At 40.3% G+C, this 57,657-nt stretch carries 50 protein-coding genes and 1 other annotated feature (1 of these 51 cut by a window edge); of the genes, 12 read left to right on the top strand and 38 right to left on the bottom strand.

Going from position 1 to position 57,657, the window contains the following annotated elements; all coding sequences use genetic code 11:
• Window positions 1-168: 168 nt before the first annotated feature.
• Together LI164_RS04900 and LI164_RS04895 are read right to left on the bottom strand one after the other, a co-directional pair.
• Window positions 169-2,298 carry a sensor histidine kinase KdpD gene (locus LI164_RS04900; RefSeq protein WP_173785991.1) on the bottom strand — a complete coding sequence of 710 codons (2,130 nt, stop codon included), beginning with the start codon at window positions 2,296-2,298 and terminating at the stop codon, window positions 169-171.
• Window positions 2,270-2,977, bottom strand: coding sequence for a response regulator transcription factor (locus tag LI164_RS04895; protein ID WP_005333997.1), 708 nt, complete (start codon window positions 2,975-2,977; stop codon window positions 2,270-2,272). The genes LI164_RS04900 and LI164_RS04895 overlap by 29 nt, the downstream gene beginning before the upstream one ends.
• Before the next feature lie 524 nt (window positions 2,978-3,501).
• Between LI164_RS04895 and iorA the strand changes: the two genes are divergently transcribed.
• From iorA to LI164_RS04880, 3 genes are read left to right on the top strand one after another with little or no spacing between them, the layout of a single operon-like run.
• On the top strand, window positions 3,502-5,325 hold the full coding sequence (gene iorA, locus LI164_RS04890) for an indolepyruvate ferredoxin oxidoreductase subunit alpha (protein ID WP_173785990.1): 1,824 nt from the start codon (window positions 3,502-3,504) through the stop codon (window positions 5,323-5,325).
• Window positions 5,318-5,947: an indolepyruvate oxidoreductase subunit beta gene (locus tag LI164_RS04885; protein WP_201836436.1), complete on the top strand. Its 630-nt coding sequence runs from the start codon at window positions 5,318-5,320 to the stop codon at window positions 5,945-5,947. Before iorA ends, LI164_RS04885 begins: the two co-directional genes overlap by 8 nt.
• 29 nt (window positions 5,948-5,976) lie before the next feature.
• Entirely contained in the window at window positions 5,977-7,212 is a 1,236-nt protein-coding gene (locus LI164_RS04880; RefSeq protein WP_005334005.1) for a phenylacetate--CoA ligase family protein, read from the top strand.
• Between the two features lie 117 nt (window positions 7,213-7,329).
• Here the strand turns inward: LI164_RS04880 and LI164_RS04875 are convergent, their stop codons facing one another.
• From LI164_RS04875 to LI164_RS04860, 4 genes are all read right to left on the bottom strand, one after another.
• The gene (locus tag LI164_RS04875; protein ID WP_173785989.1) at window positions 7,330-7,722 is read right to left on the bottom strand and encodes a VOC family protein; all 393 of its coding nucleotides are present in this window, start codon (window positions 7,720-7,722) and stop codon (window positions 7,330-7,332) included.
• A 131-nt stretch (window positions 7,723-7,853) separates the two neighbouring features.
• A complete protein-coding gene (gene cdd, locus LI164_RS04870) occupies window positions 7,854-8,849 on the bottom strand; it encodes a cytidine deaminase (protein WP_319637994.1) in 996 nt (331 codons plus the stop codon).
• 197 nt (window positions 8,850-9,046) lie between these two features.
• Window positions 9,047-10,483, bottom strand: coding sequence for an MFS transporter (locus LI164_RS04865; RefSeq protein ID WP_118358734.1), 1,437 nt, complete (start codon window positions 10,481-10,483; stop codon window positions 9,047-9,049).
• A gap of 39 nt (window positions 10,484-10,522) precedes the next feature.
• A complete protein-coding gene (locus LI164_RS04860) occupies window positions 10,523-11,698 on the bottom strand; it encodes a M20 family metallopeptidase (RefSeq protein ID WP_005334012.1) in 1,176 nt (391 codons plus the stop codon).
• A gap of 440 nt (window positions 11,699-12,138) precedes the next feature.
• Here LI164_RS04860 and LI164_RS04855 point away from each other — a divergent pair, with 440 nt between their 5' ends.
• Entirely contained in the window at window positions 12,139-13,467 is a 1,329-nt protein-coding gene (locus LI164_RS04855) for a hypothetical protein (RefSeq protein WP_227086812.1), read from the top strand.
• A gap of 377 nt (window positions 13,468-13,844) precedes the next feature.
• Here LI164_RS04855 and LI164_RS04850 read toward each other — a convergent pair whose 3' ends face one another.
• The 12 genes from LI164_RS04850 to LI164_RS04795 form a co-directional block, all read right to left on the bottom strand.
• Entirely contained in the window at window positions 13,845-14,243 is a 399-nt protein-coding gene (locus LI164_RS04850; RefSeq protein WP_227086811.1) for a VOC family protein, read from the bottom strand.
• A gap of 96 nt (window positions 14,244-14,339) precedes the next feature.
• A complete protein-coding gene (locus LI164_RS04845; protein ID WP_029731333.1) occupies window positions 14,340-14,750 on the bottom strand; it encodes an SseB family protein in 411 nt (136 codons plus the stop codon).
• 14 nt (window positions 14,751-14,764) lie between these two features.
• Entirely contained in the window at window positions 14,765-15,598 is an 834-nt protein-coding gene (locus tag LI164_RS04840; protein WP_227086810.1) for a DUF4299 family protein, read from the bottom strand.
• A gap of 106 nt (window positions 15,599-15,704) precedes the next feature.
• Window positions 15,705-16,127: a hypothetical protein gene (locus LI164_RS04835; RefSeq protein WP_227086809.1), complete on the bottom strand. Its 423-nt coding sequence runs from the start codon at window positions 16,125-16,127 to the stop codon at window positions 15,705-15,707.
• Between the two features lie 143 nt (window positions 16,128-16,270).
• A complete protein-coding gene (locus tag LI164_RS04830; RefSeq protein ID WP_227086808.1) occupies window positions 16,271-17,200 on the bottom strand; it encodes a hypothetical protein in 930 nt (309 codons plus the stop codon).
• Window positions 17,193-17,717, bottom strand: coding sequence for a flavodoxin family protein (locus LI164_RS04825; RefSeq protein WP_227079206.1), 525 nt, complete (start codon window positions 17,715-17,717; stop codon window positions 17,193-17,195). Before LI164_RS04825 ends, LI164_RS04830 begins: the two co-directional genes overlap by 8 nt.
• 62 nt (window positions 17,718-17,779) lie before the next feature.
• Complete coding sequence (locus LI164_RS04820) at window positions 17,780-18,529, bottom strand: EFR1 family ferrodoxin (protein WP_227086807.1); 750 nt, start codon at window positions 18,527-18,529, stop codon at window positions 17,780-17,782.
• A 50-nt stretch (window positions 18,530-18,579) separates the two neighbouring features.
• The gene (locus tag LI164_RS04815) at window positions 18,580-19,158 is read right to left on the bottom strand and encodes a nitroreductase family protein (protein WP_227086806.1); all 579 of its coding nucleotides are present in this window, start codon (window positions 19,156-19,158) and stop codon (window positions 18,580-18,582) included.
• Complete coding sequence (locus LI164_RS04810) at window positions 19,109-19,330, bottom strand: hypothetical protein (protein ID WP_227086805.1); 222 nt, start codon at window positions 19,328-19,330, stop codon at window positions 19,109-19,111. The genes LI164_RS04815 and LI164_RS04810 overlap by 50 nt, the downstream gene beginning before the upstream one ends.
• The gene (locus LI164_RS04805) at window positions 19,264-19,479 is read right to left on the bottom strand and encodes a hypothetical protein (RefSeq protein ID WP_227086804.1); all 216 of its coding nucleotides are present in this window, start codon (window positions 19,477-19,479) and stop codon (window positions 19,264-19,266) included. Before LI164_RS04805 ends, LI164_RS04810 begins: the two co-directional genes overlap by 67 nt.
• 311 nt (window positions 19,480-19,790) lie before the next feature.
• On the bottom strand, window positions 19,791-22,220 hold the full coding sequence (gene leuS / locus LI164_RS04800) for a leucine--tRNA ligase (protein WP_255642163.1): 2,430 nt from the start codon (window positions 22,218-22,220) through the stop codon (window positions 19,791-19,793).
• A gap of 60 nt (window positions 22,221-22,280) precedes the next feature.
• Window positions 22,281-22,518: a binding site (T-box leader), on the bottom strand.
• 95 nt (window positions 22,519-22,613) lie between these two features.
• Window positions 22,614-26,390 (bottom strand): MBG domain-containing protein, encoded by a 3,777-nt coding sequence (locus LI164_RS04795; RefSeq protein ID WP_227086803.1) that lies wholly within the window; start codon window positions 26,388-26,390, stop codon window positions 22,614-22,616.
• A 330-nt stretch (window positions 26,391-26,720) separates the two neighbouring features.
• Between LI164_RS04795 and LI164_RS04790 the strand changes: the two genes are divergently transcribed.
• Entirely contained in the window at window positions 26,721-27,026 is a 306-nt protein-coding gene (locus LI164_RS04790; RefSeq protein WP_040015562.1) for a DUF3343 domain-containing protein, read from the top strand.
• Here LI164_RS04790 and saoD read toward each other — a convergent pair whose 3' ends face one another.
• The 6 genes from saoD to saoT all read right to left on the bottom strand — a co-directional run bounded on the left by saoD (window position 27,027) and on the right by saoT (window position 31,252).
• A complete protein-coding gene (gene saoD, locus LI164_RS04785) occupies window positions 27,027-27,359 on the bottom strand; it encodes a DsrE-related protein SaoD (protein ID WP_005334052.1) in 333 nt (110 codons plus the stop codon). It abuts the gene before it with no gap.
• Between the two features lie 29 nt (window positions 27,360-27,388).
• A complete protein-coding gene (gene saoL / locus LI164_RS04780) occupies window positions 27,389-28,072 on the bottom strand; it encodes a MerB-like organometallic lyase SaoL (RefSeq protein WP_242994277.1) in 684 nt (227 codons plus the stop codon).
• Window positions 28,073-28,182: 110 nt separating this feature from the next.
• Window positions 28,183-29,040: an ABC transporter ATP-binding protein SaoA gene (saoA, locus tag LI164_RS04775; RefSeq protein ID WP_117613105.1), complete on the bottom strand. Its 858-nt coding sequence runs from the start codon at window positions 29,038-29,040 to the stop codon at window positions 28,183-28,185.
• 17 nt (window positions 29,041-29,057) lie between these two features.
• Window positions 29,058-29,846 carry an ABC transporter substrate-binding (seleno)protein SaoB gene (gene saoB / locus LI164_RS04770; protein ID WP_005334056.1) on the bottom strand — a complete coding sequence of 263 codons (789 nt, stop codon included), beginning with the start codon at window positions 29,844-29,846 and terminating at the stop codon, window positions 29,058-29,060.
• Entirely contained in the window at window positions 29,847-31,001 is a 1,155-nt protein-coding gene (gene saoE, locus LI164_RS04765; RefSeq protein ID WP_005334062.1) for an efflux transporter SaoE, read from the bottom strand.
• Window positions 30,995-31,252 carry a thioredoxin-like (seleno)protein SaoT gene (saoT, locus tag LI164_RS04760; RefSeq protein ID WP_252200387.1) on the bottom strand — a complete coding sequence of 86 codons (258 nt, stop codon included), beginning with the start codon at window positions 31,250-31,252 and terminating at the stop codon, window positions 30,995-30,997. Before saoT ends, saoE begins: the two co-directional genes overlap by 7 nt.
• A 249-nt stretch (window positions 31,253-31,501) precedes the next feature.
• On the opposite strand from saoT, the gene saoP reads away from it, so the two are divergent.
• Window positions 31,502-32,299: an ABC transporter permease subunit SaoP gene (gene saoP, locus LI164_RS04755; RefSeq protein WP_252200397.1), complete on the top strand. Its 798-nt coding sequence runs from the start codon at window positions 31,502-31,504 to the stop codon at window positions 32,297-32,299.
• Between the two features lie 237 nt (window positions 32,300-32,536).
• Here the strand turns inward: saoP and LI164_RS04745 are convergent, their stop codons facing one another.
• Window positions 32,537-33,445: a selenium metabolism-associated LysR family transcriptional regulator gene (locus LI164_RS04745; protein ID WP_005334073.1), complete on the bottom strand. Its 909-nt coding sequence runs from the start codon at window positions 33,443-33,445 to the stop codon at window positions 32,537-32,539.
• Window positions 33,446-33,708: 263 nt separating this feature from the next.
• On the opposite strand from LI164_RS04745, the gene saoX reads away from it, so the two are divergent.
• Window positions 33,709-34,989, top strand: a complete 1,281-nt coding sequence (gene saoX, locus LI164_RS04740; protein WP_117606494.1) for an ABC transporter substrate-binding subunit SaoX — start codon at window positions 33,709-33,711, stop codon at window positions 34,987-34,989.
• A 70-nt stretch (window positions 34,990-35,059) separates the two neighbouring features.
• On the opposite strand, the gene LI164_RS04735 is transcribed toward saoX, so the two are convergent.
• Window positions 35,060-36,694: a sensor histidine kinase gene (locus LI164_RS04735; protein WP_227086802.1), complete on the bottom strand. Its 1,635-nt coding sequence runs from the start codon at window positions 36,692-36,694 to the stop codon at window positions 35,060-35,062.
• 111 nt (window positions 36,695-36,805) lie between these two features.
• Between LI164_RS04735 and LI164_RS04730 the strand changes: the two genes are divergently transcribed.
• Window positions 36,806-37,501 (top strand): response regulator transcription factor, encoded by a 696-nt coding sequence (locus tag LI164_RS04730; RefSeq protein ID WP_005338783.1) that lies wholly within the window; start codon window positions 36,806-36,808, stop codon window positions 37,499-37,501.
• On the opposite strand, the gene saoC is transcribed toward LI164_RS04730, so the two are convergent.
• The 3 genes from saoC to LI164_RS04715 are packed head-to-tail and all read right to left on the bottom strand — an operon-like array spanning window position 37,498 to window position 40,627.
• The gene (saoC, locus tag LI164_RS04725) at window positions 37,498-38,040 is read right to left on the bottom strand and encodes a Cys-Cys-COOH (seleno)protein SaoC (RefSeq protein WP_117657485.1); all 543 of its coding nucleotides are present in this window, start codon (window positions 38,038-38,040) and stop codon (window positions 37,498-37,500) included. The genes LI164_RS04730 and saoC overlap by 4 nt on opposite strands.
• A 32-nt stretch (window positions 38,041-38,072) precedes the next feature.
• On the bottom strand, window positions 38,073-38,501 hold the full coding sequence (locus tag LI164_RS04720) for a 4Fe-4S dicluster domain-containing protein (protein ID WP_147567565.1): 429 nt from the start codon (window positions 38,499-38,501) through the stop codon (window positions 38,073-38,075).
• Between the two features lie 2 nt (window positions 38,502-38,503).
• A complete protein-coding gene (locus LI164_RS04715; protein ID WP_227086801.1) occupies window positions 38,504-40,627 on the bottom strand; it encodes a molybdopterin-dependent oxidoreductase in 2,124 nt (707 codons plus the stop codon).
• Between the two features lie 310 nt (window positions 40,628-40,937).
• Here LI164_RS04715 and LI164_RS04710 point away from each other — a divergent pair, with 310 nt between their 5' ends.
• A complete protein-coding gene (locus LI164_RS04710; protein ID WP_227086800.1) occupies window positions 40,938-41,360 on the top strand; it encodes a hypothetical protein in 423 nt (140 codons plus the stop codon).
• A gap of 99 nt (window positions 41,361-41,459) precedes the next feature.
• A complete protein-coding gene (locus LI164_RS04705) occupies window positions 41,460-42,713 on the top strand; it encodes a CapA family protein (protein ID WP_227086799.1) in 1,254 nt (417 codons plus the stop codon).
• A gap of 35 nt (window positions 42,714-42,748) precedes the next feature.
• Here LI164_RS04705 and LI164_RS04700 read toward each other — a convergent pair whose 3' ends face one another.
• The 4 genes from LI164_RS04700 to LI164_RS04685 form a co-directional block, all read right to left on the bottom strand.
• Complete coding sequence (locus tag LI164_RS04700; RefSeq protein WP_227086798.1) at window positions 42,749-44,368, bottom strand: CvpA family protein; 1,620 nt, start codon at window positions 44,366-44,368, stop codon at window positions 42,749-42,751.
• 12 nt (window positions 44,369-44,380) lie between these two features.
• On the bottom strand, window positions 44,381-45,829 hold the full coding sequence (locus tag LI164_RS04695) for a TrkH family potassium uptake protein (protein WP_005334096.1): 1,449 nt from the start codon (window positions 45,827-45,829) through the stop codon (window positions 44,381-44,383).
• Window positions 45,830-45,842: 13 nt separating this feature from the next.
• Window positions 45,843-47,201, bottom strand: a complete 1,359-nt coding sequence (gene trkA, locus LI164_RS04690; protein WP_117494045.1) for a Trk system potassium transporter TrkA — start codon at window positions 47,199-47,201, stop codon at window positions 45,843-45,845.
• Between the two features lie 167 nt (window positions 47,202-47,368).
• Window positions 47,369-49,444: a translation factor GTPase family protein gene (locus LI164_RS04685; protein WP_117980729.1), complete on the bottom strand. Its 2,076-nt coding sequence runs from the start codon at window positions 49,442-49,444 to the stop codon at window positions 47,369-47,371.
• Between the two features lie 297 nt (window positions 49,445-49,741).
• Between LI164_RS04685 and LI164_RS04680 the strand changes: the two genes are divergently transcribed.
• Both LI164_RS04680 and aroA read left to right on the top strand, forming a co-directional pair.
• Window positions 49,742-50,836 (top strand): prephenate dehydrogenase, encoded by a 1,095-nt coding sequence (locus LI164_RS04680; RefSeq protein WP_227086797.1) that lies wholly within the window; start codon window positions 49,742-49,744, stop codon window positions 50,834-50,836.
• On the top strand, window positions 50,826-52,124 hold the full coding sequence (gene aroA, locus LI164_RS04675) for a 3-phosphoshikimate 1-carboxyvinyltransferase (RefSeq protein WP_227086796.1): 1,299 nt from the start codon (window positions 50,826-50,828) through the stop codon (window positions 52,122-52,124). Before LI164_RS04680 ends, aroA begins: the two co-directional genes overlap by 11 nt.
• A gap of 74 nt (window positions 52,125-52,198) precedes the next feature.
• Here the strand turns inward: aroA and LI164_RS04670 are convergent, their stop codons facing one another.
• The 5 genes from LI164_RS04670 to LI164_RS04650 form a co-directional block, all read right to left on the bottom strand.
• Window positions 52,199-52,945, bottom strand: coding sequence for a LytTR family DNA-binding domain-containing protein (locus LI164_RS04670; protein WP_173785968.1), 747 nt, complete (start codon window positions 52,943-52,945; stop codon window positions 52,199-52,201).
• Window positions 52,942-54,654, bottom strand: a complete 1,713-nt coding sequence (locus tag LI164_RS04665; RefSeq protein ID WP_227086795.1) for a histidine kinase — start codon at window positions 54,652-54,654, stop codon at window positions 52,942-52,944. The genes LI164_RS04670 and LI164_RS04665 overlap by 4 nt, the downstream gene beginning before the upstream one ends.
• Before the next feature lie 154 nt (window positions 54,655-54,808).
• Window positions 54,809-56,056: a dicarboxylate/amino acid:cation symporter gene (locus tag LI164_RS04660; RefSeq protein ID WP_173785966.1), complete on the bottom strand. Its 1,248-nt coding sequence runs from the start codon at window positions 56,054-56,056 to the stop codon at window positions 54,809-54,811.
• A gap of 232 nt (window positions 56,057-56,288) precedes the next feature.
• Complete coding sequence (locus tag LI164_RS04655) at window positions 56,289-57,206, bottom strand: ketopantoate reductase family protein (RefSeq protein WP_227086794.1); 918 nt, start codon at window positions 57,204-57,206, stop codon at window positions 56,289-56,291.
• Window positions 57,207-57,440: 234 nt separating this feature from the next.
• On the bottom strand, window positions 57,441-57,657 hold the 3' end of the coding sequence (locus tag LI164_RS04650; protein WP_173793688.1) for a precorrin-8X methylmutase. The gene runs 419 nt beyond the window's last position; only the last 217 of its 636 coding nucleotides appear in the window; the start codon falls outside the window, past its right edge; the stop codon is at window positions 57,441-57,443.

Raw genomic sequence — 57,657 nt, 5'->3', positions numbered from 1 at the left:
GAATATATTCAAATGGCTTCGCCACACTTTTGTGAAGTTTTGTCAAGCTTTTAGGTAAAAAAAGTAGTGCAAAAAGTAAAAAACTACTTTTTACACTACTAAAATCCTTAACTTAATGACATTGTTTTTCAAAAAACCCCGTCCCCAATTGAAATTGTATTAATTGTCTTATTTATTTTTCCACGGCCACCGTATCTCTGCCTTAAACAGATCTGCCTCTGTCTCAACATGAAAATATCCACCTTGCAGTTCTGTAAAGCTTCTTACGATTGCAAGTCCCAGACCGGAGCCCTCGGAATTTCTGGATTCATCACCGCGTACAAAACGCTCGGTAATCTCCTGTGGATTGAATGTCAATTCATCTTTCGAAACATTTTTCATCTGTACTACGATTTCATTTTCTTCTCTGAAAATATCCACAAATACCCTTGTATGTGGCATTGCGTATTTGGTAACGTTCACGATTAGGTTTTCAAAGATCCGGTATGTCTTTTGTCCATCCAGAACAGCTGTCATCTTTTCTTCCGGATAATTACATTTGAATTCCAGATCTGTTTTTTCAATCTTTTCATCCAGTTCCAGTTTCACCTGTTTAAACAGGTTCACAACATCAACATCTGTCAGATTCAATGTTACATTTTTGCTGCTTGCCTTACTGATATCGAACAAATCTTCAATCAATACCTTCAGGCGCATGGATTTTCGTTCCAGCACATCGACATACTCTTTCTTTTTCTCTTCGTCTTTTTCATCTTTCAGAAGATTAACATAAGTAATGATTGCTGTCAGTGGCGTTTTCAGATCGTGGGACACATTTGTAATGAGTTCTGTCTTCATACGCTGGCTTTTTATTTCCTCTTCCACTGCTTTTTTGTAGCCTTCCTGAATCTTTTCAATCTCTGGTTTAAATGGATTGAACATGCCAAGATTTTCCTTGATTTCCACATTCATGTTGCCTTTTGCCAATTCTCCGGTTGCTTCTAAAAGTCTGGCGTATTTTCGCTTTATGTCTTTGTAATATTTCCGCAAAATGAAGAATAATATAATGGAATATATGACAAGTGCCTGCATGCGATAGTCCCAGAAAAGACATACTAAAAATAATACAGCAAAGTTGCAAATAACGATTCTGAGTAAAATTTTGTTGCTCTTATCCGTCAAATCTACTTCCTGCAGCGATTTCCATACTTTTGCAACAAATGCTTTAAATCTTTTTCCAAGAGATTTTGCAGTATCTTCTCCGTTGCTCCCTATCGTTTTGATTTTCTTCCAATGGCGTCCGACCATGGTCTGCTGTTTCAAGTATCCTTTTATTCCCAGCGGTATGACTCTTCTAAGGCTCGCTGCGATCCAGTATGTGGCTGCAAATGTTCCGAGCCACACCATCCAGTCTAAGAAATCCGGATACCCTTTCGTCCGGCTTAACAATGCTCCGCTTTGATTCATCAAGACTTCAATCATCACAAAAGCTGCAATCACAGTCACCTCCAACGGAGAATGGAAGATTTTTTCATTTCCCGTCTGAAAAGTCTTGAAGCAAGGATATAGCCATGCCGCAGCTGCTACAGCCAGCATCCACAACAAAATTGTATTATTCATTTCATCTGGTGCGTAATACGAATCCGGATTTCCGATTTTATAATCATTGATATACTCCTTCAGATTCTCCGTTGACATTGCAAACAAGTATGTTCGGTTCTTCGGTGTCTGCAAGGATGCTTCCTCATAATCCTCATCCGTATCAGGATAAATCGTCACTTCACAATAAGACAGCCAGCTGTCCTGAAAATAATTCCCGATAAGCTTTCTCATGGTTACTGTTTGTTCTTTTGCATAATCACTTTTCTTAATGTTGACACTTGGTTTCCCATTTGCATCATACGAAATAATCATTCCAATGGCATAATTTTTTAGATTGCTTTCTGTCAGATTCTTTCCTGAACTGACCGTACTTTTTTCAACATCACCGCCATTTTCATCAAGCACCCGATAGTCCAGATAAGAATTAAAATGTGAATACTCTGACATTTCTGCATTGTAGGAATCATACAGAGATTTTTCAACATCATCTGCGTACTTTCTTCCACTTTCTGTATTATAGAGCAGATACGTACTCTCCAGAAAATGTCCCAGAAAATCTGACGATTTCTCTGCATTTTTAAATGCTTTTGTCTTCGTCTCAGTTTTCATCTGATACCAGCCAAAATACCCGGTCATCATTGCCAATGATGGAATCAATATTGTAATCATGATAAAAAATATAGCTAATTTATGCCTGTTTTTCAATTTTGTATCCAACTCCCCACACCACCTTCAAATATTTTGGTTCCTTCGGGTTAATCTCAATTTTCTCACGAATATTTCGCACATGCACCATGATCGTGTCTGTGTTGACTGCACGTTCATTCCACACACGTTCATAAATCTCGTCTGCAGAGAACACCCTTCCAGGATTCTTCATTAACAATAATAAAATTTTATATTCCATCGGAGTTACTTTTACAAGCTCCCCATCCACACGAACTTCCACTCGTTCTTCATCTAGTTCAAGACCTCCGATCACGTGAATGTTCTGCGTCTTTTCTTTGTCTCCTAATTTTTCCATAAATCTCCGGTATCTGCGAAGCTGTGAATTTACTCTTGCAAGCAGCTCCAATGGAGTAAATGGTTTTGTTACATAATCATCAGCTCCCATATTAAGCCCCATGATCTTATCCACTTCTTCTGATTTTGCAGACAGAAAAATCACCGGAAAATCGTATTTTTCCCGAAGCTTTACCGTCATCTGGATCCCGTCCATTCTTGGCATCATCACATCCACAATTGCCAGATGTATTTCTTCCTTCTCAATTACTTCCAGTCCCTCAACTCCGTCTGCCGCCTGGAATACTACATATCCCTGGCTTTTCAAATATATCTCAACACCCTCCCGGATTTCCTTATCGTCTTCAACGATCAACACATGATTCATTTCCATATTTTTATATTCCTCTCACTTTCCAACACCTTAATTGCTTTTCCAAGTATATCATATCCGACTCCTCCTTTTTCACTTTTCTTCAAGATTTCAAGAATGCCTCGGCATTCTTGCTGCGAGGTGCGCGTCATGCAATTGCATGACATACTTCTACTGCGCACCTCTGCAAGTCTACACTCCGTTTCGGTCGGCGCAAAACCATTGTCCACCGGACAATGTGCGCCCTGCCGGAGGCTATATCAGCTGGAAGATGACTCCCACCACTGATACCAGCTTGTTTCTCACCACCTATAGAGGTGTGAGTCATCTTCCAGCTGATATATAATTTCTCTTGTTTTAAATATCATAAAAATGAATATTAAAAAACAGCATGCAGAAATTCGAAAGATTTTCTAAAGATTCTACAATTGAATTTCTCGCTTTAACGTACTATACTGTTTTTATATATTTCGATTGCTATGAGGTTCGTCTGTTTTCATAATCTCATTGCTATCATACCTATAAAAATAATATGAGGTGAATTTATGCATAAAGAATTCTTAATGGGTAATGCCGCCATCGCGCTCGGCGCTGTAGCTGCCGGTGTAAATGTGGTCGCAGGTTACCCTGGAACACCTTCTACCGAGGTTCTTGAGACAGTCGCAAAATACCGCCCGGATGATGTCTATGTAGAATGGTCTGTCAATGAAAAAGCCGCTATGGAACTGGCTGCCGGCGCTGCTTACGCCGGAGCGCGTTCTCTCGTCACTATGAAGCAGGTCGGTTTAAATGTTGCATCTGATCCACTTATGAGTTTGGAATATGTTGGAGTCAAAGGTGGCATGGTCATTCTCGTTGCCGATGATCCGGGACCGATTTCTTCCCAGACCGAGCAGGATACAAGACATTTTTCCAGATTTTCCAAGCTCCCTTGTTTCGACCCTTCTTCCGCCCAGGAAGCTTATGAGATGATTCAGGAAGCATTTGAATACTCCGAAAAATATAAAACACCGGTATTCCTCCGTCCGACCACAAGAGTCTGTCATGGCTATGCAACCATCGATATCAAGGATAAATCCGAATACTACCACAACAAACCGGAAGGCTTTATCAAGGATTCCAAGCGCTGGGTCATTTTCCCGAAACTGTCTTTTATGAATCATCAGAAAATTGAAGCCCGGAACAAAGAGCTTTCCGATGTTTTTTCTTCTTATGAAAAGAACAAACTGATTCCGGCTTGTGACAAATATGCCGACTCAAAAAAAGGGATTGCTTCCGGAGGAATCAGCTATACATACGCTATGGAGACATTAAAAGAGACTGGTATGGTACGCCATCTGAAAGTCTCTACACCGCACCCGTTTCCTGAGAAACTGGCAGTCGAGTTCTTAACCGGACTGGACGAAGTGCTCTGTCTGGAAGAATTAGATCCAGTCATCGAACGTGAATTAATTTATATTTGCGGGAAATATCATTTAAATACGAAGATCATTGGCAAGCTGAGCGGTGATACTGCCTGTGCCGGAGAAAATACACGAGACAGCGTTTCTAATTATATCCATACATTTCTTGGATTAGACACGTCAAAAGCACAGGAACTTCCAGAGCCTCCGGCTCTGCCTGTACGTCCTCCGGTTCTGTGTGCCGGCTGTCCGCACCGGGCTTCTTTCTACGCAGTCAAAACTGCCATGAAAGGTAAGAAAACGATTTTCTGCGGTGACATCGGCTGTTATACACTTGGGAATGCCATGCCTCTTGACATGGTCGATACTTGTCTGTGCATGGGCGCCGGACTCAATATTGCACAGGGCGTAGAAAAAGTAGAACCCGATACCACCTGCTTTGCATTCGTGGGCGATTCTACATTTTTCGCCTCCGCGATCACCGGCGTAGTAAATGCAGTCTACAATCAGGCAAATATGGTACTCGTTGTTCTCGACAACTCTACAACTGCCATGACCGGCCACCAGCCACACCCTGGCACCGGACGGACCGTCATGGGAGAAATTGTCCAGAAAATCAATATTGAACAGGTACTGCGAGGAATTGGTGTCACCGAGATCGAGACCATCAATCCTCTGGAACTGGAAGCTTCTGTTTCTTGTGTTAAACGCATGGCAGAAAAATCCGGCGTAAGAGCAATCATTTTCAAAGCTCCTTGTATTGCCGTTACCAAGCCAAAAGCTCCGCTTCATGTCGATCAGGGTTCCTGTATCGGCTGTAAAAAATGTATCCGTGATCTGGGTTGTCCGGCGATTGTGATGAATGATGAAAAAATCTGCATTGACGCTTCTATGTGTACCGGCTGCCGGCTTTGCAGCCAGGTGTGCCCGGTCTGTGCAATTGCAGGAGGTGACGATCATGAATAATATCGTAAATAATACAACTACATCAAATGTTATAAACACTTTCAATATAGCAACAAACAAAAATATTGTTCTGTGTGGTGTCGGCGGTCAGGGAACCGTTCTTGCTTCCAAGCTCCTTGCAGCAGCAGCTATGAGTAAAGACATTCCTGTCATGAGTGCTGAAACCATCGGTATGGCACAGCGTGGCGGCAGCGTTTTCAGTCATTTGCGTATGGGAAAAAATCTATATTCCCCGATGATTAAAACCGGAACTGCCGATCTTATCATTGGCTTTGAACCTGGAGAGACGGTACGAATGCTGCCTTACCTGAAAGAACATGGGCAGGTTGTCGTCAGTAACCACGCAATCAAACCAGTTACCGCAACACTAAGCGGCTCTTCCTACGACGCGCCTCCTATGATCGATTACCTGAAGGAACATGTGGAAAATCTAACCCTTATTGATGCAGATACTATCTGTCGGGAAATCGGTTCTCAGAAAGTATTGAACATGGTACTTTTAGGTGCAGCTATCCGCACCGGAGTTTTAGATTTTTCCCTTGAGGAAATAGAAGAAGTAATGAAAAAGACCTTGCCGGAGAAATTCCATGAAATGAATTTAAAAGCACTACGTTACGCATAAATTATATAACATAGAAAGGATTTATCACTATGCAGATTTCATCAAATCAAATTGCACAAGTTAACCAGCAGATTCAGGCTTTATTAAATGCCAATAATTTCTATGGAAAAAAATTAAAAGAAGCTGGCGTATCCAGCATTCAGTCCGCAGAAGATTTCGAAAATCTTCCATTTTCTGAAAAGAATGATTTAAGAAACGCTTACCCACTTGGACTTATGACTGCTCCTGAAGAAAAAATTGTTCGAATCCACTCTTCTTCCGGAACAACCGGGCTTCCGGTCATTATTCCATATACAGCAAAAGATGTGGATGACTGGGCAATCATGTTCAAGCGCTGCTACGAAATGGCAGGCATGACGAACATGGATCGTATTCAGATCACACCGGGATATGGACTGTGGACTGCCGGAATCGGTTTTCAGGCCGGCGCTGAAAAACTGGGCGCTATGGTCGTTCCTATGGGACCCGGAAACACCGACAAACAGCTTCAGATGATGATGGATATGAAGACAACTGTTCTTGGCTCCACTTCTTCCTACGCACTTCTTCTGGCAGAGGAAATCGAGAAACGTGGAATTAAAGATAAGATTCACTTAAAAAAGGGAATCATTGGCTCCGAGCGTTGGGGCGAAAAAATGAGAAACCGCATCAAGAGAGAGCTTGGAATTGAAATCTACGATATCTACGGTCTGACTGAGATTTACGGTCCAGGAATCGGAATCAGCTGCTCACACGACTGTGGTATGCATTACTGGGACGATTACATTTACATTGAAATCATTGATCCGGTAACTGGAAAAGTCCTGCCGGACGGAGAACTTGGCGAAATCGTCATCACGACTCTTGTAAAAGAAGGTGCACCTCTGATCCGTTACCGTACTCATGACCTGTCACGTATCATTCCGGGAGAATGCCCTTGTGGAAGCAAATTCCCACGTCTTGATACAATCATGGGACGTACTGATGACATGATGAAGATTAAAGGTGTCAATGTATTCCCAAGTCAGATTGAGGAGATTCTGAAAGAATTCTCTGAAGTTTCCAGCGAATATCAGATTCGTATCTCACATCTGGACGGAAAAGATACCATGCGTATCTATGTTGAGACAAATGGAACAGTAGACTTCCAGGATCTGAGCAAACGAATTGCTTCCGTAGTTAAGAGCCGCATCGGATTCACACCACTTGTAAAAGTCGTTGAGATCGGACTGCTTCCGAGAAGTGAGAAGAAGACGAAACGTGTGATTGATGAGAGATATGAGTAAATGTAATTTTATGCAATAAATTGCCGGCTGCTAGGTTCAATGTCAGAAACGGTTCAATGAAACACCCTCATAGCCAAGAAAATTTACAAATCCTCTTGGCTATGAGGGTGTTGTTTTTTATTCATGCAGCTCCAACGGCAAACCATCTGGATCAAAGAAAAATGTCATCTTCTTTTTGGTGTAGCTGTCCAATCGAATCGGTTCGCATCCTATCCCCATCTGTTCCAGTTCTGCTACAGTAGCTTCCACATCATCCACCCGGAATGCCAAATGCCGCAGACCGCAAGCTTCCGGTCGATTCACGCGCTTAGGAGGGTTCGGCTCTGCGAAGATCTCCAGTTCAATCGCATCAGCACCCTCACCAACACGCAAATCCAGTTTCCAGTCATTCCGTTCTATACGAAAGTTCTCTCGCACAACCGCAAATCCCAGCTTGTTCACATAAAAGTCTTTCGATTTCTCATAATCAGAAACTATGATTGCCACATGATGAATCGTTGCAAATTTCATTTTTTAGGTTTCACCTCTCTATCCTTATATATTATATACCATACTTGCCGATTGTTGCTACTGCCAGTTCCAAAAATACAACTTCGCTGCCACCCACCTGCAAAATTATAAAAATCACTTTACATTGCTAATTATTTCTTCAGGTCATCTTCACCGAAGCTGTATGGCAAGAGTTCACGCATGGTGAGGATTTTTTCTTCTTTGTCATTGGCGATGAGGATTGGTGTGTCTGGCAGGAGAAGTTCACTTAGTACCTGGCGGCAGGCTCCGCAAGGCATGGTGAGTTTTTCTGCATGGGTAGTAATTGCCATGGCCTTGATATCTTCTTTCCGATAGCCTCTGGAATATGCTGCAAATATGGCGCTTCGTTCTGCGCAATTTGAAAGTCCATATGATGCATTTTCGACATTGGAACCGGTTATATATTGCCCGTCAGTTAATTCGACGCATGCTCCGACTTTAAAATCAGAATATGGTGCATAGGCATTATCGATAGCATTCATGGCATATATTTTCAATTTATTGCTCTTCTTCGTCCTTCTTTTTCCGGTCATGGATTCTACCCTGAGGCGGAATACCGCTGTCATTGGAATCACTTTTTCATTGAACGGAAAATCTTCTCTCCGGTACTGCTTCATTAATATCCTTAATGCCTCGTACTTTTCTTCTTCGTTAAGCATCTCGATATATCCCTGACCAATTACACTTTCATACTCCATGGCGCAGTTTCCCTGAGCTTTATCCAAAATCAACTGATGTCCACAGTCCATTTCGAAAGATGCCCGGTTGTCTTTTTCTATTAACTCGTATTTTTTTCCTTCCAGTACCCCGTGAAAATAAAGTACCGGCATATCATTTTCTACCTGAAGTCCAAAATTTAGCGGAACGATGTATGGATAATCTCCGTTGTGAAGTGCTATCCTGCACACATCACATTTTTTCATAACTTCTAATATATCCTGTTTATCTGTAATCTCTCTGTCTTTTCGTCTCATAAAATCATACCTTTCAATTATTTTTGTGTATAATTCAAGAATCTGAATCCCAATTTTAATATAATCATAGTAACACATATCAAAAGTATCTTCCAGTTTCATAATATTAGACTTTCCACATCCGGTAACCATAATGATACTTCATGCCATCCTGCCGGAGGCTTTTTAGCATAATAGGAAATACGATTTCCTATTATACTAAAAAAGGTCCACCGGACCTTTTTGTCGTATGCTTGGCAACAAAGAAAATACGGCAGGATCACCCCGCCGTATTTTTTGTGTCTTTATTTGTTTTAATTCTAAAATCTTACGATTCTATTTTATGATTTTTACTCAGCTTTTTTTGCTGTCATCTTAGGTCTTACTACGAAGATTACAAGTACAAGACCGATTACTGCTACGATTGCTGCAAGACGGAATACTGAATTCACACCATTCTGAATATATGCAACATTTGTAGGATCTGCTGCTGTACTTAAGTTGTAAGCAGCTCCGAATACTGCTGCTGCAATTGTGTTTGCAAGTGAGTTTACGAAGTTTACAAGTGATGTACCTACACCCATATCAGCCGGCTGTAATGTTGCCTGTGCACTTGGTGTGATAGCTACGGAACGGTAACTCTCAGCAATACCTGTGATTGTCAGTGCTACGAAGTAAATGATGATTGATGTACTTGGTGTTGTGAATCCCATAACTGCCATTGGCACTGCTACGAATAATGTTCCAACTACCATAGCTTTCCAAGCATTAGATGCTTTCTTACCAACCCATACACCTGCCATTGTTGGCAGGAAGATTGTGATGATTGTACGTGGCATCTGAAGAGCTCCTGCTGCACTTGTGGAAGCTCCCATAACTCTCATAGCTCCGATTGGTGCGTATACGTTCATAGCACTCTGATAGAAGTAGCAGATAAATCCAACGATCAGAAGTACTGTATACTGTGAGTTTTTGAACAGTTTCAGAGGAATCAGCGGCTCTGCTGATTTTCCTTCAATTTTTACAAGTACAACTAATGCTACGATACCGATTACGAAACCTGCGATAATTGCCGGATTTCCCCATCCCATAGATGAACCGAAGTTCAGGGCAAGAAGGATACCTGCAAGTGCTACTACAAGTGCGATGATACCAGGAATGTCAATTGCAACTTTTCCTTCTCTCTTAACATTTGGCATATTCATACCAATCAATACTACTCCAAGAATAAGTGGTACTGCCGGCATAAGGATTGCAACTTTTAAAAGTCCCATATCTGTCAGGATACCTGCAATAATACTTCCACCGAATCCTCCGACAGCGATTGCTGTTGCCAGCATACCCATTGCCTTTGGAACATCTTTTCTCTCATTGATCAGACCAGCAATGATGTATGGAGCTGCTGTAAATGCACCCTGTGCAAATCCGATTAAAAGACGAAGAATCATAAGTGGTACTAAGGAACGTACAAATGCAAATGCAATACCGCATACTGCGCAGATGATTCCAGGAATCACTACAATATTTCTACGTCCAATTAAATCTCCAAGTTTTCCACCGATAGGAGTCATAATGGATACTCCCATTCCGGCAAAAATAGAGAACAGGGATACATATCCCATTGCGTTAACGCTCTCCAGGATTGGAGATGTCAGAGTTGCGAATACAAGTCCATACATTGCTACGGAAAGCATCATACAGATACATCCAATCTGAACTGCATTCTTTTTGCCCTTCGGAAGCGGAATTGCTACCTGTGGCTGTGTTTGTTGTTGTTCGTTTGCCATGATAATTACTCCTTTTCTCTCATTTTTCTTTAGATTAATTTATTTGTTATTTTTTAACCACTGAGTTGCGCAGTATGCCAGACAGCTTGGTCCGATCGGGCATACACCCTCATTAAACTGAACCTTTGGATTATGAGCTCCGTACTGACCTCTCTCATCCGGATATCCTGCTGACAGATACATAAATGTTGATGGAACCTTTTCTGCGATTGATGCAAAATCCTCTGAAGCACTTGCAGAAATTCCTGGATAAGGCATCATTCCCGGAATATTCATTTCCTTCATATATCCTACAAATTCATCTGTAAGTTTTGGATCACAGATAAGTGGCGGTACTTCTGAAAGCATTGTAATCTCAGCAGTTCCACCATAACTTTCTGCTGTCTTTGTTGCAACCTCTTTCATTCTGCGGACCATAAGCTCTCTTGCCTGCTTATCATTACTTCTGATTGTTCCTTTCAGTGTTGCAACATCCGGAATAATATTCTCAGCTGTTCCACCCTGGAACTGACCTACTGTCATAACGCATGCTTTGGTAGGATCAACCTCTCTTGCCATGATAGCTTCTAATGCAAGATATACATGAACTCCAATGTTGATCGGATCGATAGAATTCTGTGGATAAGCTCCGTGAGAACCTTTTCCTTTGATATCGATCTGGAATCCATCTACAGAATACATCATAGTTCCGTTGTCATTATACATATAGATTCCTACCGGCATTTTTCCTGCTGCCACATGATAAGCAAGGGCTGCATCTACCTTCGGATTCTCTAAAATACCATTTTCAATCATATTCTTGCTTCCCAGGAAGTTCTCCTCAGCCGGCTGGAACATAAATTTAACTGTTCCTTCCAGTTCAGACTCATTCTCTTTAAGCATCTTAGCTGCTGTAAGAAGCATAGCTGCATGGAAGTCATGTCCACATGCGTGAGCTTCTTTTCCTGTTGGACATGCAAATGGTTCTCCACTTTCTTCCGGCATCGGAAGAGCATCCATGTCTGCACGAAGCATAATACATTTTCCGCCGTGACCTAATGTCGCGGTAACTCCATAACCACACTCCTTAGGTTCCAGCCCATACTCAGTAAGCTTTTTCATAACATATGCCTTTGCTTTTGGCATATCAAGACCAACCTCTGCATTTGTGTGGAAGTAGCGACGATTTGCAATCGTTTCTTCGTTGAGCTCCTGAGCTCTTTCATAATAGTTCATATTGGTTCCTCCTTTTTATATGGACACGTAAATATACATTTACGCAAAACAAGGGGCAGACTCATGCCTTACACGTTCTTACCCCTTTGTAACCTGATTCAGCTGTGTGAAATTACTCCCATTTATTCTATTCACAACAGTCACCTTTTCCCTTCAAACCAATCTTAATTTCTGTAAATGTTATTTATGGAACATATCCAGCACATTTCTGGAACACTTCAAGAATATTTACAGAATACTTATGGAATATTTATGGCATAATTATAGCAATGCTTGATAAAATCGTCAATCATTTTTACACTATATTTGATAATTTTAATCAGTGATTGACATTTTGTGCAATTATCCCATATTTAAGTCAAAAAAACTGTGCAATATTTCATTTAGTCACTTGAATTATGCGCACATTTCAATTAGAATATACAAGGGAGGCGAGTACTATGAAACAAAAAATCGTGATTATCACAAGTAAATACCTTCATCCTTTTGTTGAAAAGGCATTTGAAGATTTTAAAGAAGACTGTACTGTGACCATTGCAGATTATACGAATTTTGATCACATTACAGATATTTATAGAAAATATGAAAAAACTGCTGATGGATTTATGATAAGCGGAACGACTGCCATGGCAGCAATCGAACATCATATTGGGGAATTCCAGAAACCAGTCATCTCCTTTCATGCTGACCTGATTTCTTTTTACCATGCCCTGGTCAAGCTTTTTCTTGAGCGGAGAGACCTGGATCCGACAAGATGTATTTTCGACTTTATGCTTCCAATCGTAAAAGATCCTGAGCACCCGGTTGAAGCCACTGCCGATTATCTGATTCATGAAATGGATCTTAATAATCTTGCTTTAACAATGGATAAATGGGCTAGCCAAAGTACAATAGTTGATTTTTCAATGGTGGAGATGAACATTGCACTTCGGACAATCGAACTTTGGGAAGCCGGCAAGATTGATATGGTATTGTGCGCTTACAGCAGCACCATGCCGCTTTTGGACGAGAAAGGCGTTCCGAACTACTTCCTATATCCGGTAAAAAATCAGCTGGAGTCCCAGATTAAAGAACTTCTTGCACAGATTAAACTGGAAAAATACAGAGAAAATCTTCCGGTTGCAATTGCAATTGCTGACCGCAATAAAACTTCCGGTGAAAAATCTGATGACAGTGTTCAGGATGCCGTCCAGAAAGTTGCAAAAGCCCTTCTGATCGATGCAGTATTTCAGGCTGAATCTGAAATTTATTATATTTATACTACTCATCGTGTCGCAGCTATGCTGACAAAAAATTTTGAAGTAGAATATCTGGATTCTGCATTAAAAAATGACTATGGCATTTCAACAGCAATTGGGTATGGTATTGGAAATAGTATTACTGAAGCAAAGAAGCATGCTGAAAATGCATTACGTGAATCCTGGAGTTCAACCGGAAGCTTCGTCATGAATGAGTCAAACCAGATTATCGGACCGCTTGGTTCTTCCCAGCTTCCGAGTTTCCAGCAGAATCTTCCAGACGATATCTTTCAGATTGCCGAGAAATGTAAGTTATCTACACTTACAATCCAGAAGCTGATATCAATTGTTAAAATGAATGGATCTTATGAAATAACTACAAATGAACTGGCAAATCACCTTGGTGTTACTGTCCGTAATGCCAACCGTATCCTGCGCAATCTCGAAAATGGCGGCGCTGCCACGATTGCACATACCCGTTCCACTGCTTCAAAAGGTCGTCCAGTTAAAGTATATCGCTTAAACTTATAAAAAGTATAGGAGCAAAACTGTCAAAATTGCAGGTTGCTCCTTTTTATTTATGTGAAATAGACATAGTAAAAGCGGATACCAACTATTTTATTGATATCCGCCCCTACTGTGTTGGTTCAATCATCTTCAATTGTTCCTTTCTCTTTTTCATTCTTTAATCTTCTGTGTTCGGTGGTCCGTACCTTCCTTTCATAATCTAGGGGGAGTATCGGTACTAAACTTATCTGCTTTTTCTTTCCCGATACACTTCAAATAACTTTATGAATATTTACAACTCGCGTTTGTCTTATATTTCATATCTGTTATTTGATGGTTTAATATTAGCATACGCGAGTTATTTTGTCAATATATTTGATTAATTTATTTATATTTTTTATCTATTTATTTTCATCTTTGCTATTTTCAGAATTCTTTTGTACTAAAGTCCTTACTTCAATCAGATTTCCGTCCAGATCATAAAAACGCACAACCTTCTGTCCCCAACTATAAGTCATCAGTTGGTTTACATATTTGATGTCCGGATATAACTTTTCCAACTTTTCTACAAATGCTTCTATATCTGATTCTTCAAAATAAAGTTCACAGGCATTATTTTCTGGAATGACTTCTTTTTCCAAAAAGCTTTTCCAGATTTTTTCGTCCTGAAGGACGAGCCCTTCTGTCAGAATCACGTTTCCATCATTGTCCAGTATCGTATCCAGACCAAATAAATCATGATAAAATTTTTTAGATTTTTCGATATTCTTTACAACAATCAACACATTTCTCAGCTTCATACACTTCTCCCCTGTTCTGTCATACGGATTTTCTTCACACTGTTATAAAACGAATCCTTCTTCTTTTGAACGTTTATTTTTTTAAGAATTTTTCCTTTACTCCGGTTTGATAATTCGAATCAGTCCCTTATCCAACATAAGCGTCCTATTCCATGGATTCAAAATCACCCCTTTAATCTCCGGTACAGTAAGCGCTGCATCAAATAGTTTATCTATATCTACAAGAAATGTCGATTTTACACTGTCTGCACCTTTCATTTCTTCATTAAAACTCGTAAATGCATACCACCAGTTTGCACCGTCGGAAGTCTGAATCATCTTCAGATTCATTTGCGTAGTTCCAATAGATGGCTCAACCGCTACGATTACCTGCCCTGAGTCCTTCATACGTCTTCGAATCACAGTCAGCGTATGTGCAAGCTGCTCCTGAGTCGCTTCCTTTTGCAAAGCCTGTATTGCCACCTCTATCTTTTCATTTCCTTGCAATGTTTCATCCTGTCTATCCATAAATATTTCTCCGTTTATAATTCCACCTTATATTTTTTTAATAATTCATCAATCTTTGCTTCGCTCAGCACGGTAATCACATGATTGGCATCGTAATAATCCTTAATATCCAGATTATTTATAAAATCTTCATATTCGATTGCCTCACCTTTTTTCAGCATCACATACCACGCTTCCACACCCTCAATCTGATTCATTATAACATACGGTTCCGTCGGAACGACGCTCGGCACATCTGCCACGATTGCATAGATACCGATTAATTTTTCTTCGGAAGTCTGATATACATTCGAAGTCGCATAATATACGTCCAACGACTGAATCTCATACAAAAATTTTTCAAAACTATCCAGGTTATTTCCAATCTGCTGAATTTCTTTTAAACTAATGGAAATGGGATTGAACACACCAAATATTTCAAATCTCCGATACTCATCATTTCCGATTTTTTCCTGTAAATCTTCCAATGCACCGATACTTGCTTCTTCATCATACTGTACGAACCTCTCATTGTCCTTCAACGATACTGTATCTTCTTCCCGTATATATTTCTTAGTGCCTACTTCATTACAGATCGTCGTAATCACATGATAAAATAACCGAATTTCACTCCTGGTCGTAGGAAGGCTTAAAGAAAGTAAAATATCTGTTCCGTCCAGCCATAGATCAATTCCTCTTGCAAGCCTGTTTTCATCATAAATCAGTGTATTCTCTGCCATTTCATTTCTGATCAAGCGGTAATTATCATCACTGACACCGTAAGCCAGACCCGTAAGGGCTACAATATCCTTCATTTCTAATTTCTTTTTAAAAAGTGCTTTCTGCTTAATCCTGACATTTGTTGACATTACTCATCCTCCCCTTATTCCGGCAAATATGTCTGCCTGCTGTCATATCCTTCTTTCTCGAATTCAGAAAATAACGCCTCAATTTTCACCGGCTTAACACAACTTTCTACTCTTCTTCATTCTGAAAATCTATATATTCCTGTGCAACGTCTCGGATTTCCTTCTCTATGTCTGTTCGTTCTGTTACTTTCTTCAATAGAGCCATATAGAATTCTCTATCTCCGCCTCCATTAATCAAACGATTCATCATAAAAAGCGTATGTATTGTCGGACGTCGTTCTATGGATTTCATTAGCAGTTCTTCATATCCGTGCCGATAAAACCGCTCCATATAATGTGTAATCTCTCCCGGCATACCAAAGTCTGTAAATGAGTGTTTTTCCATGAAGCCTAACAATGATTCTACTGACGATAAGCCAAGGTCTATTTTTCCTAATTCTTCTATTGCATCATCGAACTCATATGTTACTTCATCATCCTTAATGTACTGTTCCAGTTTTTTTATGACATTTTCCATCTCTACATGCATCTTATCTAGTTTCCCTTTTCTTTTAATTTCGATAGTTTTTCAACATCTTCCAAAATTCTTCAAAGTTCTCTGCAATCCAGTATACATTTCCTTCATCATTTGATTCTTCTTTAACTTTTCCAAATGATTCCATTTTTCTTCTCCTAAAATAAATCCAGCATATTATCCAGATATATTTCTTCCCTGATATGTAATTGGTACTCCGGCTTTGTCATGTAATAAAGCAAAAATTCCAAAATCAAAGCACTTCCAAGGCTCCGACCTTCGATTTTGAAATTCGAAAATCCCATTGGCAGATAGATATTTTGAATAGCATCAATTCCTATAAACCCCGGATTAGTCATTGCCTTTGAAAAACGGTAACCATGATTTATATCCGGCGCAGTACAGTGATGCTCCAAACTGTTCTCTCCCAGATTCTTGCGGCTGACTGCTTCGTAACAGCGTTTCCTGTCCTTACAGCCAAACCAGCAGCATTCATTACACAAAAATTCCACTTTATCTTTTTGCATCTGGGACAACGTATTTAACTTGTCGAAAGATTTATTCAACCTAAAATCCGGTACAACATACTGAAAATCTTTTCTATTCACTTCATTCAAGAACTGTTCAAAATCTGTCAACACTTTCGTTGTTGACGAGACAAAATACAGCCCAGGATAATTCTTTTTCAAATATTCCAGCAACAAATCTGAATAAACAATTACCCCGTTTTTCTTTACTTTAGTCTCTTTATTTTCCACATTCTTTTCAAATAATGCACAAAGTTCATTACACCTTTTATCTGACAAATGTTCCTCTCTAAGTAATGAATTGCTAAATGTCAGACGGGATGAAATCCCATATTCCTGCATCAATTCCAGAACCTCTTCCGGCTCCTGCTCTCCAAATCCGGCACGGCCGCCACCCCAGATACAGTCCGCCGGGGCTCCGTAAATTGAGCCAATCTCACACCAGTCATAAAAATATTCTCGATGTTTGCGAAATAAAGGCAAAAATTCACGGTACAATTCATAAAATTCGAACAGCCCCGGAAGATGGTAGTATGCTATACTTTTCTTTGTATTATACATTTTTTCCCAGATTCTCCAGCTTCTGAATTGCATCTACATCTTTTGCAAGTTCATCTCTTGCATTTGCATAATAACATTTCTGGAACAGCATATCCCATGACAAATAACTTGCCATGCAATCAAACTGCTTACAAATCAATTCGTATTGTATATTATCTAACGGTGAGCCGCCTACTACAATCAACCCAATCTTTTTCTCTTTCAACTGCAGTCCGCGGCAATAGCATTTATCGATGACCTGTTTCAACTGCGCTGTCATTCCCCACCAGTATACAGGTGTTGCAAAAAGAATCATATCTGCTTCCACCAGTTTATCAATCGTTGGATTCGTATCGTCCTGATCCACACAGCCTTTATGACATTGACAGGCACCACAGCCTTTACATGGGCTGATATGTAACTTATCCGGAGCAATCACCTCGATTTCATTCTTTTCAGCCGCTCCTTTTATAAATGCATTGATTGCTGTCAATGTATTTCCTTTTCTGGCACTTCCATTAATAATCACGATTTTCATAATATCTCTTCCTCCCTCTTTTCAATAATTGCATTTTAATTAATAGTACTTTTTAATTTTTCTTACAAAGCTTCAAAATGATATCTTGGTTTTCCGACGCTCTTCTTTCCGTATTCAATCGCCTCAGTCGGACAATAACAGATGCATGCCATGCAATGCGTACAATTTTTACTCCAGACAGGTCTCTCCTGTTCCAGGTGAATATTATTAAGCGGACACTTTTTTACGCATTGTCCGCAACCGATACAAGAATCATTTGCCTGAAATGCGTTGGCTTTCACAAAAAATTTATAGAAAATAGGATTTACCGGTCCACTCATAAAACGGTCATATAGATTATTACGTGGCAAGCAAAATTCTTTTCCATTTCTGATATATGCAATGACTTTTTCAATATCAGGTTTGGCTTTTGCTACAATTTTCCGTGCTTCTTCTGCTTTTGGTGCATCAAACATGGCAATATAATTCTCGGGCATGAGAATCCGTGCTGTTCCCATATATTGAAGTTTCTTTTGTTCTGAAAGCTTCCGATTGTATTTTGCTGCATTTCCTATCTCACTGCCACAATTCATAACAAACCAGATACGTTTTCCATCAATGAATTCCGTTTTATCAATCCACTCTGATACAATCTTTGGAATGCGCCAGGCATAAGTCGGTGTCACAATAATCACATCTCTGCCAGTCTGCAATGGCGATGTATCATTTTCTTTTATTTTCATGTTTAAATCTACTGTATTTTCCCGTATTGCCTCGGCAATCCGTTTTGCAATATATTTACTGTTTCCTGTTCCTGAAAAATAAAGAATCAAAATATAGCTCCTCCAAATCCTGATATTTTGTATCTATTCTGCGTCAGCTCCTACAAATATTTCACGATATCTTCCAGTTTTCGCTTCGGTACTACATAATCTTTATTCTCATCAAGATAATATTTGATATTTCCGTCTTTTGCGTCTTCCATTTTGCTTGTATGACTCGGATAACCAAATGCTACAACTGTATGAAGTTTCTGTTCTTCTTTAAGGCCAAACATCTTAGAAAGTTCTGCTTTATCGCACGCACCAATAATACAGCTTCCCACTCCATGGCTCCATGCAGCCAATGTCATATTGCTGATTGCCAGTCCGGCATCTGTATCACAATACTGCCCCCGATTGATATTTTCATTTTCTATAATTCCTATGAATAAGACCGGTTCTTCCCCGGCTTTCGGCTGCCCTTCCTCTTTCGGAAGATAACCTGCCCATCTCGTATGTCCGAATACTTCTTTTACCTTCTCCTGCGACTTCACAACAACATAGCTTAATGGCTGTAAATTTGCCGCACTTGACGCATAGCGGGCTGCAGTCAGCATTTCATCAATGATCTCATCTGATATTGGCTCCTGCTTAAATCTCCGGTAAGTTCTTCTTAGCTTTAATAATTCCATCAATTCCATATTTTTCACCTTCCGCTTTCTTTTTAATTCCGTTCATATATTTTCTTACTTCTTCGAATGACCGGATTGGTTTTTTATTCCTTGTTGGTTCACCCAGTTGCTTTGTCATATACAACGTATCGAACCATCTGGCAGCGTAATCTTTTCTTTCGCCCGTATCTCTCTCCAACATTTTTTCACCAAATCCATATTACTATTTTTTAATTCATAAAGAACTTTCTTCTCTCCATCAATTCCTGCTTTTGTGAGAATTATTTCTTTCTGAATATTCTCTTTTACTTTCCCAGTCGCTCTTGGAAGTAACTCTTCCAGTTTTGCCAAATGCTCCTCTGCACTGTTTGACTCCTTTAAAATTATAATTTCCGGCTTTGAAAAAAAACCATAACTCTTTCCTTTATCTAATGTTTACTTCATAATAAATAATTTTATCATTTTCCTATATGATTTACAATCCATATATACTGTATTAAGTTTTTATTGTCTATCAGGAGATATCAGTACATATGAAGAATTTATGATTATATTAACAGCTTGCAGTTTACTCATCGCAATTCTGAATTGTACATATAGAAAATAGCACCTTAAGCTCCTGCAAAGCTTAAGATGCTATTTCTAACTAATCATTACTTAACTTATTTCATTACAATATTGATAATCTTCTTCGGAACGTAGATTTCTTTTACGATATTTCCTGTCAGTTTATCTGCGATTGCTTCTTTTCCTGCTGCAATTGCATCGTCTTTGGAAATGTCTGTTGGTACTGAGATGACAGCTTTTGTCTTACCGTTGATCTGTACAGGTACCTGGATTTCGTCATCTTTCATCTCATTCTCATCATATGTCGGCCATCCGGCTTTGAATACGCTGCCTTCGTGTCCTAACTGCTCCCAGAGTTCCTCTGCTACATGAGGTGCAAATGGGGAAAGCAGTACTGCAGCTGTTGACAGTGTCTCTTTGTCAATTCCGCCTTCTTTCTTAGCAATCTCGATGAGCTTATTATTGTGTTCCATGAATGCAGAGATGACTGTATTCAAGCTGAAGCTCTCCAGACGTGTTGTTACATCATAGACAAGTTTATGACGCTCTTTGATCATCTCTTTCGAAGCTTTTACATCTGAATCTTTGCTGTCCATAACAAGATTCCACAGACGTTTCAGGAAACGGTTTACTCCGTCGATTCCACGGTCATCCCACTCTGCGTCTAACTCCGGTGGTCCTACGAAAAGCTCATACATTCTCAGGGAATCACATCCATAATCTCTTACAAGATCATCCGGTGATACAACATTTCCCTTAGATTTACTCATCTTGATTCCGTTCTTTCCTGTGATCATTCCCTGATTGAACAGCTTATGGAATGGCTCATCAAAATCAACAACTCCGATATCGTTCAGGAATTTTGTATAGAATCTGGAATACAGAAGGTGAAGAACTGCATGCTCTACTCCACCGATGTACATATCTACCGGAAGCATCTCGTCTGCTTTCTCTCTGGAAACCAGTTCTTTATCATTATGGTTATCCACATAACGAAGGAAATACCATGATGATCCTGCCCACTGTGGCATTGTATTTGTCTCTCTCTTAGCGTCAGCGCCACACTGTGGACACTTGCAGTTTACCCACTCATCGATTGCAGCAAGCGGTGATTCACCAGTTCCTGTCGGCTCATAGGATTCTACCTCTGGCAGACGAAGTGGCAATTCTTCTTCCGGTACCGGAACATTTCCACACTTCGGACAATGAACGATCGGAATTGGCTCTCCCCAGTATCTCTGACGTGAGAATACCCAGTCACGCAGCTTGTAGTTTACGGTTGCGCGTCCGATTCCTCTCTCCTCGATAATATGTGGTGCCTCTTTTTTCAGTACGGCAGACTCCATACCATTCCACTCACCGGAATTGATCATTGTTCCGACAGCTTCAGTATAAGCCTCTGTCATATTCTCAATCTCTTTACCATCTTTTGCAATAACCTGAATGATTGGGATATTGAATTTTGTTGCAAACTCGAAGTCACGATCGTCATGAGCAGGTACACACATAATAGCTCCTGTACCGTAATCAGCCAGTACATAATCAGATAACCAAATTGGAACTTTTGCTCCATTTAACGGGTTGATCGCATATGTTCCTGTAAATACGCCTGTCTTTTCTTTATCCTGCATACGGTCAACATTAGATTTCATAGATGCATCGTAAATGTATTTTTCTACTGCATCTCTTGTCTCGTCTGTTGCAAGGCTCTTAGCAAGTTCATGCTCCGGAGCCAGTACCATAAATGTTGCTCCGTGAAGTGTATCTGGTCTTGTTGTATAAACTGTGATTTTCTCATCTCTTCCTTCTACTGGAAAATCTACCTCTGCACCGTATGATTTTCCAATCCAGTCAGCCTGCATCTTCTTAACTTTCTCAGGCCAGTCAAGCTTGTCCAGATCATTTAGAAGTCTGTCTGCATATTTTGTGATACGAAGCATCCACTGACGAAGATTCTTCTTTGTAACTTCAGCTCCACAACGCTCACATTTTCCGCCTACGACCTCTTCATTGGCAAGACCTGTCTTACATGATGGGCACCAGTTGATTGGGAACTCTTTCTCATAAGCAAGTCCTTCTTTGAACATCTTTACAAAAATCCACTGTGTCCACTTGTAGAAGTTCGGGTCTGTTGTGTTGACCTCACGATCCCAGTCATAAAGAGCTGCGATTTCATTGATCTGACGCTTAATATTTTTAATATTAGCTGCTGTTGAAATCTCCGGGTGAACTCCCATCTTAATTGCGTAGTTCTCTGCCGGAAGTCCGAATGCGTCCCAGCCCATTGGATGAATGATATAATAGCCCTGCTGTAATTTATATCTGCTCCATACATCAGAGATTACATATCCTCTCCAATGACCTACATGAAGTCCGTTACCTGAAGGATATGGAAACATATCCAGGCAGTAATATTTTTCTTTTTTCTTTCCATTCTCATCAAACTGGACATTGACCGGATTCTCTTCCCATTTGTCACGCCACTTTTTCTCGATCGCCTTATGATTGTAAGGTATCTTAGACATATTGATTTCCTCTCTTTCTGCAATACTGCATCTAAAATAAAATGAAAGCCTTCTCATCTCCAAAGAGACGAAAAGGCTTGATTCCGTGGTACCACTCTTCTTCATATGAATTCTCATATGCACTCATTGCTTCTGTAACGGGAAGTCCCGCTCCTGCCTATGTTGTCCTTACGATAAATGTCTGACCTGTTCAGCAGAAGAACTCCGAGGCGAGTTGGGAGATTACGTCATTGCCTTGCACCCTCCGGCAACTCTCTGAAAACGATAGGCTCTTAATACTCCTCTTCCATGTCTCTTTCATATTCTTCATTATTATAAGAAGAATGATAAAATAAGTCAAGACTCAATCCGAAGTTTTCTGCCTTTTTCAACAGTCAGTTTTCATAAAATGTATTATTTCTTGCGCTGAAATCTGGCACTGATTATCATAATGATTGCTGCAAGTGAAATCAATACTGCTATGAAATATCCAACCGGCTTATTGTTATCTCCGGTTTTGATTCTATCCCATACAGTTCCCGGCTGTTTCTTTACACTTTTTACCTGAGTTCCATTCGTTTTAGATTTTCCAGAATCATTTTTCTGATTCGTCAATCCCGCCTTGTTCTCTACAATCTCGAACTTATCCTTTCCACTTGGTTCAGATGCTAATTCATAATCTTTATTCAGATTAGAAGTGTCCATGTAAATGTCGTAAAGTCCGACTTTTTCACCTGATTTACGGCTCAGATAAATTCCAAGTGAATCACCTTCGACTAATCCGTCTCCTTCTACTGTATAAGTCAGCGCCGGATCTTTCTGACCTTTCACTTTCTGTTTCTTATCAATCGCCACAGTAATTGCACGCTTCTTAATTGTAAGTGTTCCTGATTCCAGATTATACTTATAATTTGAATTCTGGTTTGCCACCTGCACATCTAATGTATAAGTTCCAACATGATTACCATCTTCGCGTTTCACAACGGAAATGTCTCCAAGGTTCTCCTTATCACTGACTCCGGATATTTGATAAGTAAACTCCGGAAATGTATTGCCGTACTGTGCTTTACAAGAATCCGCTGTAATTGTAACTTCTTTTGAAATAATTGTATGTGTTCCTTTATTGACCTTGATTGTACGCAGATAGTTTCTGGATACAGATTCCGGAACAGTTACTGTAATAGCATGAGGACCAATTGCTTCATCACTTCCGGCACATGCGATTGTATCCTGTATTGCAGCGATATCTCTCTGTGCTATATTCTTTGTCTGAATAATCACACTGTTCAAATTCAATTTCTGTCCATAAGTAGTCTCTGCGTTTCCGACTGTCACAGTCCCCTGGGCAACTGCTTTTGTGATAACCAGTGTTCCAACTTCTGATTCTGCATTATCATAGATTGCTACTACCCGGTACATTCCTGCATCTATTGGAGCACTTGAATTCTCTACCGGAGATACATCCGTTGAAGTCTGTAAAATGTTCTGGTATTCCAGCGCTGCTTCTCCAAGCTTATCTCCGTCCTCATTGTATGCGTAAGCAGTCATGCCGTGTTCATTTCCATCATATCTTGCATATACGATCTTTTTTTCGAACTGAATTGTATTTTTCGCTTCACCAATCGTATAAGTTCTTACAATTGGTATTGCCAAATAGTTACCGCCGATAATAGAGATTGTTTCAATATATTCTCCCTCTTCTTTAAAAGCTTCCGTTCCAGACACAATTTCACCTGTTGCGGTCTTACCAACAAAATTAGTTCTAATTCCAGGTGTATCTCCCACAGCATTTCCATCTACTTCAATATGACCACCAAAATCAAAGCTTTCTGCCTCTGCTGCTGTTAAACGGTTGTGTTTATTTTCAATATTTTGATTAAATGAAAGTTTTGCATTTGTCTTTTTCTGTGCAATTACAAGTGTGCCAACACCAATGGCTGTATTATAATTACTGTTGACTGTCACACCAGCTGCTGTGTATACTCCAGCCTCTGTTGGAAGTTCACCGATATGAATTGTAACATCATTTATTCCAGGAACAATCTTCTCAAGAATATTGATTACTTTTTCAATTCCATTGATCACTCCTGCTATATCGCTTTCAGAACCAATAATACCTTGAATTTTTTCAAACAATTCCGGTAACTGTCCAACTTTAATCGAAGTCATTCCCAAACTTCTCATTACCTCTTGTACAGATTTCTTTCCATATATCGGAATATCCGTTCCTGCAATATCATTAACCGTCACCTCGGACAAATCTATGCTGGCATATTTTTCACCAGATGCCGTAATTCCAACAATCAGCCCAATTGCTTTTGCTTCTTCTGGTGAAGCTGTAAATATTGGTGCTTCAAAACTTTCACCGTAAGTAATCTTCTGGGAATTTACAGATACTGTCGCATCACCTTTTGTAATTGTAATTGTTGCCGTTGCCACAGAATCTTTATAATCATCATCACCCGCATAAGACACTGTCAACTCCTGCTGTCCCACGATCCGGTTATAGCTGAGTGTCAGTTCACTCTTATCAACCGGCAATGTATTTCCATCTTTGTCCTGAACTGTAATATACTGAAGTAATTCCTGTTTCATCACATCTTCTGTGTTGTACTGAATTGTGATACCTTCCTGAATGACCACCTGTGTCTCAATTCGCTCATCGGAAATGCTCACGGTTGTTTCTGCCTCTAATGGAGCATACTGTGAATTTCCTTTATAACTGATGCGGATTTTTTCAGTATCATTATTTCCAAACTCATGTGCAAAAACTCCCACAATTGGTTTATAATCTAACTCTTGCCAGCCAAGACCACTTTGATACTGAATTTCAACATCATCAATTGAAATATTGTTGGGAATTGTATTTTCTTTATTAACAACAGTATTAAAAATGTTGTTCTTCAAACGTTCAACATTCATTCCTTTATGATAAGAAACTATTACATTTTCTTTAAGAGCAAGTACTTCTTTTACAACTTTTGGGCTGATAGTAATAGTAGCTTGATTCGTCTCACCTGAATACCATGAAAAAGATGCTGCATACTTCTCAAAGCTTAAATCGGAAACACTGGCTTGATCCACAGTTACACCTTCAATCGCATAGCCCTTTTGAGGTATAATCTTGATCTGAAAATTTTCATTAAGATTTACTCTTGTATCTTCATTTTCTATAAGTGTGTCATTAATATATACCTCTGCATTTTCTGTCTGCCCTATCTTTACATTAACATAATTTGTAGCAATGTATTCAACTTTTACAGTGACATCATCATCAAATATAACCTCATACATTCCGTTAGCGTCCGGAGTTAACTTTCGTTCTCCTTGACTTCCACCTGTAGCTGTTACTTTTATCTCATAGTTTTCTATATTTTTGACTGTGAATTTATACTTATTATCATAAACTTGAAAAGTGCTGTTTAATGGCACTGCCAGATTTTCACTGTTATAAACGACACCTTCTGAAGAACCATAGATATTGATTCCCATATTATAATATGCATGAATTTCTTTTGTGCCTATATCATTCCATTGGATACCACCAGTCCAAGTAAATGTTTCTTTCTGAAAATAATATGTTCCTGTATCAAATGTATATACTGGATTTCCATAGGCAATTGTCTTGTTCCAATTTTCTCTATCTTTACTCCAACGATAAGTTCCAGCATATGGCCAACTATCTCCTAACAGCTTTTTTAGCTCATTTTGTGTAATCTCACCCTTATGCCAATTCCATTGAGTTTCATCACTACTCAGCATCGCTGCCTGCTCACTCACCTGTGCATTCTGCTGATTGTCATCCGTATTCTGCTGTCTGGAAATTTCTTCTGCTACACCACTATTCTCTTGATTGTCTACTTTCTGAAAATTGTTTCCTTCAAACTGGTTATCTTTCTTTAAATCTGTCCCTGCTGGATTGTCTCCTTCGCCAGAATTTTGTTCAGCACCTGCCGGATTATCCGTACTATTTTGTCCATTTTCAGAATTCGTTTCGTTCTGCGCCCCATGATTTTCCTGCAAACTATCCGACTGCTGTCCCTGATTTTCTGTCTGTACACTCTCAGTCATCTGTTCCTGTCTCGCAGACTGATTTATCTCTGTCGCAAATGCCGTGACCGGAATATTCGTCACAGCAACAGTCAGCGCCAATGTGACTGCAAATAAACTTTCGCATACTTTTCGCTTCATATTTCACGCCTCCATCTTTTTATCATAGAATATTTTATCGTTATCTCTCCTGTTTTTCAAGCATTTTCAGTCACTTCGAAGTAAAAATGAATAATGGTCATATTTTTTCACCTGCATTTATCACGCTTTATAATCTGCCTCTTTTTTATTTATAGAATTTTCTAATAAGGTTTGCCCTTCTGCAATGAAAGTTCTACAATTCTTACTTAGATATAGTCTCTGGCAGTGTGTACATGATACAGCAAACAACAACTTTACTCCAGCTAAAAAGGATTATGGATGTGCCGAGACATTCTTGAAATTTTACATATGAAAATGAGGTTTTTGACAATGACTACTCATAAAGAGTTTTATTATATCCTGACTTTCAATACAACTACAGATGCTATGTGCGCAGACAAATGCGCGAAAGAAAACACAAACGGCATTCGTGCTGCACTGATGCCGCTTCCTCAGGAATTTAAAAGCGGCTGCGGCTTTGCACTTCGTTTCCTGGACGATAATTTGGAGGCAATTCTAAAATTCTGTAAGACCTCCCCATTTAATGGAAAACTTTTTAAAATGCATACAAAAAGGATCAACGGTCATCATCCCATTGATCCTGTTTCTCTTACCTCTTTTGACTTTTCTGAATAATTACAGTGTAATTACCTGATCAACTCCAGCCGGTGCCAGTGCTGCATATACATTCGGGAAGCATCCGATTCCTGCAGGTGCGATCAGCTTGTCAGCGATATCTCTCTGATAACAGCATCTGTCGCATGCCATAAGAAGCATCCCTGTCTTCTCGCTCAATGCCTGAAGTCTTGCAGCAATATCTGATCCCTCAACAAGCATATATGCATTATCGAAGAAGAACATCATTCCTGCAACCTCTACTCCGTGACGATCCTCCTCAAGCTGCGGAATAATCATATTCTCCAAAATCTCCCTTGCGTGCTCTGACTCAAATAAATAAGCTACTTTCATGTCTTTTTTCCTCCTTGGAATATAAATTTTTATACTTCAAATGTTGCTTTTGCCTCAATCAGTGCCCGGTCAATATCCGCCTTGATCACATCATTCGGATCCAGCTCCATTTCTGTAACATACGCATCGAATTCTGCAGAACTGCAGAAGAAATTCATAACGTTTCAGCATGATCCTGCCCAGTTTGCAAGTTCCCCTAATGGAAATGTAAGGGCATGCAGAGTCTTCGGTGCATAGTCTGCTACCTTTCCATCTACAATCTTTACATAGACAGGCTCTTCACACATTGCACATACTGAATGCACTTCTGTGTCCTGATGAAATGTAAATGCTGCTCCCATAGCGTCAATCGCACACATCGCTGTAAATTCACGGCCATCCGCCAAAGTTACACGGTGATTCGTCTCCAGTGATGATACCGGATAAATAAAGTTTACATTTTTTGCTTCCTCATCAACGACCATTCCATCTTTATCAATCAGGCACTGAATAATCTCTTCATATTCCTGCTCATCCATCTGAAGTACCTGAAGTGTAACTTCTTTATCGCTCTCCAGATTATATGGACGTTTATTATCAATGGTAAAATTAATGATATATAATCTTAACTCATTCTGTCTTGCAGTAAATTTCTGATGTACATTCTGTATTCCGTTCTGAACTACCTTTTCATTCTCGTTCTGTGTATTATTCTGTATATTATTGTCTAACATTCCCCAAATTTATTCCTTATTTATTAATATTTTTTATTATCTTTTTTCTTCTTATTATTTTTATAGATATGGTCGCTCATTCCATATCTGAATCTATGTCACATAATCATTTAAGCTGTCGCTCCTGCTGTATCTCCTGCCGGCTTCTTCGCACTCTCAACCCCCTGGATAAACTCCATAATGTCTTTGTCTTCCTGTGTATAGACACCACCACTCAGTGCAGACTTCAGAATCTCTGTTAATTGATCCACATATGCGTGATACTGTGGATTTGTGCGGTCTCTCGGTCTTGGAAGATCAATCTTTAAATCCTCAAGGATTTTACCATGGTCTCTGGACATTACGATGACACGGTCACTTAAATATACGGACTCGTCTACATCATGGGTTACCATCAGTGATGTTGTCTTTTTCTGTCCAAGAATATCCTCAAGCTGTCTCTGAAGAAGCTGACGCATCTGGAAGTCAACCGCTCCAAGTGGTTCGTCCATGAGAAGTACCTTCGGATCACATGCAAGGGCACGAAGAAGTGCAACTCTCTGTTTCATACCTCCTGAAATCTCATGAATATAATAGTTCTCATATTTTGTAAGCTGTGCCATCTCCAGAAGTTCTTTTAACTTCTTCTTTCTCTCTTCTTTTGGCACTTTCATCTTCTTCATCGGATATTCGATATTCTCACCGACTTTTAACCATGGGAATAATGCATAATTCTGAAACATAAATGCACGATCCGGTCCTGGTTTTGTAACTACATTCCCATTCACTTCAATAATTCCTTCTGTCGGTTTCTGGAAGCCTGCAACAATTGTAAGTGTTGTTGTCTTGCCACAGCCAGACGGTCCCAATAGACATACGAACTGCCCTTCTTCTATCTCAAAAGAAACATCTTTTAACACCTGATTGTCAGACTCACCTTTTCTTCTTCCTTTAAAATTTTTTGATATTCCCTGTACTGAAATTGACATTTTCTTCGACTCCTTCTCTAGTTTTTTGCTTCCAATGGTAAAAATTTTATCTGTTTCTCTTCGACCCATTCTTTACTTACCTTTAATTTTTCAGCCAGGTAAAACGGGTCATTCAATTTTTCAACTGCTTTATTATAGCTTTCTATAAAATTACGAAATGCTTCCGTCTGTTCAAATTCCTTATCTACGATCAATACATAAGAAATGTAGTCGTTATCTGAAAGAGGCATCGTCGGAATATCGCTGACTTCTGCCGCCTTTGTAATATCCAGAACTGCCGCATCTACCTGCTCATCTTCCATGGCATACAGAATACCTTTCTGTGTAATCTCATCAAATTCTTCAATCTGAGGATATGCAGCCTTTGCAAGTGCTTTTTCCTGCTGTCTGCCCTGCGTAATTCCTACATTTTTTACATCTGCCCAGTCTTTTTTATGAACAATAGTCTCTCCATTCATGAGAACTGGACCGTAGATTTCCACATCTTCATTATTTTCAATAGTATGTTTTGCAATATGCGGGCAATAAAAGCCTATATTAATCTCTTTGGCGTTGAGCGCCCACTGAGCAGTATTGCTGCAACAGTCCTGAAAAGATGAACTCTCCGTGGAAGTGGAAACTTTATATTTCTTATTTATTTCCTGTAATGTCTCCTCCATGAGCACACCGGATATATCTGCTCCGGATCCTACACGGATATCTGCATCTTTATTCCATTTCTTCTCCGCGGGCAGAAACAGTGCCGCGCCAATACCTGCCAGTATAAATACTCCGCCAATGATACCTATCACTCTATCAATTTTCATCTATACCGCTGCCTTATTTGTAGTCTTGCCTTTGATATATTTATACAGTGCATATATTGCATAGCAGATCAGAATCACACTGCTGATATGCTGTGCCCAGTCCGGGAAACTAATAATCATCTTATTTGCATACGAAATCGTGTGCTGTGTCTGGTTATAATCCAGCACTGGCGTAAATCCCGGCATCAAAAGGCGATTTGTCAAATATCCAACTATATTAGAAATTATAACAACCATCGCAAAGTACATGATCATAGCACGTTTCCCGATCATTTTGCTGATTGTCAGAAGTTCCGGAATATTCGTTCCTGCACCTGCCATTAAAAATGTAATTGCAACTCCAGGTGCCGCTCCGCTGGCAACAAGTGCCGCAATAAACGGAATATGTCCCACTGCACATACATACATAAGTGCAGCAATCACGGTAATTCCAAGTAGTGATACAAATCCAGGCTGTCCAAGATAATCCTGAATAAATGACTGCGGTACGACATTGAATATCAGCCCCGCGATTAGCATTCCTGATACGGTATATTTACAGATTGTTACACTTAATTCTGTAAAGGACCAGCGCATTCCGGATTTAATCTTGTCCCAAAAGCCCGGCTCCTCAAACTCAAGCTGAATCAATGGCTCCGGACTTACAGAGTCGTCTTCCTCATCTTCATCAGTCTCTAATGTGGTCTGTTTTATTTCCTTATTCCTCAAACCAATATGTAATTCATTTCCGGCAAACTTATTGGCTATCATACCGATGACCATCGGTGCCACGAATCCTGTAATCAGATAAATCGTAGCAATCTCTTTTCCAAGAAGACCATATGCCAGAAGTAATGCAATCGGATTAATCATCGGCGTGCTGGTCATGAATGCCAGCGTTGGTCCAAGATAAGCCCCGCTGTAATACATACTGATTCCAAGTGGAATTGTTCCACAACTGCAGATTGGAATAAACATTCCTGATATGGTTGTCCAGAATACACCGCTGATCTTTCCGGAACCAATGGCTGTCTTCTGAATCTTTTCCGGCTTCAGAAATTCGTGTAATAATCCGGCAACCAGAAAACTAAAAATAATCCAGGGAGAAGAACTGTTCAGCATGTTCCATGTAGATACTATAATCTTCTCCAAAAATCCCCCAAATTCAGCTAACATGTCTTTAATGCCTCCTCAAATGCTTTTCGTATCGCTGGTTTCGTCAGCTTTGTGACTGCTTTCTTTTCATTAATTACTACCATGCTTTTTGTAACTGCACCGTATTTCGGAATATAGTCAAAGTCTTTCCCCGCTTTGTAAATCTTTACATGGACTTTGCCTTCATACTCCTTCTCCAAGGCTTGAACCAAGCCTTCAAATACTTCGCATCAAGCACAGGCACTAATGTATTCAATTGATGGCTTTTCCATAACTTTCCTCCCATTTTTCCTCCAAATATACGTTGTTATTATATATGTAAACCAAATTTTTTTGTTCGTTTATTAAAAATATAAATATAAACAAAACGCAATATTTTATTCCTTAATAAATATATTTAATATTTGCAGTTTTTGGTATGATTCTACTGTATTTTATAAAAAAAAGTTAATAAATAGACGAAGAAAGGAGGCAGACAGATTTTGGGGAACAATAATGAAGCGAATCAACAGATCAATCGAATGCAGGCTGCAACCAACAATGCCGATCGTAATCGCTGGCGGAAGCTGGGGGGAAAGAACCGTAACTTCGCCGCACTAATCGCACTGATCATCATCTGCGGAATTTGGACGGTAGCTGCACACGTTGTAGCAAAACCTTTTATCTTTCCTTATTTTGAAGATGTAGTCAAAGAAGTCATCTATTCTTTATCAGATATGTATGTACTTCGCAATCTTGGAATTACGATGCGCCGAGTAATGACCGGAGCACTCTATGCATTTATCATCGGACTTCCGCTTGGAATGATCATGGGGTATTCACCTAAGATCTTAAGAGCTCTGTCACCATTTATGAACTCTTTAAGACAGGTACCGATCATGGCGTGGGTTCCTCTTGCAATTGTATGGTTCGGAATTGGAGACGGACCTACAATCTTCCTGATTGCGTTCAGTGGTGTATTTACAATTATTCTGAATACGATTTCAGGAGTGCAGGATATCAGCAAAGACTTTTACAACGCAGCCCGCTCGATGGGTGCAAATACACTGAATATCATAAAAGACATCGTCCTTCCGGGATCTCTTCCAGGTGTTATGACTGGTGTGAGACTTGCAATCGGACTTGGCTGGATGTCCGTTATATGAGCGGAGTTCATTGCGACCAGTGCCGGATTCGGCTACTGTATGGTGGAAGCTCAGGGTAAGATGCAGACTGAGAAGGTCATTGCTTACATGATCATCGCAGGTCTTATCGGATTCCTGATCGATACAATTATGGTTCTCGCTGAGAAAGTACTTCTCAGATGGAGAGCTCAATAGATAACATCAAAAGGCATGGACACCAGATTGCCTGTTATCTATCTGATGCCAGAATTTCAAATGTGGAATAAACTACAGGCATCAAATTCTTGAATGTTTTTTACATTTATATAAGAAGAAAGAAGCGTATTTCTATCAACTGAAATACGCTTCTTTCTTTTTATACATTCTTAATTATGGTAAACCCTGCAGGGGGAGCAGGATTTTTTTATTATAAGAGATAATCATATTAAAGTATTATCCTGAAATCTTCTGGCATTGCTGCCTGATAGATTTGATCGCACTTGTAATAGGAAGGGTCATAATCCGGTCTTTGTGATACAAAAGATAAATCTGTCTCTCTGTATTCACATTCGGAAATTCAAACTTCAATAATTTCCCCAATGCCAGAGAATCCTGAATTGCAAGACTGCTTACAAATGCAACTCCCATTCCTTCTTCTACACTTCTCCGGACCAGATCAGAAGATTCTGCCTGCATGGCTATCTTCAACGGCTTTGCATGCAGATTCAGTGCTTTCTCAATACTTTCATACGCAAGCTTTGTTCCGCTTCCTGATTCCCGCATAACAAATGTCTCTCTCTTCAGCTTATCAAGCGGAAATACCCCATTCAGACTCCGATATTCTTCTGTATTCGGTGTTGCAAGTACAATCTGATCTTTTAGAAGCGGCATACACATACATTTCTCATGATTGGTACGGATACTTCCTATTCCAAGATCTGCTTCAAATCTTAAAACCGACTGGATCACCTGACTGCTGTCTCCTTCCAGCATACGATAATCAATCTCGGGATACTTAAGTCTTGTCTGTTTCAAAATTCCAGGAAGAATATAATTTCCCGGAACTGATGAAGCAGCGATCGTTACAGTTCCTTTTACCTTTGCTTCCGTCTTATTCAAATGTGCCAGCGCCTCATTTTCTGTCTCAAGAAGCCTGACTGCATATGGATAAAACAGAACTCCCTCTTCTGACAATATCACATCTTTTGTTGATCTGACCAAAAGCTGGACTCCCAATTCCGCTTCCAGTTGCTTGATGTGAGTACTGATCGTCGGCTGTGAGACAAATGCTTTTTTCGCAGCAACAGAAAAGCTCTTACAGTTGACGACATTAATAAAACTTCTTATGTAATCCAATCTCATTATTATCTTTTTCCTCTTTTCCTCATGTCATACTTAAAATTGTAACTATATTTTAAATCTTTTTTTACAAAATGTCGAATTGATTGTTCTCATAGTCTTATCGAACCTGTCTATATTTTATTAACATTTCCAATAATTCTGTATATTTTTATCAAGATTATTAATATTCCTTTATATATCTTTTCATTTAATCAGACGTCTGCTATTATAATCACATAATTATTAACAATTATTAATATTTGTTTTTCAGGAGGAAAAAGAACATGAAAAAAAGACTTGTATCTGTACTTCTTGTGATGGCTCTCCTTGTTCCTACCGTAACAGCTTGTCACGATAGCAGCAAAGATAGTCAGGCAACAAAAGATGTACAGGCAACTGGATATGATCCAGAAGAAGCAGCCAAGAAATTCGACTTTGGCGAATTATCCGATGAAGATAAGAACTACACCATCGAAATGGGTTACAACAACTGCGACCATATGGTCGGCGCTATCATTGGTGAAAAGGCTGGTATTTACAAAGCTTTAGGACTGAATGTAAATGTAACAAAATCCGGTGAGACATTAAAAGCACTCACAAGCGGTGCTATGGACGTTGGATACACAGGTATCGAAGGTGCAATCCGTGCAGTAAACCAGGGTGCTCCATTCTCAATGGCTGCTGCGAACCATATGGGCGGATCACGTTACCTCGTAGTAAGCAATGACATCACAGAGCCTTCTCAGTTAGTCGGCAAAACAATTTCTATGACTGCAGAACCTGAAATTAATCCTGAATGGCTGACATGGTCCGAAAAACTGGGAATCCCGGCTGATGCTTCCAGCTACAATATTGTATCGATGGGTGGACAGGATGCCATGTTCGCACTGAAAGCCGGACAGATTGATGCATTCACATGCTGTGACCCTTACGCATCCATCGCTGAATTCGAAGGATTTGGTCATATTATGGGAATCGGCTGGGGTGGAGCTAATGTCGACTCTGACGCCACTGCTGATACATGGGGACTTTGCTGTATTTATGCTATGTCTAACGATTTCAAAGAGAAACACCCAGAGCTTGCAAGACGTCTTGTGTACGCTCATGAGATGGCTCTTGAATACATGTACACACATCCATACAATGCAGCTATGATGTTCGCAGATGGATTTGATGTAGATCCTTATGTTGCTCTTCGTACGATCTATATGAAGACAGTTGCTGAGGGACGTACAATCACATGGCACTTCTCTGAGAAGAACATTGAGAATTTTGAGAACTATTATACACAGTATCCACAGATTCCGGAAGAAGAGATTCCTCGTGTCAGTGACGTAAGTAAATTCATGACAACAGATATTTCAAAAGATGCTGGTGTTGATGATTTTGATGAATTTATCAAGAAGAACGTTGATGACAAGTTCCCACTTGGTATGACATTCGAAGACTGGTACAACGAAGCTAAGAAGATTGATGATATCTCCGATGATGAAGCAGTAGATATCTCCAAGACAGCTACATCTTATTTAAATAAAGACCTGAAAGATCGTCAGGCATATGAATAAGATATTCTTTAAACAAGTATTTACGAAAGAGCAGCCGCAATTGTGGCTGCTCCTTTTAAGTAATAAACTATTATTCAGAATCGTCTACTCTTGGAAAATTCATAATAAATGTTGTTCCTTTTTCCTCTTCACTCTGCACCTGTATCCATCCTCCGTGTTCTTCTACCATACGTTTCACTACAGTCAGTCCAATTCCGGTTCCTTTCCCATCTTTTTTCGTTGTAAAAAACGGTTCAAACACATGCTTTCGAAGGTCTTTTGGAATACCACAGCCATTATCTTCTACCACAAGCCTTACCATCTGGCCATCATCTATACTTAATCCAAACTGAAGTTTTATGCGTCCTTTTTTATCTCCGATTGCATGGATAGCATTCGTTACCAGATTCAGTATGATCTGATTCAGCGCTCCCACCTGACCTTTTATATAATAAGATGTACTGCATACAGATGTCTCAAATTTAATATTCTCCGGAATCAGCCTGCTTACAATACTAACACTGCTCTCCACGGCAAATGTGGCATTATACTCTGACAATACTCTCTCTGCTCTTCCCTGTCTGCTATAATCCAAAAGCTGTTTTGCCAGTTCTTCACATCTTTTTGCTGACATGTTTAATTCATAGACCTCTTCCGGCATCTCTTGCACGACTGTGTCATTATCTGATAATAGTTCACTATATAGCACAATCGGAGTCATAAGATTATTAAACTCATGTGCCAACGCTCCTGTTAGAAATGTCATCGTTTTCGAATGATTATATTTCTGCATCAGACTTTCCTGATTCTTCATTGCTTCATTTGCCTCATTGAGTTCTTTTTCATGTGCCAGTGCTATCTTAAGCTTCTCTTCTTCTTTTTGCTGCTTTAAAATCCGATATCCGAAAATTCCAACCCAGATCAAAATCAGCACACCAAATAATGCCAAATAAAAAGCAATCTTCACAATCGGTGCAGTAATATCCCTGTAATCTTCCACCACGCAAAGCACGAATTGAACCCCATTGAAATCAACGGTATTGTATGCCACAAGTTTCTGAGTCTTCTTTGGCGAGCCGCCTTCTACTTCATAAGACCATACAACTTCACAGCCGGATACATCTTTACTTGAAAATGAGATTTCTTCTTTTTCATTTCTTGCATCTGCCATGACTGTTGTACCATCAATATCTTTTACAATACAGTATCCCTGATTACCCACATTAAGATTAGAAAGATCCTGTTCTCCTTCATAAATCTCATCCAGATTCAATTCAATCTGAACATATCCCGCAATGCTGCGGTTCATATAGACTGCTTTTGTCAGATAAAGTACATATCCTCCGCTATATGTTTTCCTTATTGGTCCTGCAATAACGTGTCCTGGATTTTTTCCTGCCTCCTCGCAGGAATCTGCTTCCCAGTCTTGCAATTGACTAACTTGATCCAGACGGATATATTTCCCCTTTTCTCCAATCTTCAATAAACTTGCTTCTATACTCTCTTCGCTTGCCATATCCCCAGATAATGCAGCATATACGAGATTACTTTTCCCTTGAAAAGTCGCTTTTAAGCTATGCGAACTGACTTCTGCAATATTCTGAATACTTTCTTTTTCATTATCAATGATTGCATCTCGTACAGTTTGATAACAGAATACTGCGCTTAACAGCAACAGCAACACTCCGGTCACTGAAATAATCAATTCTTTTCTTTTCCTATTCATTATTTCTTCTCATTCCCTTATGGTTGACTTTAAATTTTTTCATAGATATAATAGCTTTATGTTAATATGTTTTTTCATGATTACAATAACAGAAAGGCAGGTATTTACAAAATGCCAGATATCTCGGTTCTTATTATAGATGATGAACCTTCCATTTTAAAAGCAGTCAGTATGACCCTTAAACAGGAACATATCGCTGTCACCTGTGCAGATAACGGCACACTTGCACTTGATATCCTGAAAGCCAATACATTTGACTTAATCTTACTGGATATCATTATGCCGGATCAGGACGGGTTTTCCATTTTAAAGGTGATCCGCAGCAGTCAGAACTATACTCCGGTCATCCTCTTAAGTGGACGTGGTGAGGACTCGGCTCAGGTCAAAGGTCTGGAACTTGGTGCCGATGATTACATTACAAAACCGTTCAGCAAAACTGTACTGGTGTCTAAGATCCGTGCCATGGTCCGGCGCACGAATCAGTATGTTTCAAGCTCCGATGAGGTGATTACCGAAGTAAAAAAAGGTCCTTTCGCACTGCGGATGGATTCTCAGACTGTACTGAAAAACGGAAAGGAGATATCCCTTACTTCTAAGGAATTCTCCCTTCTCTATCTCTTTATTGAAAATCCAGAGTACATCTTTTCCAAACAGGAGCTGTTCTCCAAAGTCTGGAGAAGTGATAATTGCGATGACAGTACCATCCTCGTATACATCAAAAAGCTAAGGGATAAGCTGGAAGAAGATCCTTCTCATCCAACTCATATCTGTACTGTCTGGGGAAAAGGTTACAAGTTCTGCATTTAGCAGCAGTCCTCCATTCCCTCTCCAAAAAGATCCACCGGTTGGCCGTCTATCATACGATAGATGGCATAACCTACGGCTCCTTTTTTTTCTCCAGTAATAATAATCTCGATTTCTCCTTCTTTATCAATGTTCTTAAACTGAATTTTCTGATTCTCTACCGGTGCAGGTATCGGATCTGAAAAATCATAATTCGTACTATCTCCTTTATCTGTTACAACAATTGTCCGGTTACCTTCTTCCATTTTACAGATTACAACAAGATCATCCAGCCCATCATCTGTCACATCTTCTCTACAGGCAAGTAATACTTCCGCTGTCGGATAAGCATTTTTAAACACATTCAGAATAGGATCATCTTCCGGAACTGTCTCTGCATAACTCGTCTCACGTATTGTCTTTCCTGCTGTCTGCTTGTCAATCTTGCTCTCCTCATGCTTGTTCTCAAGCATGGATCTGGCTGCAAATGCAATGACTACTACAACTACCGCAAGAATCACTTTTGCCCAAATGCTGTCTTCTAATTTCTTTATTATATTCATCTCTCTACCTTTTATATTATTTCCTTCATCTATTATACAAGCTTTAACGCCCCTGTGTTACAAGCCCTTACACATGCAGGTTCCAATCCCATTGCTACCCTCACAGAGCAACCGTCACATTTGACAATTTTATGTTCAGAATCAAATCTTGGCACATCATAAGGACAGGCTTTCAGACACAGCTTACACCCTTTGCAATTCTCTCTGACTGGTATTACAAAACCTCTTTCGTCTCTTTTTAGAGCTCCATAACGACAGACTTTTAAACAGGCTGCCTCCTCGCAATGCAGACAGCTCCTTGTCACATATATTTCGAGATCACTGTCCCCGCTTTTTTGCATCTCATATATTCTCGCTGGAACTGCGTATCCGTCAGCCTCATCATAATGTTGGTCCAGGCAGGCAACTATACAGGCCAGACACCCGGAACACCGTGCTTTATCACATTCTACTCTGCTCATTATTATGCCCCCTTTTTCACAATTCTGCAACAATAAGATTTGAATCCCGGAAATCCTGATATCGGATCAATGTACTGGTCATCGATCAAAAGATTAATGTCGTAATTCCCGGCACCATGATATACATTTACAGCACCTTGGAGGCAAGAAGAATTCACCACTGCCTCCATATCCATCTGTCCGACCGGAGTCTCAAGTGTGACCATCTCTCCTGTTTTCACGCTGTAATTTTCGGCATCTTCCGGATGTAATTCTACAATCGGACAATCCTCCAGATTTACCAGCCATGGCAGCCGATAGGTCCTGGAATGAAATAACTGCGGTTTTCTGCTTCCGGTACTTAATATAAGCGGATACTCTTTCATCGGCAATGTTTCCCGGAAATCATGATATGCCGGAACTCCTTCATGCCACTCTTTCTTACAGGCTTTAAGAATCGTAGATACGAACTCAATCTTTCCGGTAGGCGTATGAACCTTCATGATATCCTCTGTTGTTCTGGCTGGCATAATATGTTTTGCCGGCATCATACCATGTTCTTTTAACTCGTCCAATGTAAGTCCTGTCGGGCTTAACCGATCTTCCAGATATTCTTCATAAGTACGATACGTTGGATTGCCAAGTGTAAATCCAAGCCGCTTTGCAAGCTCTAAAAGAATTTCCATATCATTCTTTGTTTCTCCCTGGTTCTCCACGACTTTTGGCTGATAATAGACCATCTGTGGTCCCAGCAGTTCAACCTGCTCCCGTTCCTGTGTAACAGCAACCGGAAGCAGGATATCTGCATATTTACATGTATCATTCATATATACATCTGCACAGGAGAAAAATTCCACCTGTTTCATTCCCTCTTCGATCCGGTCCGGTCTTGGCCACATATGATGGTTCATTCCAAAGGAAATGAGATTACGGATTGGATATTTGCCATTTCCAAGGAGAAAATCTGCAATATGTTCTACCTGCAGCTCTACGGAAGTTAATTTGTCCCACGCTGGAAACTCTCCATAATTTACTCCTTTTTCTGGATGCTCGCGGTCTTTTTTTGTACCCATGAAAGAATCTTTCAGCACAGCTCTTGCAGGTCCCGGACCTGCAAACCCTCCCGGAATCCCAAAATTACCAGTAAGCGCCATCAATAGTCCGATTGCCCGTCCATTTTGCACACCATTTATATTATGTACGACTGGTGATGCCGATAACATAATGGAAGTCGGTCCCTCTGCTGCAATCATTCTGGCAGTCCTTATCATATCGCTTTTCGGAACTCCTGTAATCTCTTCAACTTTTTCAGGAGTAAAATCCATAACATAATCTCTATATTCTTCATATCCATAAGTATACTTTTCAATATATTCACAATCATGCAGATTTTCTGTGATGATTACTCTTGCCATGCCCAGTGCCAGTGCGCCATCTGTTCCTGGAATCGGACGAAGATGTAACTGTGCATATTCTGTAGTCGGTGTACACTTTGGATCAACAACAATCACTTTCGCACCCCGGTCAACTGCATGTAAAAATCCGGCACCGCCTTTGACAGAATTACTGTATAAAGGATTCACGCCCCATACGACCAAAGTCCGGCACCGTCCAAAATCTGGTGGAATCAGCATAATATTTTGTCCAAAATTACATTGATTGGCCATCATAAGTGCATAAGCACATGTACTGGACTCGGTTCCATAATTTGGTGTTCCATATTTATTTACAAATTCTGTTATCTGTGGTCTGAACCACTTCGGATGTCCTACATAGACCATCGTCTGTTCCGGACCGTAAGCCTCTTTTACTGATTGCATCTTTTCTGCAATCGTATCAAGTGCTTCTTTCCAGCTAATCCGTTCAAACTTTCCTTCTCCACGTTTTCCGACACGTTTCATCGGATATAGGATCCGATCTGGATTGTAAAGTGCCTGTTTTATCGCAGCACCTTTCACGCACACACGTCCATTTGCTCCCGGAAGTGTACAATTGCCTTCTGTTTTTATGATTTTTCCGTCTTTTATATAAAAATCTAAAAGGCAGTCTCCACCACAAAATCCACAGAATCCTGTCTTCACTTGAATTCCCGTCTCTTCTCCCGGAATCTTCGCTTTTAATAGCTCTTCTCTTGTTATTTTTTCCATAAATTCCTCCAATAGTTATAAATCCCCCATCTTTCTATCTTTATATTATCCTACGCTTATAAGCGCTTCGTCAAATTGGATTTATCTATATATCTATATAAAACCCATATATCTCTGGCAGTTTTACATTTTTCCTATGCTATCTTTAACTGTCATGCTTATTCTAAGATTATTCAAAAATTCTCATGGAATCGTCTAAAAACTTCTTTTTTCAGGTTGTTACTGTCTGTACTTTAGTGTATAATATAAACATCAACTATTCGATACCGGATATGCCCGGTATAATATTATACATAAAGGAGAGTTTGCCATGGTAAATTTATTAACTGGCCCTAAAGGCAGCGGAAAAACACAACAAATGATCGAGCAGGCAAATAAGCAGGCGAAAGAATGTAAAGGTAATGTCGTTTTTATCAAAAAGACTCATCGCGATACCGCAAGTGTTGCATTTGATATCCGTACAATTTGTATGGATGATTTTCCATCTATTACGAATACCGATGAGTACATTGGTTTCTTATATGGAATGTATAGCTCCAACCACGATATTGAGTGCATTTTTATCGATGGTATTTTAAAACACGCAGATATTTCCATTGAAAATATTCCAGGATTTATTGACCGTCTGAAAAAACTCTCCAAGGAATGCGGTATCAATTTTTATGTAAGTATCAGCGCAGAAAAAGCAGAATTAAAGGACATTGATTTGGATGGCTGCACTCTTTTAAATTAAATGGATCAAACAATGAAACAAGCGGACAGTCTATCTTAAGATGGACTGTCTGTTTTTATGCACATTTTCTAAAACGAATGAAAAGGTAACAAAAATACTATGAGTGATAACAATTCAGGAATCAAAGCATCAAAAAGACGTCAGATGGAAGCCAGACGCAGACGACTCAGACGCAGAAAAAGGAAACGTGCCATGCTGCTTGGATGCATGTTATGTACAGTCTGTCTGATTCTATTTGGCACAATATATGGCATCAGTCATCTGTTGCATAAACATACTGACACAAAAGAAGCCGTTAAGACTTCCCCGAAGCAGACAGCCAAAAGTAAGGACACTTCCTCTTCCAAAGAAAAAATTGACACATCTGCTGTAAAAACGCAAGAACTTGTCATTAATACAGACAATAACTCTGGCAAGAAAAAGAAAGGCAGTTCCTCAAAGGGACCTACCACCATCACTATAAGTTCTATGGGGGACTGCACACTTGGAACTGATGAGGGTTTTGATCAGTCCACCAGCTTTAATGCCTACTACAACGAATATGGCGCAGACTATTTCTTTAAAAATGTCCGTTCTATCTTAGAAGCTGATGATTTGTCTGTTGTAAACTTTGAGGGAACACTGACCGAAGAGACGAGCCGGGCTGATAAAACCTTTGCATTTAAAGGGCCTGCCAAATACACTGACATTTTAACCGGAAGTTCTGTGGAAGCCGCCAATATTGCAAACAACCACAGCAAAGACTACGGCACAAAAAGCCAGGAGGATACCATCGAAAATCTGTCAAACGCAGGCATTGCTACATTTGGCTATGAAAATGTCGTTGTGGTGGATGTAAAAGGTATCAAAGTCGGACTTACCGGCATCTATGAACTTGCCGAGCATGAGCAGAAAGCAACGCAAATCAAAGAAAATATCCAGGCCTTAAAAGATGCAGGGGCACAGATTATTATCGTTAATTTCCACTGGGGAATTGAAAAAGAATACACACCAAATGCTACCCAGAAAAAACTTGCACATCTGGCCATCGATGAAGGAGCCGACCTTGTCATTGGTCATCATCCACATGTACTGGAAGGCATTGAAAAGTATAATGGAAAATATATTGCCTACAGTCTGGGAAACTTCTGTTTTGGGGGAAATAAAAATCCTTCTGATAAGGATACGATGATCTTCCAACAGACTTTTACCATCGACACAGACGGTAAAGTTGCCGATGACGATAGCATTAACATCATTCCTTGTTCTCTGTCTTCTTCCAGTAATAAAAATGATTACTGTCCGACACCTCTTGAAGGTGATGAAGCAGAACGCGTCAGACAAAAGATAGAAAAATACAGCGAAGGGCTCTAAGCCTTCCGCTGTATTTTTCATTTTATTCACAAATGTTACTTAATTTTAAGGCTTACAACTGTATCTGCCTTCTCGCCTTTCTTATATTCCATCGTCACAGTCTGTCCTGCTTCACACCGGACTACATCAATGTAATCAACTACAGACACATCGAAAATATCCTCTGAACCATCAATCATCAGATAATAATGAGAAGTTCCATCAATGACCGCCTGTGCAATCTTTGTAATCTCTCCGGTGATTGTCTCAATCTCTCTGTCGTCCTTCGCTTCTTCTTTCACACCATTGCTTAAGAGCAGATTCAGATAATTGTCCTCACACTGACTCACACTGTCTCCGATAGCAACGATCTGATATTTCTGCACGTTTACCATGGCATATTTCTTAACCAGTCCCGCATCATCCTTTAATGCGATAAAATAAGTCGGCTCTCCGGATATATTAAGAAGCAGTGGAAATGTTGCGGTATACTTCAGATTCTGCACCTGTCCTTCTGCCGAAGACATAGCAGAAGCTTCTGTTGCTCCCTCACATTCATAATACTTTGTTTCCATTGTTCGCTGATTGGATAATACAAATCCAACATTAGACTGATCTCCGTTGACCGAAGTCACGCCTGTGTACATCCATACGTCATCGTCCAGTGCAAGATAATTGTAACCATCTGTTGTCTTCAGGCAGTCTTTCTGGCTCAGCACACTGTTGAAAAATCCATGTTTCAGTGTTCCATAATAGTCAAACAGATTGACAAGAAGATCCGCGGAATAGACTCTGTCTACCCACTCCGGAACATCTGTTGTCTTATAAGTCGTTGTTTCACCGGTAATAGCATTACAGATCACAACTTTACCGATCGTCTCACCACCAAACAGACCAATGTTATATTTTTTCACCGGTGCGATCCAGTATGGCACACCATCATCATCAATCTCAAAGCTCAAATCTCCGTAAATGTATGTCGGATGTGCAAATCGCAGATGCCGGTAAATGTTCCGGTTAAAGTACTCACTGTTCACATATTTCATGCCTTTATCCAGCTTTACAAGCTCTGTATTCTGATTTGCCATATTAATACGAATATATGCCGGTATTCCTTCTGAACGGTTCGTAAACCACTTAATAATACTGGCATATCGAAGTGGCGTTACACGCACCGGATTATCCTTATAATTAATCTGGGAATAGATGTCATCTGCCTCAAACTGCGAAACCATATCTACCATACTGCCCATCTTACGGTCTCCCAAAAGTGCGGCAGTATCTCTGTCCAGAAGCGGAATCTTATCAAAGGAAAGTTCTTCTACATCTTCTGTAAAATTTCCCTGCTCTACCTTCATCAGCTTCTGATATTTCTTCGCATTAACAATCGGGGAAGATAAAATACTTCCAATGAAATAAACTGCACCAAGCACAAGCAAAAGTATCACGCCTGCCCGGAGTATTTTGCTCTCTTTCAAATCGCTGATACGAATTTTCGCAGGATTTCTGAATCCATAAAAAAAGAGTTTCACAATTAAAGCTATTACGATTAGAAATAATACTGCTCCCCACGTATCTGTAGAGTGAATGTTGATTGCCGGTATAGTCACATAATAATAAATTGCTGCAACGAATACTACAATCAGGGCTATTAAACCTTTTGTTTTTGTTTTCATAACTTTCTCCTTTTAAAACTTTCTCTTCCATGCAAACATAGTAAGGAAAGTAAGGAACGGGAAGATTTCCAGACGTCCTGCAAGCATATCTATACAGAATACAATCTTTGACAAGATTGAAAAATCTGCAAAATTTCCGGTCGGTCCGACTGCCGAAAGTCCCGGTCCGATATTATTAAGTGTTGCCATTACAGATGTAAATGTCGTAGTAAAGTCCTGATTATCCAAAGAAATGATCAACACAGATACAATTGCCAGCAGTGCATATGCCATCAGATATACATAGACCCCTCGTAAAGTCTCATCGCTGATCTTCTTTCTATTGATCCGGATCAGATTCACAGATTTCGGATGCACAAGCTGCTTGATTTCACGTTTTACTCCTTTGAATACAATCATGAGACGTGACACTTTAATACCGCCTCCGGTGGAAGATGCACAGGCTCCAATGATCATCAGCAGCACTAAAATACACTGGGAGAATGTCGGCCAAAGATTGAAATCTGTCGTCGCATAACCCGTTGTCGTAATGATCGTTGATACCTGGAACAAGGCGTACCGGAATGCTTTCATGATACTGCCATACATCTGATTTGTATTCAAAGTGATCAGAATTGTTGCTGTCGCAACAATTCCAAGATACACTCGAAGTTCTTCATTTTTCCAGAATGCTTTAAAGTCTCCCAGGAGCATAAAATAATACAGGTTAAAGTTGATTCCAAACAGAATCATAAAAATTGAAATAACGTAGTCAATATATGCACTGTCAAAATGTCCTACACTGTCTGCATAATTGGAAAATCCTCCGGTTCCTGCAGAGCCAAACGCATGGATCAGACTGTCGAACAGATTCATTCCTCCAAACATAAGAAGAATGACCAGGATCATTGTCAATCCAAAATAAATTCCATACAGAATTCTTGCTGTCGTTTTGGTCTTTGGAACAAGCTTATCTTTCTCCGGTCCCGGAACTTCTGCACGCATCAGATACATGGAATTCTTCTTGTCCAGATTCGTCAGCATCAGAACAAAGACAAGCACTCCCATACCTCCAATCCAGTGAGTGAAACTTCGCCAGAACAGCATACACTGTGGTAATGCTTCTACATCTCTTAAGATGGACGATCCAGTTGTTGTAAATCCAGATACAGTCTCAAAAAATGCATCTACAAAATTCGGAATACTTCCGGACAATGTAAATGGAAGTGCTCCGAATAAGGACCATGTGATCCAGGCACTGGCAACAACAACCATACCTTCCTTTCCATAAATCACCTGTCCCTCCGGTCTCTTTCTTCCGGCTATTACAAAAATGCATGTCAGAATCACTGCCGGTATCACAAATGTCAGGGCTTCTTTTTCTTCCCCATATAATATTCCTACAAATGCCGGAAGAAGCAAGAGCAATGCTTCTACCCCCAACATTCTGCCCAGAATATAACGTACCATTTTTCCATTCATATCTTATGACTCCCTATGCAAGTATATCTTTGAAATCATTGATCGTGTGCTCTTTCGCGATCACAATAACACTATCACCGACTTCCAGATGATCGTCACCATTCGGAATGATAATTCTTCTGTGGCGTCCGATACATGCAATCAGGTTATTCGGCTTAGTAGGCAGATCTTTTAACGGAGTATTTGTGAAATCACATTCTTTGTTAATGATGTATTCCTGTGCTACAATCTTGCCATTCAGCAGTCGGTACATCGTCTCAATATTGGCACTGCTGTAAGAATTCATTCTTGCCTTAACGTAAGCAAGGATTGCATCTGCTGTCGCGCTCTTGGCAGAAACCGTACTCTCAATTCCAAGGCTCTCTACCATCTGTGCCCTTGTATCTGCATTGACCTTCGCAACAATTTTCTTGATCCCTCTTGTCTTTGCAAAAAGTGCCATCATAATATTCTCTTCATCCATGCCGGTCAGGGCAACAATGGCATTGGCATTCTCAAGGCCTTCTTCAATCAAAAGCTCCTGATCCGTCGCATCTCCATGAATAATCGTTGCCTTCGGAAGTAATTCACACAATTCCTCACATCTTGCCTGATTCTGCTCGATGATCTTCACCTGCATGCCAGCCTGTTGCAACTGAACTGCAAGATAAAAACATACATGACCGCCACCACAGATCATAACCTTCTTCACTTTCTCTTCCTTATGTCCAAGTGCACGGAAGAACGATTTCAGATTCTGATGTGATGCGACCACATGCATACGGTCTCCCTTTTCAATTACAAAATTACCATCCGGAATATAGACCTGCTCACCACGCTTGATGGCGCATACAAGAATCTGGAATTCATATTTCTTGTTAATCTCTGCCAGTGATAATCCCACGATCGGGCTTGTCTCAGAAATCGGGAACTCTACCAGTTCCACTCTTCCTTTCATGAATGATTCGACTTTATTCGCCTCTGGGAAAAGCAACATTCTTGATATCTCATTAGCTGCTGCCAGCTCTGGATTGACCGCCATACTAAGATGCAGGTCTTCCTTCAACAATTCCATCTGGCGATAATAAAGAGGATTTCTCACCCTTGCGATGGTATGCTTGGCACCAAGTCGCTTTGCCAGAAGACAACTGATCATATTCATCTCATCTGTAGATGTACATGCAATCACAATGTCTGCATGCGGCACATCCGCCTGTTTTAAAACTTCTGCATCCGCACCATTTCCATTAATACAGAAAATGTCCAGATTGTTCAAAGCTGCTTTCAGTTTCCCGGCATTTTGGTCAATCAGGGTAATGTCATAATCTTCTTCTGACAACTGTGTTGTCAGCTTATGACCTACCTTTCCATCGCCGATAATCACTATTTTCATTTCTTATCCCTCGTTATATTCTTCTTTATATTTTCACTGAATGCCTGAAAATTACTATTTATAAAACTGCATATAGGTATAGAAATTATAGCACTTTTAATCACAGAAAAAAAGCCCTAAACGGGCTTTTCTCCTGTTAAAACTTTAATTAACTTTTTCTTATCTTTCTATTCTTCAGCGGCTCTTTTTGCAATTTCTGCTTCTTGTACTTCTGAAGGTGCCTGTTCATAACGTGCAAATGTATATTCATAAGTTCCTCGTCCACCTGTCATAGAGCGTAATGTCGTGCAGTATCCGAATAATCCTGTCATCGGGACATCTGCTTCTACGATCTGATTTCCCGCGCCAACCGGCGTCATACCAAGCACACGGCCACGTCTCTTGTTAAGATCTCCCATTACATCTCCGGTGTACTCATCCGGAACTGTTACTTTCACAGATACGATTGGCTCAAGAAGTACTGGAGATGCCTCCATAAATCCTTTCTTAAATGCCTGGATCGTAGCAGTCTTAAATGCCATCTCAGAAGAGTCTACCGGGTGGTAAGATCCATCGTAAAGTGTAGCTTTGACACCAACAACCGGGTATCCTGCAAGAGGACCTTTCACTACAGATTCCTGAAGTCCTTTTTCTACTGCCGGGAAATAATTCTTCGGAACTGCTCCTCCTACAACTTCTTCATCAAATTCATAAGGTATTTCCAGGTCTCCTGACGGAGCAAAGCGCATCTTCACATGTCCGTACTGTCCATGTCCACCGGATTGTTTTTTATATTTGCTGTCTACATCAGACTGTTTGCGGATTGTCTCACGGAATGCAACCTTCGGAGTCTCCAGTGTTACTTCGCATTTGTAACGGTCTAATAACTTGCTGACTGCAATCTCCAGATGCTGATCTCCAATACCATAAAGAAGTGCCTGACGATTCTCGCTGTCATTGACTACCTTAAGTGTTACATCTTCTGCCATCATTTTCTGAAGTGCCTGAGATACCTTATCTTCATCGCCTTTATTCTTTGTTACATATTTCATATATGTATAAGGTTTTGAATATTCTGTCTTACCATAAAGAACCGGTGTTGTTTTTGTGGACAATGTATCCCCTGTTCTTGTTGCGGTCAGTTTTGCGATAGCACCGATATCTCCTGCAAACAGCTCACTGACTTCCACAGGTTTGTTACCGAACATCGTGTAAATCTTACCAAGCTTCTCATCTGTATCTGTATCTGCATTATAAAGTGTATCGTCACCTTTTAATACACCGGAGCAAACTTTAATAAATGAATATTTTCCAATAAACGGATCAACCATTGTCTTAAATACATAAGCTGATTTGGCTCTTGCGAAATCATAATTTGCTTCATAAATCTCATTCGTCTTGCGATTGATACCTGCACATTCTCTCCAGTCCGGACTTGGGAAGAATCTTACAATATCGGACAGAAGATTGGCGACGCCCTGTGCCTGGATATTAGATCCCATAGCCACTGGGACAATACTTCCTTCCATAACCTCTGTTCTCATGGCAGAACGGATTTCTTCTACTGAGAACTCGTCTCCTGCAAAATAGCGCTCCATATATTCGTCACTAATCTCTGCGACTGCTTCCAGAAGCTTCTCACGGTACATCTCCAGGTTCGGTTTACAGTAATCTGGAATCTCACATTCCTCTCTCTGTCCAAGACCTGTATAACGGCGTCCTGCATTCTTGATGACATTGACATATCCGACCAGTTTCTCATTCTCACGGATTGGCTGGAAATGTGGTGCAATGACTTTACCAAACTTATCTGTCAGATCCTGAACGACCTGTCTGAAGCTGGCATCATCCACATCCATCTCTGTTACATATACCATTCTTGGAAGATTGTACTTATCACAAAGTGCCCAGGCTTTTTCTGTTCCGACCTCTACACCTGCTTTACCGGATACGACAATAACTGCAGCATCTGCTGCACTGACCGCCTCTTCCACTTCTCCTACAAAATCAAAATATCCCGGAGTATCTAACACATTGATCTTTGCCTTTTCCCATTCGATTGGTGTCAGGGTAGTGCTAAGAGAAAATCCACGTTTCTGTTCTTCCTTATCAAAATCACTGATCGTATTCTTGTCCGTTACTTTTCCCATACGATTCGTTGCGCCTGATACATACGCCATGGCCTCAACAAGACTTGTCTTACCACTGCCCCCGTGCCCTAACAGGACAACATTTCTGATCTCGTCCGTTCTGTAAACTTTCATATTGGTTGCCTCCTTATATTATGTAGTAATTCTCAAGAATTCTTTATAATACTTCTTCCTGATATCCCATGTGTATATTGTACTAAACAAATCGAATTATTACAACTATTTTGTGCAAATATTATATGAAATATTGATTAATTTTCTAACTTTTGCTATGTACAAACATTTTTGCCTTAAAATTCAGTTTTCGCTTTGTTGCTTTAAAGTAACAAAGCATTGACAAATCATAAGTAAGCAAGTTACAATAATTGACAGACATATTTTTTGTCTTATGAAACACCAGGAGGTTTTACTATGAAAGAAAAGGTCGGCTTTATCGGTCTCGGACTCATCGGTGGTTCTCTTGCAAAAGCAATTCGAACCTACTTTCCGGATTACGAAATCGTAGCCTTTGATAAAAATAAAGAAGCTCTGGCACTCGCTACCCAGGAATCCGTCATTGATGTTGCGGCAACTACTATTGATGATAATTTTCGCAACTGTTCCTACATATTTTTATGCGCACCGGTTGCTTTTAATGTAGCATATCTGAAGCAGTTGACAGAATATCTGAACGACGCTTGTATTCTGACCGATGTAGGCAGTGTAAAAACTAATATTCATAAGGAAGTTATTAAGCTTGGCATTGAGAAATATTTCATCGGAGGACACCCGATGGCTGGCTCTGAAAAAAGCGGTTATGCCAATTCCAAAGCAATGATTCTGGAAAATGCTTATTTTGTTCTGACTCCTTCAAAAGAAGTATCTCAGGAAAAAATAGATAAATATGAGCAGCTTGTCTCTACGATCCATGCACTTCCAATTATTCTGGACTACAAAGAACATGACTATATTACAGGCACTATCAGTCATCTGCCGCATATCATTGCTGCAACGCTGGTCAATTACGTAAAGGACAGCGATACAAAAAACGAGTTGATGAAACGTCTGGCTGCCGGAGGATTTAAAGATATCACACGTATTGCCTCCTCCTCACCGACCATGTGGCAACACATTTGTCTAAAGAATAAAGACAACATTTCACAGATTCTTGCTTCTTATATTAAATATCTGGAAGAAGTAAAGAGCATGATTGATTCCGGAGATGGGCAGGCAATCTATGACTGGTTTGATTCCTCCAGAATATACCGGAATTCACTTCCGGGAGCATCGTCTGGTCCGATTAAAAAGGCATTTGAAGTATACTGTGATATTATTGACGAAGCTGGTGGAATCGCAGCCATTGCAACAATTCTCGCTTCGAATGGTCTCAGTATCAAGAATATAGGAATTGTGCACAACAGAGAATTTGAAGAAGGGGTTCTGCGTATAGAATTCTACGATGAGTCTTCCTCTAAGAAGGCCGCAGAGTTACTGCAGAAATTCAGGTATATTGTATATGAGCGATAGAATTATCTGCCCATGCAAAGGATTGCATGGCGAAATTATGATTCCGGGAGACAAATCCATCTCCCACCGTTCCATTATGTTAGGTGCACTTGCACTTGGCACAACAGAAATCACTAACTTTTTAGAAGGTGCTGACTGCCTGTCTACTATCGGCTGTTTCCAGTCTATGGGGATTCAAATTGACCGTACTCCAGAGAAAATCATTGTTCACGGAAAAGGCATGCACGGTCTGGCCGCACCAAAAGATATTTTAAATGTAGGGAACAGTGGCACAACAACTCGCCTGATGTCTGGTATTTTGTCTGCCCAGGACTTTACAAGCGTGATGTCCGGTGATGCATCTTTGAACTCCCGGCCAATGGGGCGTGTTATTACACCTCTCACTCAGATGGGAGCACATATCACAAGTGTAAACGGTGATCTGTGTGCTCCGTTAAAAATAGAGCCAGGCACACTGCATGGAATCGATTACACTTCACCGGTAGCTTCCGCACAGGTCAAATCTGCCATACTTCTTGCAGGACTTTATGCAGATGGCAAGACTTCTGTTACAGAACCGGCTTTGTCCAGAAATCACACAGAACTGATGCTGAAAAGCTTTGGTGCTGATATCACTTCCACAGTCAACCCTGACGGTACTGCCACAGCACATGTAAAACCATGTCAGGAACTATACAGTCAGTCTATCTGCGTACCGGGAGACATCTCCTCCGCTGCTTACTTTATTGCAGCCGGACTTTTAACTTTGGATTCTGAGCTGCTTGTAAAAAATGTAGGAATTAACAAAACCCGCGCAGGCTTTTTGGAAGTGTGCAGAAATATGGGCGCTGACATTACTCTGGTCAACGAATCACTTGAGGGAGGTGAACCTCGCGCGGATATTCTTGTCCGTACAAGTAAACTGCATGGCACAACGATAGAAGGTGCATTGATTCCGACGCTCATTGACGAAATTCCAATGATTGCCGTCATGGCAGCCTGCGCCAAAGGTACCACTATCATCAAAGATGCGGCCGAATTAAAAGTTAAAGAAACAAATCGAATCGACACGACAACAGAGGCTTTAAGATCCATGGGCGCTGACATAACCCCGACTGACGATGGAATGATCATTCAAGGTGGACGTACTCTTCACGGTGCAAAGATCAACAGTTATCTGGATCACCGGATTGCCATGACCTTTGCAATTGCAGCACTTAGTGCCGATGGAGATACCATCATACACGACAGCCAGTGCGTTGATGTATCTTACCCTGAATTTTTCGAGATTCTGGACGGATGCCGATAAAAGCGGCATCGTAAAACGCAATTTGACACGTAGTGCTTTTGCATTTCACTACGTGTCAAATTCATTCAGCTGATCTACAGACCCATTAAATGCTGTTTTAATATCCTGGTCTTATCTCTGGCAATTGGCAGGATCTGATCTTCATATCCCCGCATGCGCAAACTGAAGCTGTTACTTCCCCATGGGAATACTTCCCGCACTTTATCGAGATTTATAATAATACTTTTGTGAATCCTGAAAAACTGTTCCGGATCCAGCTTCTTTTCATATTCTCCGATAGATTTGTTTTCGCAGTATTCCCCTTCTGTTGTGTAAATCTTGCAGCCTCGGTTATATGTCTCAATGTAAACAATATCTTCCACATTTTCAATAATAGTTCTTCCGTCACTGTTGATTGCCAGGCGGCGGATGGGTGCCTGTTTTCCCTGGCTTTGTGAATCTGCATGCTGTACATTTTCTTCTTTCCCGCCAACTTTACACCTATCCAACACTTTTTGAATTCGCTTCTGGTCAAAGGGCTTCATTACATAATCCTCTACCCCCAATTCAAATGCCTCAACTGCATATTCGGAATAAGCTGTCACAAATATGATTTTTGCCTGTGGCTGCATATTGTGAATTGCATTTACAAGTACGGTGCCTGATATATCTCCCAGGTTAATATCGAGAAAGAACAGTTCATACTTTCCGTCTCCTGCAAGCTGTAATGCTGCTGCACCGCTATCTCCTTCTACTATTTCTGCCTCTTTCAGTAATTCCTGAATCTGATGCCTCAGTTCACTTCTTGCCGGTCTTTCATCATCTACGATCGCTATTCTCATGCTTCCTTCACCCCTTTATAAAAGTATAACTTCACAGTACTTCCCTTAGGCGTACTCTGAATCTGAAGTCCACGTTCCTCTCCATATACACTCTTCATACGCTTATGTACATTCTGAAGCCCGATGCTGCTTCCTACCGGTTCATCTTTTGCTATTTTTTCCAGTACTTCTTTTGGAAATCCTTTCCCATGATCTGAAATTTCTACCCGGTAGGCATCTGCTTCCTCAGTAATTCCAATATAGACATAACGGCATCCGGTCCGGTCAATTCCATATCGCACTGCATTTTCTACAAGTGGCTGTAAGATCAACGTTGGAACCAGAATTTCCATTTTCTCTGGCACCTCATAAGTCACCTGCATCTTCTCCTCAAATCTTGCCTTCTCAATCTGAAGATAATCTTTGACATGTTCCAATTCTTCTCTTAGCGGAACCATATATGCATCATAATTTAAATTATAACGGAAATAATCTGCCAGTGTAAGCAGTAGTTTCCTCGCTTCCTCCGGATTTTCCCTGCATATCCACGATATTGTATTCAATGCATTAAATAAAAAATGTGGATTCACCTGAAACTGCAATGCCTTAAATTCGGCTTGTGCAAGCAAATTCTTCTGCTGTTCCAGTTCTAATACCGCAAGCTGTGAAGATCCAAGCGTCATCAGATGCTGTAACAACTCTATTTCACTTTGTCTGTCCATCCACTGACGTTTCATCCATACCGTCAGACTTCCGACTGACTGATTCTTCACCCGAAATGGCACCGAACTGATTGAGTAATCCTGCGCTGTATGGATCCATTTTTTCTCTCCAGTCTGTGCTTCGTATTTGACAAGTTTTCCTTCTTCCATTGCCTGTCTGCAGATTTCCGGAATTGGATCTCCATACTTTGCCTGATAGAAAATTGCCTGTTCATCTTTCGCTTTGCACTGCCACTGTATAACCTTTTCCCGGTCTGTAAACAAAATGCCGGACCACTGCGTTTCCTTCAAGATAATATCGGATAGTTTCTTCATATTTTCTGCTTTATTCAACCCGCCATCTTGCAAAAGTGGAAGACATTTTTGGGAAAGTACAGACATCTTCTGGATCTGTCTGGAGCTTTCCAGATCCTGAAAAATAAATACCCCGTTAAAATTGGAAATAAATACAATCATCCCGATCGCATTCATAATAATCATTGGAAGTGCAGCATCTACAATTGTATCTACTGCTACTTCCAGTGATACTGTCATGCGAAGCAGGGATGCCATGTCACAGATTTCTGCAAAACATGCCAGCAGGAACAAATCCGTATATTTCCACTTGCCTCTTTGAAAATAAGGGTAGAATCCTGCTCCCAAAAGTCCGAACAAAATTGTAGCAAAAGCAGACCCTCTTGCAAATGCTCTCGGTGTCGAGAAGATAAGTACATATATTGCTCCTATGGCTGAAGAATATAATCCCACTAACGGTCCTCCAAGAAGTCCTGCAGACATTGCACCAATGACTCTTGTATTCAAACTGTAAGATGTAATCTTCACTCCGATGCAGGTCGATAAAATAATCAGGCCTGCGAAAATCATTGATAATATCAGATCTCCTTTCAACCCTCTTTTTTCCTGCAGAATCAATTTTTGCACTGTCTGGATCCTGGATAAAAGATTCGCTATAATCGCAAGCAATGCGATATTTACAATCAATGCATATACGATATCTTTGATTGACACGTATCCTTCCTCCTGTCTGTCCTTTACAATACTTTTCACAAATTATATCATGAAACTTTAGAAACAAAAACCCCCGACATATCGAAGTATGCCGGAGGTCTTTGTTATTTATGAATGATGTTTTTAGCGAAACGGCTAATTATACGACTGCCTCTTAGTAAGTAACAGTCTTCTTTTCATCGTATACATCACGGTCAAGCTCACCAAGCTTGCTTGCTACAAGCAGACCGATCATAACGTCTATGTCTACGTTCATCAGTGTACGGAACATTCCGGCGAACCAGTCAATACCAATCAGTACTGCAATACTTTCAAGTGGCAGACCAAGTGATGTTGCAAGGAATGTATACACGATAACGGATCCACCTGGTACAGAAATCGTACCAAGACACATCAGGCAGGAAAGAAGGATTGCCATTCCCATCTGATATGGTGTCATCTGAATTCCCGTGGACTGAGCCATGAAGAAGATTGCTGCTACATAACACTGAGCTGCACCACAACTGTTCATGGACATCGTAATCGGTCCTGTGAAATCAGCGACTTTACGGCTGATACCGAATTTTGTAACTTCATCTTCCATCTTAGTTGGAAGGCAGATAGCTCCGGAAGTTGTTGTAACTGCCATCATAGACATTTTAGCAAACTTCTTAGGCATCTTGAAAATATTTACCTTTGTTACTGCTGCTGTAAATGGTCCAAATAACAGGAACTGAATAGCATCACCAATCAGAAGTACAAGTAAGAACTTGAGCATCGGGATGATTACCTTAAATCCTGTAGTTCCGGCAACGTTAGCTAACAAACAGAAGATACCGATTGGAGCAACGTTCATAACAATTTTGATGATGTTTGTAATAACACCGTTAATTCCCTGTACCCACTCGATAATGTTACGGTTACCGCTCTCTTTTGCGTAAGCGCCCATAGCAACTCCAAAGAAAAGAGAGAATACGATACATGGAACCATGGAACCTTCAGCCATGGAATTAATGATGTTTGTTGGAACAAATCCAAGAATCGTATCCTGAATAGATCCTGTCTCAACAGATGAATTTGCTACATCTGCTGCACTTGCGATTTCAACTCCGATACCTGGCTGTAACAACATAGACAATGCTACGCCTAAACCAGCGGAAATAACTGTGAAGATAATGATCCATTTGAATGTATGGAATCCCATCTTACCAACATCTTGTCCATCGCCGCCACCAACTGCGGAAGCAACAGCAGACATAACAAGCAATACCACTGACATCTGGATCAGTCTGATAAAGATATCTCCGATAAACTTCAGGTTAGAAGCCCACTCGCCGACCAGTGCTCCAAACACGATACCACCTGCTGTAGCGATCAGTATCTGAGTTGTCAAAGATATTGAAAAACGCTTTTTATTTTCCATTTGTGAAACCCACTTTCTCATTCTTAGATTATCCGGTGCTTCTTAGATTTCATCTGCACTGAATATACCTTTTTCTCTGTTTATTATTAAAATGTGACTTTATTCAATGGGACGGCCGTGCCATATGTTTGACTATATTCTATATTTTTCACAAAACAAGTCAATAGATTCTGTTCCAAGTGTGGTTTATTATGCTTAAACGGTTGTTTTTTCGTTTTATCAGTAGCAAATTTTAATAGTTAAATTTCCCGTCATTTTTTTCTTCTAAGGCTTTGATCATATGATAGGTATATTCACAATATGGAACCGGAATTTCAAACTCTTTTCCCATACGCATCATCTCACCCGCGAAAATATCAATCTCTGTGTGTCTTCCTGCATCCAGATCCTGCAAAGTTGAGAACCTCGCCTCTTTCACGGTTCCGTGAAAGAGAAGTAAACGTTTTGGAAGCCGCACACCTTTTTTTGCTGCCACCTGAACCACTTCCTGCCATAGTCCAGTTGCAACAGCCCGCACATGTTCGCTATCTTTATATGCGCCAAAACCTACGCCAAGAATTGCCTGTGGAAGATTCTGGGAAACATTACTCACATATTTCAGCCACAGATCAGTCATAATATCCGGCACAAAATTAGCTCTTACAGAAGTTCCTTCAAAAAGATCTAACACTGCCTGTACACGTTCTGTCGGCTCCGTATGATCCTTCTCTCCAAAGAATACTCCTGCAATCCGGTCAAAATGGAGTTCCATCTGATTGCCGTCACGGACAGCATCAATCCGCATCAGAGAATATAACATATGCTCCATACCAATTTCATTTCCAATAATCTCCTCGCTGGTCACGCCATTTAAAAGACTTAAGACAATCGTATTCTCACCCACAAGTGCGCAGATATCATCCATAATCTCAGGAAGTGCAGTCTGCTTCGTCGCAACCAATACCAAATCTACTTTTCCCGCTTTCTGCGCTGTTTTCAGATTCAGTGGACATCTCGCACCGTTAATATAGATTCCTTCTTTTTCCAGACGTTCTTTCCGATTTCCAGAAGCAATTACACAAAAACGGTCTCCTAACTTAGCTGGAAGCCCATACGCAAAATATGAGCCTACCGCACCAACACCAATCAAAGCCGCTGACTTAATCTCCATATCACACACTCCTTCACAATTTATAAATTTTCCTGCAAAATCTATAAAACTCTGTCATTTTAGTTTTTTACCAGACCATGAGTCCTGTTCTGCAGTGTTTGCGAGCATAGTCTGGCTTTCATGGCACTGTCTGAACCTGTTTTTTAGGTGAGTTTGCCATGAAAGTCAGAAATAAGCGGCGCAGCAAACACCAGAAACAGGATTCGGTCTGTAGAAACTATAATGGCAGAGTTCTTAAAGATTATACAGCAATGCATTGCAGATACATGCCGCAATATTACTTCCACCTTTTCTTCCCCGCGCTACGATATAAGGTGTATCCGACAATTCCAAAATCAATTCTTTTGACTGAATGACATTAACAAATCCTACCGGCACTCCGATTACCAGCTCTGGTCGGATTTTTCCGGCACGTATCAGCTCATACAGATGAATGAGTGCTGTCGGTGCA

Source organism: Dorea sp. 210702-DFI.3.125 (genome assembly GCF_020560945.1).
In the GTDB taxonomy this organism is placed as follows: Bacteria; Bacillota; Clostridia; order Lachnospirales; family Lachnospiraceae; genus Dorea; species Dorea formicigenerans.
Note: the sequence above shows the minus strand (reverse complement) of the source record. Positions and strands in the feature narration are given on the sequence as shown.

What these genes read in the sequence shown, in the direction of transcription:
- LI164_RS04810 (WP_227086805.1), bottom strand. Translation starts at nt 19,330, where the DNA reads ATGTTGGAGAGAGATACGGGCGAAAGAAAAGATTACGCTGCCAGATGG.
- LI164_RS04720 (WP_147567565.1), bottom strand. Translation starts at nt 38,501, where the DNA reads ATGAGCAGAGTAGAATGTGATAAAGCACGGTGTTCCGGGTGTCTGGCC.
- LI164_RS04705 (WP_227086799.1), top strand. Translation starts at nt 41,460, where the DNA reads ATGAGTGATAACAATTCAGGAATCAAAGCATCAAAAAGACGTCAGATG.
- trkA (WP_117494045.1), bottom strand. Translation starts at nt 47,201, where the DNA reads ATGAAAATAGTGATTATCGGCGATGGAAAGGTAGGTCATAAGCTGACA.
- LI164_RS04710 (WP_227086800.1), top strand. Translation starts at nt 40,938, where the DNA reads ATGGTAAATTTATTAACTGGCCCTAAAGGCAGCGGAAAAACACAACAA.
- saoC (WP_117657485.1), bottom strand. Translation starts at nt 38,040, where the DNA reads ATGAATATAATAAAGAAATTAGAAGACAGCATTTGGGCAAAAGTGATT.
- aroA (WP_227086796.1), top strand. Translation starts at nt 50,826, where the DNA reads ATGAGCGATAGAATTATCTGCCCATGCAAAGGATTGCATGGCGAAATT.
- LI164_RS04845 (WP_029731333.1), bottom strand. Translation starts at nt 14,750, where the DNA reads ATGGATAGACAGGATGAAACATTGCAAGGAAATGAAAAGATAGAGGTG.
- LI164_RS04745 (WP_005334073.1), bottom strand. Translation starts at nt 33,445, where the DNA reads ATGAGATTGGATTACATAAGAAGTTTTATTAATGTCGTCAACTGTAAG.
- iorA (WP_173785990.1), top strand. Translation starts at nt 3,502, where the DNA reads ATGCATAAAGAATTCTTAATGGGTAATGCCGCCATCGCGCTCGGCGCT.
- LI164_RS04885 (WP_201836436.1), top strand. Translation starts at nt 5,318, where the DNA reads ATGAATAATATCGTAAATAATACAACTACATCAAATGTTATAAACACT.
- LI164_RS04735 (WP_227086802.1), bottom strand. Translation starts at nt 36,694, where the DNA reads ATGAATAGGAAAAGAAAAGAATTGATTATTTCAGTGACCGGAGTGTTG.
- LI164_RS04655 (WP_227086794.1), bottom strand. Translation starts at nt 57,206, where the DNA reads ATGGAGATTAAGTCAGCGGCTTTGATTGGTGTTGGTGCGGTAGGCTCA.
- LI164_RS04830 (WP_227086808.1), bottom strand. Translation starts at nt 17,200, where the DNA reads ATGTATAATACAAAGAAAAGTATAGCATACTACCATCTTCCGGGGCTG.
- LI164_RS04880 (WP_005334005.1), top strand. Translation starts at nt 5,977, where the DNA reads ATGCAGATTTCATCAAATCAAATTGCACAAGTTAACCAGCAGATTCAG.
- LI164_RS04875 (WP_173785989.1), bottom strand. Translation starts at nt 7,722, where the DNA reads ATGAAATTTGCAACGATTCATCATGTGGCAATCATAGTTTCTGATTAT.
- LI164_RS04685 (WP_117980729.1), bottom strand. Translation starts at nt 49,444, where the DNA reads ATGAAAGTTTACAGAACGGACGAGATCAGAAATGTTGTCCTGTTAGGG.
- leuS (WP_255642163.1), bottom strand. Translation starts at nt 22,220, where the DNA reads ATGTCTAAGATACCTTACAATCATAAGGCGATCGAGAAAAAGTGGCGT.
- cdd (WP_319637994.1), bottom strand. Translation starts at nt 8,849, where the DNA reads ATGGTTACCGGATGTGGAAAGTCTAATATTATGAAACTGGAAGATACT.
- saoD (WP_005334052.1), bottom strand. Translation starts at nt 27,359, where the DNA reads ATGAAAGTAGCTTATTTATTTGAGTCAGAGCACGCAAGGGAGATTTTG.
- saoX (WP_117606494.1), top strand. Translation starts at nt 33,709, where the DNA reads ATGAAAAAAAGACTTGTATCTGTACTTCTTGTGATGGCTCTCCTTGTT.
- LI164_RS04855 (WP_227086812.1), top strand. Translation starts at nt 12,139, where the DNA reads ATGAAACAAAAAATCGTGATTATCACAAGTAAATACCTTCATCCTTTT.
- LI164_RS04670 (WP_173785968.1), bottom strand. Translation starts at nt 52,945, where the DNA reads ATGAGAATAGCGATCGTAGATGATGAAAGACCGGCAAGAAGTGAACTG.
- saoE (WP_005334062.1), bottom strand. Translation starts at nt 31,001, where the DNA reads ATGTTAGCTGAATTTGGGGGATTTTTGGAGAAGATTATAGTATCTACA.
- LI164_RS04815 (WP_227086806.1), bottom strand. Translation starts at nt 19,158, where the DNA reads ATGGAATTGATGGAATTATTAAAGCTAAGAAGAACTTACCGGAGATTT.
- LI164_RS04895 (WP_005333997.1), bottom strand. Translation starts at nt 2,977, where the DNA reads ATGGAAATGAATCATGTGTTGATCGTTGAAGACGATAAGGAAATCCGG.
- LI164_RS04680 (WP_227086797.1), top strand. Translation starts at nt 49,742, where the DNA reads ATGAAAGAAAAGGTCGGCTTTATCGGTCTCGGACTCATCGGTGGTTCT.
- LI164_RS04790 (WP_040015562.1), top strand. Translation starts at nt 26,721, where the DNA reads ATGACTACTCATAAAGAGTTTTATTATATCCTGACTTTCAATACAACT.
- LI164_RS04795 (WP_227086803.1), bottom strand. Translation starts at nt 26,390, where the DNA reads ATGAAGCGAAAAGTATGCGAAAGTTTATTTGCAGTCACATTGGCGCTG.
- LI164_RS04860 (WP_005334012.1), bottom strand. Translation starts at nt 11,698, where the DNA reads ATGAACTATTATGAAAGAGCTCAGGAGCTCAACGAAGAAACGATTGCA.
- LI164_RS04865 (WP_118358734.1), bottom strand. Translation starts at nt 10,483, where the DNA reads ATGGCAAACGAACAACAACAAACACAGCCACAGGTAGCAATTCCGCTT.
- saoA (WP_117613105.1), bottom strand. Translation starts at nt 29,040, where the DNA reads ATGTCAATTTCAGTACAGGGAATATCAAAAAATTTTAAAGGAAGAAGA.
- saoB (WP_005334056.1), bottom strand. Translation starts at nt 29,846, where the DNA reads ATGAAAATTGATAGAGTGATAGGTATCATTGGCGGAGTATTTATACTG.
- LI164_RS04825 (WP_227079206.1), bottom strand. Translation starts at nt 17,717, where the DNA reads ATGAAAATCGTGATTATTAATGGAAGTGCCAGAAAAGGAAATACATTG.
- LI164_RS04700 (WP_227086798.1), bottom strand. Translation starts at nt 44,368, where the DNA reads ATGAAAACAAAAACAAAAGGTTTAATAGCCCTGATTGTAGTATTCGTT.
- LI164_RS04660 (WP_173785966.1), bottom strand. Translation starts at nt 56,056, where the DNA reads ATGGAAAATAAAAAGCGTTTTTCAATATCTTTGACAACTCAGATACTG.
- LI164_RS04850 (WP_227086811.1), bottom strand. Translation starts at nt 14,243, where the DNA reads ATGAAGCTGAGAAATGTGTTGATTGTTGTAAAGAATATCGAAAAATCT.
- LI164_RS04730 (WP_005338783.1), top strand. Translation starts at nt 36,806, where the DNA reads ATGCCAGATATCTCGGTTCTTATTATAGATGATGAACCTTCCATTTTA.
- LI164_RS04695 (WP_005334096.1), bottom strand. Translation starts at nt 45,829, where the DNA reads ATGAATGGAAAAATGGTACGTTATATTCTGGGCAGAATGTTGGGGGTA.
- LI164_RS04840 (WP_227086810.1), bottom strand. Translation starts at nt 15,598, where the DNA reads ATGTCAACAAATGTCAGGATTAAGCAGAAAGCACTTTTTAAAAAGAAA.
- LI164_RS04835 (WP_227086809.1), bottom strand. Translation starts at nt 16,127, where the DNA reads ATGCATGTAGAGATGGAAAATGTCATAAAAAAACTGGAACAGTACATT.
- LI164_RS04715 (WP_227086801.1), bottom strand. Translation starts at nt 40,627, where the DNA reads ATGGAAAAAATAACAAGAGAAGAGCTATTAAAAGCGAAGATTCCGGGA.